General features: G+C 65.4%; 46 protein-coding genes and 4 pseudogenes (1 of these 50 only partly in view). 28 read left to right on the top strand and 22 right to left on the bottom strand.

Features of this window, described 5'->3' with window-relative positions:
• Positions 1–16: 16 nt before the first annotated feature.
• Both F7R02_RS01695 and F7R02_RS01685 read left to right on the top strand, forming a co-directional pair.
• Complete coding sequence (locus tag F7R02_RS01695) at positions 17–232, top strand: hypothetical protein (protein WP_003488147.1); 216 nt, start codon at positions 17–19, stop codon at positions 230–232.
• Between the two features lie 167 nt (positions 233–399).
• Positions 400–1650, top strand: coding sequence for a DUF819 family protein (locus tag F7R02_RS01685; protein ID WP_078591128.1), 1251 nt, complete (start codon positions 400–402; stop codon positions 1648–1650).
• A gap of 336 nt (positions 1651–1986) precedes the next feature.
• Here F7R02_RS01685 and F7R02_RS01680 read toward each other — a convergent pair whose 3' ends face one another.
• Together F7R02_RS01680 and F7R02_RS01675 are read right to left on the bottom strand one after the other, a co-directional pair.
• Entirely contained in the window at positions 1987–3174 is a 1188-nt protein-coding gene (locus F7R02_RS01680; protein ID WP_078591129.1) for a Tle-like phospholipase domain-containing protein, read from the bottom strand.
• A 36-nt stretch (positions 3175–3210) separates the two neighbouring features.
• On the bottom strand, positions 3211–4020 hold the full coding sequence (locus F7R02_RS01675) for an ankyrin repeat domain-containing protein (RefSeq protein WP_172397285.1): 810 nt from the start codon (positions 4018–4020) through the stop codon (positions 3211–3213).
• A gap of 203 nt (positions 4021–4223) precedes the next feature.
• On the opposite strand from F7R02_RS01675, the gene F7R02_RS01670 reads away from it, so the two are divergent.
• The gene (locus tag F7R02_RS01670) at positions 4224–4928 is read left to right on the top strand and encodes an HAD family hydrolase (RefSeq protein ID WP_167520945.1); all 705 of its coding nucleotides are present in this window, start codon (positions 4224–4226) and stop codon (positions 4926–4928) included.
• An 835-nt stretch (positions 4929–5763) separates the two neighbouring features.
• Here F7R02_RS01670 and F7R02_RS01660 read toward each other — a convergent pair.
• Together F7R02_RS01660 and F7R02_RS01655 are read right to left on the bottom strand one after the other, a co-directional pair.
• Positions 5764–5988: a YbdD/YjiX family protein gene (locus F7R02_RS01660; RefSeq protein ID WP_016849455.1), complete on the bottom strand. Its 225-nt coding sequence runs from the start codon at positions 5986–5988 to the stop codon at positions 5764–5766.
• Entirely contained in the window at positions 5988–8060 is a 2073-nt protein-coding gene (locus tag F7R02_RS01655; protein WP_033484605.1) for a carbon starvation CstA family protein, read from the bottom strand. Before F7R02_RS01655 ends, F7R02_RS01660 begins: the two co-directional genes overlap by 1 nt.
• A 230-nt stretch (positions 8061–8290) precedes the next feature.
• Between F7R02_RS01655 and F7R02_RS01650 the strand changes: the two genes are divergently transcribed.
• Complete coding sequence (locus F7R02_RS01650) at positions 8291–9148, top strand: pirin family protein (protein WP_003488129.1); 858 nt, start codon at positions 8291–8293, stop codon at positions 9146–9148.
• Between the two features lie 31 nt (positions 9149–9179).
• Positions 9180–9614: an OsmC family protein gene (locus F7R02_RS01645; protein WP_078591132.1), complete on the top strand. Its 435-nt coding sequence runs from the start codon at positions 9180–9182 to the stop codon at positions 9612–9614.
• A 407-nt stretch (positions 9615–10021) separates the two neighbouring features.
• On the opposite strand, the gene F7R02_RS01640 is transcribed toward F7R02_RS01645, so the two are convergent.
• Both F7R02_RS01640 and F7R02_RS01635 read right to left on the bottom strand, forming a co-directional pair.
• Positions 10022–10483 (bottom strand): hypothetical protein, encoded by a 462-nt coding sequence (locus tag F7R02_RS01640; protein WP_003488124.1) that lies wholly within the window; start codon positions 10481–10483, stop codon positions 10022–10024.
• Between the two features lie 247 nt (positions 10484–10730).
• Complete coding sequence (locus tag F7R02_RS01635; protein ID WP_029829751.1) at positions 10731–11621, bottom strand: pirin family protein; 891 nt, start codon at positions 11619–11621, stop codon at positions 10731–10733.
• Between the two features lie 710 nt (positions 11622–12331).
• Here F7R02_RS01635 and F7R02_RS01630 point away from each other — a divergent pair.
• Positions 12332–12711: pseudogene (locus F7R02_RS01630) on the top strand (hypothetical protein).
• A 70-nt stretch (positions 12712–12781) separates the two neighbouring features.
• Here F7R02_RS01630 and nfi read toward each other — a convergent pair.
• Positions 12782–13495 (bottom strand): deoxyribonuclease V, encoded by a 714-nt coding sequence (nfi, locus tag F7R02_RS01625; protein ID WP_078591133.1) that lies wholly within the window; start codon positions 13493–13495, stop codon positions 12782–12784.
• A gap of 103 nt (positions 13496–13598) precedes the next feature.
• Here nfi and gpmA point away from each other — a divergent pair, with 103 nt between their 5' ends.
• From gpmA to F7R02_RS01605, 4 genes and pseudogenes are all read left to right on the top strand, one after another.
• On the top strand, positions 13599–14348 hold the full coding sequence (gene gpmA, locus F7R02_RS01620) for a 2,3-diphosphoglycerate-dependent phosphoglycerate mutase (RefSeq protein ID WP_078591134.1): 750 nt from the start codon (positions 13599–13601) through the stop codon (positions 14346–14348).
• Between the two features lie 144 nt (positions 14349–14492).
• A pseudogene (locus F7R02_RS01615) lies at positions 14493–14797 on the top strand (hypothetical protein).
• 276 nt (positions 14798–15073) lie between these two features.
• Positions 15074–17176 (top strand): M13 family metallopeptidase, encoded by a 2103-nt coding sequence (locus tag F7R02_RS01610; protein ID WP_078591136.1) that lies wholly within the window; start codon positions 15074–15076, stop codon positions 17174–17176.
• A gap of 225 nt (positions 17177–17401) precedes the next feature.
• A pseudogene (locus F7R02_RS01605) lies at positions 17402–18962 on the top strand (phospholipase D family protein).
• 252 nt (positions 18963–19214) lie between these two features.
• Here F7R02_RS01605 and F7R02_RS01600 read toward each other — a convergent pair.
• From F7R02_RS01600 to F7R02_RS01555, 10 genes are all read right to left on the bottom strand, one after another.
• Complete coding sequence (locus tag F7R02_RS01600) at positions 19215–20342, bottom strand: protein-glutamate methylesterase/protein-glutamine glutaminase (protein WP_059029809.1); 1128 nt, start codon at positions 20340–20342, stop codon at positions 19215–19217.
• A complete protein-coding gene (locus F7R02_RS01595) occupies positions 20339–21145 on the bottom strand; it encodes a CheR family methyltransferase (RefSeq protein WP_005929888.1) in 807 nt (268 codons plus the stop codon). Before F7R02_RS01595 ends, F7R02_RS01600 begins: the two co-directional genes overlap by 4 nt.
• Positions 21146–21149: 4 nt before the next feature.
• On the bottom strand, positions 21150–22433 hold the full coding sequence (locus tag F7R02_RS01590) for an EAL domain-containing response regulator (RefSeq protein WP_005913229.1): 1284 nt from the start codon (positions 22431–22433) through the stop codon (positions 21150–21152).
• A 26-nt stretch (positions 22434–22459) separates the two neighbouring features.
• On the bottom strand, positions 22460–22975 hold the full coding sequence (locus F7R02_RS01585; RefSeq protein WP_078591137.1) for a chemotaxis protein CheW: 516 nt from the start codon (positions 22973–22975) through the stop codon (positions 22460–22462).
• A 10-nt stretch (positions 22976–22985) separates the two neighbouring features.
• On the bottom strand, positions 22986–25142 hold the full coding sequence (locus F7R02_RS01580) for a methyl-accepting chemotaxis protein (protein WP_005913226.1): 2157 nt from the start codon (positions 25140–25142) through the stop codon (positions 22986–22988).
• 66 nt (positions 25143–25208) lie between these two features.
• Positions 25209–27218 carry a chemotaxis protein CheA gene (locus F7R02_RS01575; protein WP_078591138.1) on the bottom strand — a complete coding sequence of 670 codons (2010 nt, stop codon included), beginning with the start codon at positions 27216–27218 and terminating at the stop codon, positions 25209–25211.
• A gap of 18 nt (positions 27219–27236) precedes the next feature.
• The gene (locus F7R02_RS01570; protein WP_003488096.1) at positions 27237–27566 is read right to left on the bottom strand and encodes an STAS domain-containing protein; all 330 of its coding nucleotides are present in this window, start codon (positions 27564–27566) and stop codon (positions 27237–27239) included.
• 470 nt (positions 27567–28036) lie between these two features.
• On the bottom strand, positions 28037–31501 hold the full coding sequence (gene mfd / locus F7R02_RS01565; protein WP_003488094.1) for a transcription-repair coupling factor: 3465 nt from the start codon (positions 31499–31501) through the stop codon (positions 28037–28039).
• 446 nt (positions 31502–31947) lie between these two features.
• Positions 31948–32490: a GNAT family N-acetyltransferase gene (locus F7R02_RS01560; protein WP_078591139.1), complete on the bottom strand. Its 543-nt coding sequence runs from the start codon at positions 32488–32490 to the stop codon at positions 31948–31950.
• Positions 32491–32881: 391 nt separating this feature from the next.
• Positions 32882–33790: a 23S rRNA (adenine(2030)-N(6))-methyltransferase RlmJ gene (locus tag F7R02_RS01555; protein WP_078591194.1), complete on the bottom strand. Its 909-nt coding sequence runs from the start codon at positions 33788–33790 to the stop codon at positions 32882–32884.
• Positions 33791–33969: 179 nt separating this feature from the next.
• Here F7R02_RS01555 and creB point away from each other — a divergent pair, with 179 nt between their 5' ends.
• On the top strand, positions 33970–34674 hold the full coding sequence (gene creB / locus F7R02_RS01550) for a two-component system response regulator CreB (RefSeq protein ID WP_170828813.1): 705 nt from the start codon (positions 33970–33972) through the stop codon (positions 34672–34674).
• 48 nt (positions 34675–34722) lie between these two features.
• Positions 34723–36171, top strand: coding sequence for a two-component system sensor histidine kinase CreC (gene creC, locus F7R02_RS01545; RefSeq protein WP_078591140.1), 1449 nt, complete (start codon positions 34723–34725; stop codon positions 36169–36171).
• 193 nt (positions 36172–36364) lie between these two features.
• Here creC and F7R02_RS01535 read toward each other — a convergent pair.
• Positions 36365–37177: pseudogene (locus tag F7R02_RS01535) on the bottom strand (C1 family peptidase).
• Between F7R02_RS01535 and F7R02_RS01530 the strand changes: the two are divergent.
• The 8 genes from F7R02_RS01530 to F7R02_RS01495 all read left to right on the top strand — a co-directional run bounded on the left by F7R02_RS01530 (position 37176) and on the right by F7R02_RS01495 (position 44102).
• Entirely contained in the window at positions 37176–37502 is a 327-nt protein-coding gene (locus F7R02_RS01530) for a hypothetical protein (RefSeq protein ID WP_003488542.1), read from the top strand. The pseudogene F7R02_RS01535 and the gene F7R02_RS01530 sit on opposite strands and share 2 nt — an antisense overlap.
• 94 nt (positions 37503–37596) lie before the next feature.
• Complete coding sequence (gene creD, locus F7R02_RS01525) at positions 37597–38916, top strand: cell envelope integrity protein CreD (RefSeq protein WP_078591141.1); 1320 nt, start codon at positions 37597–37599, stop codon at positions 38914–38916.
• Positions 38917–38923: 7 nt separating this feature from the next.
• On the top strand, positions 38924–39343 hold the full coding sequence (locus tag F7R02_RS01520; RefSeq protein WP_078591142.1) for a hypothetical protein: 420 nt from the start codon (positions 38924–38926) through the stop codon (positions 39341–39343).
• Complete coding sequence (locus tag F7R02_RS01515) at positions 39340–39990, top strand: GNAT family N-acetyltransferase (protein ID WP_033481573.1); 651 nt, start codon at positions 39340–39342, stop codon at positions 39988–39990. The genes F7R02_RS01520 and F7R02_RS01515 overlap by 4 nt, the downstream gene beginning before the upstream one ends.
• Positions 39991–40114: 124 nt before the next feature.
• Positions 40115–40999, top strand: a complete 885-nt coding sequence (locus F7R02_RS01510; protein WP_003488549.1) for a carbon-nitrogen hydrolase family protein — start codon at positions 40115–40117, stop codon at positions 40997–40999.
• Between the two features lie 19 nt (positions 41000–41018).
• Positions 41019–42110 carry a DUF3616 domain-containing protein gene (locus F7R02_RS01505; RefSeq protein ID WP_078591143.1) on the top strand — a complete coding sequence of 364 codons (1092 nt, stop codon included), beginning with the start codon at positions 41019–41021 and terminating at the stop codon, positions 42108–42110.
• 68 nt (positions 42111–42178) lie between these two features.
• Positions 42179–43582, top strand: coding sequence for a glutamate--tRNA ligase (gene gltX / locus F7R02_RS01500; protein WP_039582392.1), 1404 nt, complete (start codon positions 42179–42181; stop codon positions 43580–43582).
• Positions 43583–43595: 13 nt separating this feature from the next.
• Positions 43596–44102 (top strand): transcriptional repressor, encoded by a 507-nt coding sequence (locus F7R02_RS01495; RefSeq protein WP_005912830.1) that lies wholly within the window; start codon positions 43596–43598, stop codon positions 44100–44102.
• Between the two features lie 312 nt (positions 44103–44414).
• Here F7R02_RS01495 and F7R02_RS01490 read toward each other — a convergent pair whose 3' ends face one another.
• A complete protein-coding gene (locus F7R02_RS01490; RefSeq protein WP_167520944.1) occupies positions 44415–45056 on the bottom strand; it encodes a TetR/AcrR family transcriptional regulator in 642 nt (213 codons plus the stop codon).
• 107 nt (positions 45057–45163) lie between these two features.
• On the opposite strand from F7R02_RS01490, the gene F7R02_RS01485 reads away from it, so the two are divergent.
• The 5 genes from F7R02_RS01485 to F7R02_RS01465 all read left to right on the top strand — a co-directional run bounded on the left by F7R02_RS01485 (position 45164) and on the right by F7R02_RS01465 (position 52284).
• Positions 45164–46378: an efflux RND transporter periplasmic adaptor subunit gene (locus F7R02_RS01485; protein WP_003488557.1), complete on the top strand. Its 1215-nt coding sequence runs from the start codon at positions 45164–45166 to the stop codon at positions 46376–46378.
• 15 nt (positions 46379–46393) lie between these two features.
• A complete protein-coding gene (locus F7R02_RS01480; protein ID WP_078567883.1) occupies positions 46394–49537 on the top strand; it encodes an efflux RND transporter permease subunit in 3144 nt (1047 codons plus the stop codon).
• Between the two features lies 1 nt (position 49538).
• Positions 49539–51050, top strand: a complete 1512-nt coding sequence (locus F7R02_RS01475; protein WP_078591144.1) for an efflux transporter outer membrane subunit — start codon at positions 49539–49541, stop codon at positions 51048–51050.
• The gene (locus F7R02_RS01470) at positions 51043–51717 is read left to right on the top strand and encodes a TetR/AcrR family transcriptional regulator (RefSeq protein WP_005929845.1); all 675 of its coding nucleotides are present in this window, start codon (positions 51043–51045) and stop codon (positions 51715–51717) included. Before F7R02_RS01475 ends, F7R02_RS01470 begins: the two co-directional genes overlap by 8 nt.
• Positions 51718–51813: 96 nt before the next feature.
• On the top strand, positions 51814–52284 hold the full coding sequence (locus tag F7R02_RS01465; RefSeq protein ID WP_033480255.1) for a (R)-mandelonitrile lyase: 471 nt from the start codon (positions 51814–51816) through the stop codon (positions 52282–52284).
• 108 nt (positions 52285–52392) lie between these two features.
• On the opposite strand, the gene F7R02_RS01460 is transcribed toward F7R02_RS01465, so the two are convergent.
• Positions 52393–53301, bottom strand: a complete 909-nt coding sequence (locus F7R02_RS01460; RefSeq protein ID WP_078591145.1) for an AraC family transcriptional regulator — start codon at positions 53299–53301, stop codon at positions 52393–52395.
• 224 nt (positions 53302–53525) lie between these two features.
• Between F7R02_RS01460 and F7R02_RS01455 the strand changes: the two genes are divergently transcribed.
• Positions 53526–53729, top strand: a complete 204-nt coding sequence (locus F7R02_RS01455; protein WP_003488570.1) for a hypothetical protein — start codon at positions 53526–53528, stop codon at positions 53727–53729.
• Between the two features lie 321 nt (positions 53730–54050).
• Here the strand turns inward: F7R02_RS01455 and F7R02_RS01450 are convergent, their stop codons facing one another.
• A complete protein-coding gene (locus tag F7R02_RS01450; protein ID WP_003488572.1) occupies positions 54051–54965 on the bottom strand; it encodes a LysR family transcriptional regulator in 915 nt (304 codons plus the stop codon).
• A 101-nt stretch (positions 54966–55066) separates the two neighbouring features.
• Between F7R02_RS01450 and F7R02_RS01445 the strand changes: the two genes are divergently transcribed.
• Entirely contained in the window at positions 55067–56284 is a 1218-nt protein-coding gene (locus F7R02_RS01445) for an MFS transporter (protein WP_078591146.1), read from the top strand.
• A 156-nt stretch (positions 56285–56440) separates the two neighbouring features.
• Positions 56441–57472: an aldo/keto reductase gene (locus F7R02_RS01440; RefSeq protein WP_078586872.1), complete on the top strand. Its 1032-nt coding sequence runs from the start codon at positions 56441–56443 to the stop codon at positions 57470–57472.
• A gap of 79 nt (positions 57473–57551) precedes the next feature.
• Here the strand turns inward: F7R02_RS01440 and F7R02_RS01435 are convergent, their stop codons facing one another.
• A protein-coding gene (locus F7R02_RS01435) for a hypothetical protein (protein WP_078591147.1) crosses the window boundary here: on the bottom strand, positions 57552–57671 show its final stretch. Its footprint extends 477 nt past the window's final position; 120 of the gene's 597 nt are visible here — the last part of the coding sequence; its start codon lies off the right edge, out of view; it ends in the stop codon at positions 57552–57554.

Raw genomic sequence — 57671 nt, 5'->3', positions numbered from 1 at the left:
ACTGGCCGGAGGCCTGATGGACGAGTCTCGTTATGTCGTACGCATCCATCCCGCACAGGGCGGCTGGTGGGTGACCCGCCCGCACTGGTCGCCGTTGCGGTATCTGCGCGAGCAGGGCGCCCTGGACTTTGCCGAATTGATGGCAAAGCTGCACTGCCTGACCACCGGCCAGCCCAGCGGCGTGGTGGTCAACACCGGCGGCGGCGATCGGGTGGTGCGGCGCTACGGCTGAGGCCGTAAGGAACGCGGCTGTTTGCTGCAGTACGTCATTGCCGACAGTGGCGGCTGTGCGCCGCTGTGCCGGGTTTGCGCAGACGTCCGGGTCGGCTAGATTCGAGGCATCGGCCACCTTGGTCCGGTCCGCGCTCTGGCGGCTACTTTCCTGGATATCCGCCTGTCGTGAATGCTGCCGGTGCTGCGCTGATTCAAAACGATATTGTCGTGTTCGGCCTGATCGCCGCCACCCTGGGCGCGGTGTTCTGGACAGCCGCGCGCGAACAAGGGTTCTGGCGGCGTTTCTACGCGTTGGTGCCGGCCTTGTTGCTGTGTTATTTGCTGCCAGGCATCTACAACACGGCCGGTTTGATCGACGGTGCCGGCACACGGTTGTACGACCCGATCGCCCGTGACGTGCTGCTGCCTGCCGCGTTGATCCTGCTGACCCTGAGCATCGACCTGCGCGCGATCCTGCGGCTCGGCCCCAAGCTGGTCGCGATGTATCTGGCCGCATCGCTGAGCATCATGCTGGGTGCGGTGGTGGCGTTCTGGGTGATGCGCTGGCTGCATCCGGCCACCGTGGCCGGCGATACCTGGGCCGGCATGGCAGCGCTGGCGGGCAGCTGGATCGGCGGCGGCGCCAACATGCTGGCGATGCGCGAAGTGTTCGATGTGGACGCAACCACGTTCGGGCAGTTCGCGGTGGTCGATGTCGGCGTGGGCTATGTGTGGATGGCGGCGCTGATCTTCCTGGCCGGCCGCGCGCGCAAGATCGATGCACGCAGCGGTGCCGACACCCGGGCGCTGGATGCCTTGCGCGAGCGCATGGCGCGCTTCCAGGCTGAGCATGCGCGTATTCCCAGCTTGGCCGACCTGATGGTGATCGTGGCGGTGGCGTTCGGCGGTGTCGGCCTTGCGCATGCCCTGGCCAATCCTCTCGCCGCGTGGTGCAAGGCGCAGTTGCATTGGGCCAGCCAGTTCAGCCTGGACACGCCGTTCGTGTGGGTGGTGGTGCTGGCGACCAGCCTGGGCCTGCTGCTGAGCTTCACCCGCGCACGCACGCTGGAGGGCGCAGGCGCGTCCAAAATCGGCACCTTGCTGCTGTATTTCCTGATCGCCTGCATCGGCATGCAGATGGACCTGCTGGCGCTGCTGGACCGGCCATGGTTGTTGCTGCTTGGCCTGATCTGGATTGCCGTGCACATTGCCGTGTTATGGGGTTTTGGCCGGTTGTTGCGGGTGCCGTTCTTCTACTTTGCGATCGGCTCGCAATCCAATATCGGCGGCCCAGCCTCCGCGCCGGTGGTTGCCTCGGCGTTTCACCCGGCACTGGCGCCGGTGGGTGTGTTGCTGGGCACGATGGGCTACGCCACCGGCACCTATCTGGCATATCTGGTCGGCATCACTTTGCGGGCGATGGCGGGCGCTGGATAACGCGCGCCGCGATCCGCAGCGCCACGATTAAGCGACTGGGTGCGGTATCGCGCTGCCGTGCAATCGCCAGCGCGGCTGGGCGATGTTGGGCGATGCTCGGCGTTGCGCTATGTACCGCGCCAGGCACGCCGCTTCTGCGCACCGTTCGCGATCGGCTGACGACTCCTATGACACGGTGTCAGTGACGTCGCGCCATGGTTCAAATGCGCGCGCCATTCCCGAAACACCGTCCGCTACGCGGCGCCGGCAGCGATCATGCGCAAGCCTTGACGCGCTGTCGCCGGCCGCGTGCGTTGACAAAGAGTGGCCCGCGGCAGTGCGCGGGCCACCGGAGCCTTACTGTTGAATCACCCGACGCTGCTCTTGCTGCTGTTGCGGCGGCTGCTGGGTGTGTTGCTGATTGTGCTGTTGCAACTGGCTGACGTTGGTCTGGGCCGGCTCGTTGGCTGCGGACGCCGTCTGCACATGGCTGCGCAGATGGGCCGGGTCGTCCATGCGGCCCTGCACCGCGATTAGGCTGTCGCCATCACGGTTGGGCACCAGGTGATCGATGCGCTGCAGGCCATCGTTGCCTGCACGCGCGGCCACGCTGGCGGCGGTATTGAGAAACGCGGTGTCGTCGCGCAGCCCCAGGCGGTCGCGTTGTCCATCCAGTTTTACTACCGCGTCGTTGAACAGCTGGCTGCCGGGCTGCAATGCGTTGCCGCGCGCCTGGCCCTGCAACTGCATGTCCTGCGCCTTCATCACCGAATCGATGCCGTGCAGATCCAGCCGATGCTTGAGCATCATGCCCGGCACCAGGCGCTGGCCGAAGGACAACGGGTCCGGCTCCGGCAGTTCGATCTGATGACCGGACGCATTGGGCATGGCCCATTTGAGCGGGATGCTGTCTTCCTGCAGATGGGTCAGGATTTCGTTCTTGACGTGGTAGCCGCGGATCAATTCGCTATTGGCGTAATCCTTGGCCGCCGATGCATCCAGACCTTGGCGCTCCAGCGTGCGGTCGTTGACGCCGGCAGCGTTATAGGTCACCGCCGGAATGTCGTTGACCATTGCCGACGCCGCGGCCAGGCCGCCACCCAGCGAATGCCCGCTGATCACCACCTGGTCGCCGAACGCCTGTTTGGCCTGGCTGCCGAGCTGGATCGCCGAAGCGTATTGCGCATCGTCCAAGCCCAGGCCCTGGCCGATGTTGTGCTTCCAGTCCTTGCCTTCGTCGGTGCCGCAGAAGCCCAGCACCACCTGCCCCTGATCATTGCGATAGAACGCGGCATCGAAGCCGCTCTTGGCGTCGTGCAGCAGGGCAGGGTCGATGCCTGCCTGCTGCAGCGCGCGGTCGTCCATGCGCGACCAGCCGTTGGGCAAGGCGGCAAAGGTTTCGGCGCCACCTTCGCGTCGTTGGGCGGCGGTGGCGTAGAGGTCTTGCAGCATCGCGGGGAACTGGCGGTCCTCCGGGTGCGGTTGTTGCCCGCGCATCGATTCTGCGAACGGGGTGGAAGAAGAAGAGGATTCTGACGGGCTCATGCGCGGCTCCTTGCGTTCGTCATGCGAAAAGCGCGCTTAGCGGCTGCTTTCCACGGGAATGTTGTGGGCGTTCAACCACGCGCGTACGTCCGACCTGACCTGCTGGCCGCTGGCGTTGAGCAGGCGGTCCGGCGTGGTGAAGAAATACGCCTGGAAGGTCTTCTGCTGGGCATTACGCACGGTGGGATCGACACCGGCCTTGAGCAGGGCGAGCACTGCAGGGCTGGCTGCGCCACTTTGCGCTGCAAGGTGCAGCAGGCTGTTGCCGGTGTGGTCGACGCGCTGTACATCTGCACCGGCCTTGATCAGCAAATCGATCTGAGCATCGCGCTTGCTCTGCACCGCGCGAAACAGCGGCGTCCAGCCCGCCCGCGCGCTGACGACATCGATCGGCGCCTTGTGCTGCAACAGGATCTGCAGATACTGCGGGTCTTGCGCCATGGCGGCCATGTGCACGACCGTCTCCTGATCCATGCCGGGGAGCGATGGGTCTGCGCCTGCATCGAGCAATGCGGCCAGCGCGCGCGGTTGTTCGTTCCAGATTGCCCATTCGAGCAAGGTGACGTTTTGATCGCCATGCGCGGCGAGATCGACAGTGGGGGCGAGTGCCTTGATCCGGGCCACATCACCGTGCGCAATGGCCTGGGCGATGTCGGTCAGGGCGGGGTCGCGGAAGGCGACGGTGTGGTCCTGCAGCGTAGCTGACATGGTGGTTTGCTCCTTGGCACCGGGCGAGGCGGTGCATGAGACCGCGAAAAACGAGGTCGCAAGAACGAGCAGGGCGGGGAATCGCGGTTGCATCGAAATCTCCTTCTCCTGATCGCATTCCTGATGACGCTGCAGCAAGTCCCGCTGCAGCGTGGCAGATCCTAGCAGCTGGAAAAATCGCTTGCGGTAAGATTTCGTGACATGGCTTTTTGTGACATGACGGTACGGCGGGCCGCATGCTCGGGGCCGCCTGTCTTGATGGTGCGCATGCTGCAAGCGGCGAAGTGTCCATCGCCACAGCCTGCTGCCCCACAGCCGACGGTCACACCCGGGCCGGCATAATGGCGCTTTGTGAGCAGATGGGTGCAATGGCGTACGAGCTACTGATCAGTGACTGTGATGGCGTTCTTGTCGACAGCGAGATACTGGCCGACCGGGTAATGCGTGAGGCGCTGGCGTCTTTCGTGCCAAGCGAGCCGCTGGAACAGCTGCTGGAAACCACCTTCGGGCAGACCACGCGCGAGGTGCTGCGGCGGGTGGAGGAGCGCTTTGCATTGCATTTGCCAGAGACCCTGCTCGCGCAGATCCAGGCGCGTAGCGAGGCCTTGATCCAATCGCAGGTGCGGCCGATCGCAGGCGCACGCGAGGCGTTGGAGCAGATTCCACTGCCGTTGGCGGTGGCCTCCAATAGCCGGCGCCACAATGTGATTGCCTCGGTGGAACGGGCAGGGCTCACCGCACGCGCGGCGGGACGTATTTTCAGCGCCGACATGGTGGAGCGGCCCAAGCCGGCACCGGACGTGTATCTGCTGGCGGCACGCACCGCCGGAGTCGCGCCGCAGCGTTGTGTGGTCATCGAAGACAGCCCCACCGGTGCGACCGCGGCCGTGACGGCCGGCATGCAGGTGCTGGGGTTTACCGGTGCAAGCCACATTCCACCGGGGCATGGCGATACCTTGCGCCGCATCGGTGTGCTTGAGGTGTTCGACAATATGCGTGATTTGCCTGCGTTGTTTGCGCTGCTGGCGCAAAAGCGCGCTGGGTAAGGCGATAGCTTGGTGAGTGGAGTGTGCGGGGTACTCAGCGCTTGCGCGACACATAGTGGATCCGTCCATGGACGTTCTTGCGTGTCATTCATGCAACCAAGGGCGCTGCAGAAGCGCGCAGAGCCATAACTCAGCTGTGGATCTGCTGCACTGTCCGATCATGTCAAGTAACAGTGATTCGAATCATGGTCCGGTTCAGATGCAGTCGAAAGCTCGGCTAGTCGAGTGCGCGGTGCCCTCACCGCTCGCAGGACACGCCGTGAACCCGTCCCTGGGGCTCGATGGCGGCATCCATGCCGCCAACGGTCCCGCAATCGGTGAGGACACCGCACCAGCGAATTGGCTGACAGCTAACGAAAAGCAGTTCACTGCGACGAACAAATGCTGCATGGCCCGATTGGGCTGCTGAGGATCTATTGGCCACGACATCCGATAAGCGCGGCGACAGACATCGCCCGACTTAACACGCAATCTCGTTGATTGATCGTGCGATGCGCTGCTTGCGCCAAGGATACCGACCAACTCGACTGGTCCTTGCCCGCCCACAGGCGCGGGACCTTACGCGGCATGGATGCCGCGTAAGCGCCTCCATGGATGGATTCACGGCGTGTCCCGCGCTGGTGGGCGGGCAAGGGCCCTGCAGCAAGACCTCAGATCAGCCGCTGTGTAACCGATCTATCGCAGTGCTTCAGCACGCCAAGAAACGCTTTTATCAATAGCGCCTAGCCCGCCCAGTTGCCTTCGGCCACATCAACGCAACAGGGCGCGATTCGCATCGCGCCCTGTTGCGTTTCTACCTCTTGATCAATCGATCACCCATCAATCAATCAGCCATTCAACAACACCGAAACCCACTCTTGCCGCCATAGCGCGCATCCTGGCGCTCGCGGAAGAAGGCGGGGTAGTCCATCACCGGTTTGTCGGGATGTTTTTCCAGCATGTGGCGCACGTAGTTGTCGTAGTCGGGAATGCCGCAGCACAGCCGCGCGGTCTGGATCAGGCGCCGCCAGATGCGGCGATGCGCCTGATAGTGACCGGCCAGGACGAGTTGCGTGCCCATTACAGGTCTGCCATTTGATGCGGCTGCAACGCCACATACGGGGTTTCGCGGTCAGTGCGCTGCGGGTTGCGGCGTGCCGCCACGATCGTCTTGATCGAATAGATCAGGATCGAGCCGACCACGAACAGGAACAGTACGGTCAGCCCGGTGTTGACGTAGGCATTGGTGACGATCTGCTGCATCTGCGGCACCGTCTTGGCCGGCGCAGTGATGGTGTTGCTGGCGATGGCCGCCTGGAACTTGTGGGCCTGTGCCAGGAAGCCCTGCGCCGGGTTGCTGTCGAAGATCTTGATCAGCCCCGCATAGGTGGTGCACAGCAACAGCCACAGCGCCGGCACGATGGTGACCCACGCGTAGCGGTCGCGCTTCATCTTGAACAGCACCACCGTGCCCAGCATCAACGCGATCCCGGCCAGCATCTGGTTGGAGATGCCGAACAACGGCCACAAGGTCTGGATGCCGCCGAACGGATCGATCACGCCGGTGTAGAGCAGATAGCCCCACAGCGCCACGCAGCCGGCGGTGGCGATGATATTGGCGGTCCACGACTCGGTCTTCTTCAACGCCGGGATGAAGTTGCCCAGCAGGTCCTGCAGCATGAAGCGGCCGGCGCGCGTGCCGGCGTCCACCGCGGTCAGGATGAACAGTGCTTCGAACAGGATGGCGAAGTGATACCAGAACGCCATGGTGTCTTCGCCCGGCAGCAACTGGTGCAGGATCTGCGCGATGCCCACCGCCAGCGTAGGTGCCCCGCCGGCGCGCGCCAGGATGCTGTGCTCGCCGATATCGCGTGCCGTGGCCTCGAGCACCTGCGGTGTGATCGAAAAGCCCCACTCGCTGATCTTGGCAGCGACTGCGACAGTGTCGGTGCCGACCAGCGAGGCAGGGCTGTTCATGGCGAAGTAGATGCCCGGCTCGATGATCGACGCGGCCACCAGCGCCATGATCGCCACGAACGATTCCATCAGCATGCCGCCATAGCCGATGTAGCGCATGTGGCCTTCATTGGCGAGCAGCTTGGGCGTCGTGCCGGAAGCGATCAACGCATGGAAGCCGGAGACCGCGCCGCAGGCAATGGTGATGAACAGGAACGGGAAGATGCCGCCCTTCCAGACCGGGCCATCGCCGGTGGAGGCGAATTGCGTGAGCGCCGGCATTTTCAGGTCCGGCATGACAACCAGGATGCCGATCGCCAGCGCCAGGATGGTACCGATCTTGAGGAAGGTGGACAGGTAGTCGCGCGGTGCCAACAGCAGCCACACCGGCAGCACCGATGCGACGAAGCCGTAGCCGATCAGCATCCAGGTGATCTGCTTGGCAGTGAAGGTGAAGGCCGGGCCCCAGGTCGGGTCCGCCGCCACCTTGCCGCCCAGCCAGATCGCGCCCAGCAGCAGGATCAACCCCACCACCGAGATCTCGCCGATCTTGCCGACGCGGATGTAGCGCATGTACACGCCCATCATGAGCGCGATGGGCATTGTGGCGATGACGGTGAACATGCCCCACGGGCTTTCCGCCAGCGCCTTGACCACCACCATCGCCAGCACGGCAAGGATGATGATCATGATCAGGAATGCGCCGAACAGGGCGATGGTGCCGGGCACCTGGCCCATCTCCTCGCGCACCAGGTCGCCTAGCGAGCGGCCGTTGCGACGGCTGGACAGGAACAGCACCACGAAGTCCTGCACCGCACCGGCGAACACCACGCCGACCACCAGCCACAGCAGGCCGGGCAGGTAGCCCATCTGCGCGGCAAGTACCGGGCCGACCAGGGGGCCGGCGCCGGCGATGGCAGCAAAGTGGTGGCCGAACAGCACGTGCTTGTTGGTGGGCACGTAATCCAGGCCGTCGTTGTTGGCGACTGCCGGGGTGGCGCGGGTGATGTCCAGCTGCATCACCTTGTCGGCGATGAACAGGCTGTAGAACCGGTAGGCGATCAGGTAGATCGATACCGCCGCCACCACGATCCACAACGCGTTGATGTGCTCGCCACGCCGCAGCGCAACGGTACCCAGGCAGAACGCGGCCAGCAGCGCCAACGCGCCCCAGGCCAGCTTCGAGAACCCTTTCATGCATGCCCCTCAGGAACGATTCGTTCAAGGGTCCACCCACGCCCGGCCGCGGTCAATGCCAGCCGGATGCAAGGGGGTAAAACTTTGGTCGTAGGGTGCTACGGTCACAGATCGGTTAGGGCGCTGCCGCGCTGGTGGCGTTTGGAACGATCGGTTGCAATGGTTGCGGTTGGGCGGCGGCCCGCGCGCACCCATCATTGGCGCTTCGCCACACAGCACAGGGACAAGCGATGAGCACCACGACCACCACAGCAGCGCACGTGCTGCGCACCATTCGCGGCATGCCGACCTCCGACGGGGCCGGGGTCAAGCTGACCCGCGTCATCGGCACGCAGCAGCTGCCGGAGCTGGACCCGTTTCTGATGCTGGACGAATTCGGCACCGACAAGGCCGAAGACTATCTGGCCGGTTTTCCCAGCCACCCGCATCGCGGTTTCGAGACCGTGACCTACATGCTCGACGGGCGCATGCGCCACAAGGACAACCACGGCAACGAAGGCCTGCTGACTCCTGGCAGCGTGCAGTGGATGACCGCCGGGCGCGGGCTGATCCATTCGGAAATGCCGGAGCAGGAATCCGGGCGCATGCGCGGCTTTCAGTTGTGGGTGAACCTGCCGGCGCGCGACAAGATGACCGACCCCAAATATCAGGAGTACGCACCCGACCACATTCCGGTGGCGCATCCGGCACCCGGCGTGACGGTCAAGGTGATTGCCGGTGCGGTGGGCGAGGTGGTCGGGCCGATCGTGCAACCTGCAACGAGCCCGGTGTACCTGGATATCGCGTTGGAACCGAACGTGGAATGGGAATATCAGCTGCCCAGCGGGCATAACGCGTTCGCGTATGCCTTCGAGGGCGCACTGACCGTGGGCGAGAGCGACACCGCGCGCGTGTTGCCGGCGCAGCAGCTAGCCGTGCTGGGCGGTGGGCAGCGCCTGCGCCTGCACGCCGGTGCCGATGGTGCGCAACTGATCCTGGTCGCGGGCCGCCCGCTCAACGAGCCGGTGATGCGGCATGGCCCGTTCGTGATGAACACCAAGCAGGAGCTGATGCAGGCGTTCGTCGATTTCCAGGAAGGGCGGTTTTGAACTGGCTCGCGCCCGACAGCAGGAGCCGGCAATGAGTGACCGGCCCGTCAGCGTGCGCACCGGCGCAGTGCCGTACACGGTCACCATCCACGACGGGCTGCACACCTGGGGCGGCGATACGCAGCTGGCCAATGGTGGCAGCGACGCCGGGCCGGATCCAGAGTCGCAGGTGTTGGGCGCGCTGGGAGCGTGCACTGCCATCACGGTGTCGATGGTGGCCGCGCGCAAGCATTGGCCGCTGACGGCGGTGCACGTGCATCTGCATTACACGCAGCGCGGCGCTGCCGGCACGGCGATCACCCGCGACGTGGTGCTTGACGGGGCACTGGACGACGAGCAACGCGCACGGTTGATGGAAGTGGCCGACAAATGCCCGATCCATCGCCTGCTCACCGGCGAGGTGCGCATCGAGACTCGGTTGCAGGCGGCTGGCGGCGGTGGAGACATGGCGATTCGGCACGACTGACAGACGCTTGCCGGCGGTCTTTGAGTGCGGTGAATGCGAAATCGGAATCGGAACGGGCGATCGGTCCGCGCCGATTCCGGGCATGCGCCGAGGGGAGCCGCTGCTCCAACGTTCGCAACCGTGAGCGTTCTCCCGCGCGTCGCCGCCGCACATGGTGTCCGCCAGAATCAAAACCGTTGAGCTGATGGACGCATCCGGCGCGCCAGGTGCATGTGCACGCCGCTGGTCGTCGCGTCACGCGCGTCGGCGTGACACGCGTGGGGCACAAGCATCGAGCGCGCAATGGTGATCTGCGGCGACACGCTAGCGGCAGGTCTCGTCAGACGAATGTCTGCAGCGCGCCGGGTAGACCCGCGCGCTGCAATGCTGTTGTAGCAGCAGTGCGCAGCGCTGTGACGCGCGCTGCGTCAGCGCTGCAGCGCCAGGCTGGCCGGCTGCAGATCCATGTTCTGCACCATCGCCTGCATCGAGGCGAGTTCTTCGGTGCTGGCGCCATCGATCCACAGCTGCGCGTAGCGCTTCTTGCCCAGTTCGACCACGGTGACGCGGCGCGATTCCGTACCCGGCATGTCGCGGCCGCCCAGATCGAGCTTGTACCAGTAGAAATCTTCCTGCTGGATCTGGCCCTTTTCGGCGCGGCGATCGCGTGCCAACGTCATCGCCGGGTCGCGGGTCGTGAGCATCACTCCCACCACCTGGCGGCCATCGGCAGTCACGGCCTTGCAGACCAGGTAATCGGCACCGGCGAGCTCGTTCCATTGCAGGCCGGAAGCCGGTGGCAATGGCGGGCAGACTGGCGAGGTCTGGGCGTGGGCGGTGGCAGCGGCCAGCAGCAAGCTCAGGCCAACAAGGCAGGATGCAGACTTCATACACGATTCCCCGGCATTGGATGACGATGCGGGCGCGCCGATTTCGTGCCGTTGCAGTGCCTCGAACTCCCCGCTCAAGGACTGCCGTCCACGCAACGCGCTCCGTCTACAAGGCCATCACTACCACAGTTTTGCGAATCAGCTCAAGTGATGTCGCGCATGTGCCTGGCATCGCATGTGCAGCTTGGCACTTCCGTTACGAGACCTGGTGATCGCGCGTGTCAGTCCACCCGCGCAGCGCACGGTTTCAAGGGTAATTAACCGGTTTCGGAGCCGGTGCCTCGGGCAGCGGAATGAACTCCTCGTCGTCGCCGGGAATGCTGCCGAAGCGGCCGGCCTGCCAGTCGTCCTTGGCCTGCTCGATGCGTTCCTTGGAACTGGAAACGAAGTTCCACCATAGATGACGCGGCCCATCCAGCGGCTCGCCGCCAAGCAGCATCGCCTTGAGCGGGGTCTTGGCGCGCAAGCGGCCACGGGCGCCGGGCGAGGGTACGATCAGGTGGCGAGCTGGCACGTCGGCACCATCCAGCTGCGCTTCGCCTTCCAGGATGTACAGGGCGCGCTCGGTGTGCCCGGTGTCCAGATCGAGTTCGGCGTCGGGCGCCAGATCCAGCGCCACATTCAGCGTGCCGCTGAACACCTGCACCGGCGATTCCTCACCGTACGCGCGGCCGGCAATCACGCGCAGCCACACGCCGTCGCGGCGCTGCTGCGGCAAGCTTGCCGCCGCGTGGTGATGGAAGGCTGGCGCGGTTTCTTCGGCCGAGCGCGGCAAGGCGATCCAGGTCTGCATGCCGTGCAAGGCGTGTTCGCGTGCGCGCTCCGGGCCTGGCGTGCGTTCGGAATGGGCGATGCCGCGGCCGGCCGTCATCCAGTTGACGTCGCCTGGGCGGATCACCTGATCCGAGCCCAGCGTGTCGCGGTGGCCGATTTCGCCGGCCCACAGGAACGTGACCGTGGCCAGGCCGATGTGCGGATGTGGGCGTACATCGATGCCGTGATCCGGCTCCAGTACGGCTGGGCCCATGTGGTCGACGAACACGAATGGACCGACGCTGCGCGCCTGCAGGGTGGGCACGGCGCGGCGCACTTCCAGTCCGCCGATGTCATGGACGCGTGGAGCGATCAGGGTGGTCATGCGCGGTCTCGCGGAGTGATGACGTGGGCACGAGCTTGGCATGCGCGATGGCCGAGGCGGGCGCGTGGCGTAAAACGCAGTGTCCGAGTCATGGCGCTTCATGCGCGTCGGGGAATGCGCCATCGGCGCGAGCTGGCACCGCACCGCGAACACCATCCGGGCATGGCATGGCGTAGCAGCGGTTCGTGGCGAGAACGCCCTGGTCCCTTGCAGGCAGATGCGTTGCCAACGTGGACATTGTTGCCAGCGAAGACGACTCATCCAGCGCTGCGGTCCGGGATCAGGCAGGCCGCAACATTGAGGCGTAGGCGCGGGCGCCATTCCCTTCCGCATGTCCAATCGGCAAGGCCGGAGGCGCTTGTGGCCAGCATGGCTGGCCTGATCTTCCACCGCAAGCGGCCGTGTCCAGACCTCGCCGCCGTTGCTGCCGCGAAGCATCGGTTGGCAGGTTCTGGCAGCGGCGAAGTTTCAACACGAGCGAAGTTGCATTGCGGGAAGCGTACCGGCACAACCTAAATGCGTGGTGCCAAGTCACGTGTGTCATCGCGCCATGAATAATGGCGGCCCTTGCACGATCCACGGCTGCCGGATCGGCAACGGTCGCTCGCGGCGCAGAGTCCGCGGTGCGCACCTGGCGGCAAGCCGCTCGCGCTCTAACGTTTTACTCGATGCGTTTGAGATTCTCATTCCCAATCTGAGGAATTACCTTCATGGTCTCATCGATCTCAGGAAAGAAAACCAAATCGCTGCTCTTCTGATAATGGCGGCGTCGGTGCCAGCCCTTGGTACTGCCCAGAGCGTCCAGCATGCCGTCTCCAGCCGCATCATCAGTGTGGCCGCTGGTGTCCGCTCGCTGGCCTTCTCGGCGAATGGAAAGACGGTTGCCTGCTATGCGGTCTATGCCAACAGGAGCGTTGCAGGGCCGACCCTCAACAGTGCGGTCAACTATCAGGTGGTTTCTTCGTCTTCCTCATGCAGGGATCAGCCCTACGCAGTCGGGTATTCCGTGAACTTCCAGCCCCCATCCAACAAGAACATGGTTTTCTTCCGGGTCGACGGTGCCGGTCGCATCGCCATCACTGAAAACTGATTGATCGCCTCAGCGCCGCGTCAGTGCGTCCGCCCGTGCATGCGGCGCCTGACGCGGCTTGAACGTCTGCTCACAGCAGGTGGCCGGAATAGCCTGCCGGCACCGTCACCTCGCCGCGGCGCGAGGCCAGCCGGTCGGCCAGGCGCGTGGGCTCGGGCAGGCGATAGGCGCGCAACGTGCGCAGGGTCCAGTCGAGTGCGCCTTGCATCGACATGCGATGGCCGGGCGAGACGATCAAGGGATTGCAGCGCGGTTTGCTGCGCAGCGCCCAGCCGATCTGCGAGCCGCCCAGCAGGATCGGCGTGTGGTCGCCGCGCTCGGGCCCAGGCTCGGCGAAGCTGCCGGCCAGGCGCTGCTTGGCGATGCCGATGCACGGCAGGCCGGTCACCACGCCGAAGTGCGCCGCGATGCCAAGCTTGCGTGGATGCGCGATGCCCTGGCCATCGATGAACACTAGGTCCGGCGTGCGCGACAGCAGCGCCAGGGCCTGCAGCAATGCCGGCAATTCGCGAAAACTGAGCAGGCCAGGGACATACGGCATCGAGGTCGGCACGCGCGCGATGTGCGTTTCCAGCGGCAGCAACGTCTGCGCATCCAGCAACACGGCGGCCGCGCGGGTGGTCTGGCCATCGTCTTCGAAACCGACATCGAACCCTGCAAGCAACTGCGGCGTGGCGCTCACCGCGTCATCGAGTACCACGCGGCGTGCCAGTTGCCGTTGCAACTGTCGCGCCTGGATCACGCTGCCGTCCCAACCGGCGAAGACGGGGTCGTTGGTCTGCATTGCCAAAGCATCGCGCGCTGCATGTGGCGATCTCGTGCACGCCTGCGATGCACGCGCTGCCGCTACAATCGCACGCTGATCGGCCCCCAATCGGAGAACCGTAGTGACCCGCAAACTCGTACTGCTGCGCCATGGCCAGAGCCAATGGAACCTGGACAACCGTTTCACCGGCTGGGTGGATGTGGAACTCACCGACCAGGGCCGCCAGGAAGCTGTGGTGGCCGGCAGGCTGATGAAGGACGAAAGGCTGCAGTTCGATGTCGCCCACACCTCGGTGCTCAAGCGCGCCATCCACACGCTGCAGGGCGCGTTGACGGAACTCGACCAGGACTGGTTGCCGGTGTCCAAGAGCTGGCGCCTCAACGAGCGCCACTACGGTGGCCTGCAAGGCCTGGACAAGGCCGAAACCGCGGCAAAGCACGGCGAGGAGCAGGTCAAGATCTGGCGCCGTTCCTACGACATCCCGCCGCCGGCGATGGACGTCAACGACCCGGGCCACCCGTGCCACGACCGTCGCTACGCCACGCTGGACCGCAATGCATTGCCAGGCACCGAGTCGCTGGCGACCACGCTGGTGCGCGTGTTGACGTATTGGCACGACGCGATTGCGCCGCAGTTGAAGGCCGGGCAGACCGTGCTGGTGACCGCGCACGGCAATTCGCTGCGCGCGCTCTACAAGTACCTCAACGATGTCTCCAATGAGCAGATCCTGGAGCTCAACATCCCCACCGGCATCCCGTTGCTGTTCGAGCTGGACGACAGCCTGCAGGTGCGCAGCTTCCGTTACCTGGGCGACCCGGAGGCGGCCAAGCGCGCGGCCGAAGCGGTGGCCAATCAGGGCAAGGCGAAGTAATCGCCGCTGGCGCTTGCAGCGCTGCGTGCGGTGCGCGCAGCGCGAGTTCTTGCGCGGCACGCAGCTGCAAGCGGCTGCATGCGGTGGTGAATGGAAGCGGTGCGAGGGTGCGATGCGCGCTCCGCCGAGTGCCGGCGAGACACGATGTCAGGCAAACGCAAACGTGGAACCCGGCGGATGACGCCGTTTACTGTCGCGCGTATCTGGTGACGCTTGGCATGCTGGTCGCCGGCGGCGCCGCCTTGGCTGCCTGCGACATCTCAGGCGCGGGGCTGGCGCTGCTGATCTGCGTCGTGGGGATACTACTGCTGGGGTTTGGCGTCGCTGGGCCGTCGCGACAGATGGAAGCGTGGGCCGATGCGGCGTCGGGGCACGAGGTCGCCCTGGTGCTGATGGTGTTGGCGTATCCGGTGTACCTGTTGATGGCGCCGTTCTACGCGCGGCGTTGAGCGCATGCGATGGCGCGAGCTGCGCCGGTGTGGGTGGAAACAGCGCGCCGCGATGTCGATGACGGACGCGCACGTTGTGTACAGATGCAATGGACTTTCATACGGCACGGCATCGCAGGTGATGTTGCGGTGCCGCTGCACGGATGTGGTCTGGCCGGTTGCAAAGCGACTGACGAAGAGGCAAGCGCCTGCGCTGCGCGGTTCTTCGCCAGCGCTTGCCGACCGGATGTCGACTTTTTTCGATCGCGCCTGCGCGGTCATGCCCTGGAGAATTCAATGAAGTTGCGCAAGTTAGCTCCGCTATCGCTCGCGGTCGCCATCGTGGTCGCGCTGTCTGCGTGCGGCGCCTCCGATGACACCGCCAAGGTGGCGCCTGCCGCGCCGCAGGCGGTACCGACCAAGGTGGATGTGTCCAAGCTCGATGCGCCGATCGTGGCATTCAGCAGCAGCGATCTGGACCCGAGCATCGCTGCGTGTCAGGACCTCAACGGGTTCGTCAACGCCAAGTGGCTCAAGGCCAACCCGGTGCCGTACGATCGCACCAGCTGGGGCAGCTTTGAAGTGCTGGCCGAGCGCTCGCTGACCATCCAGCACGCGCTGGTGGAGCAACTGGCGCGCGGCAGCCTGTCGGCCGGTTCGGTGGATGCCAAGCTCGCCGACCTGTGGCGGACCGGCTCGGATGAAGCGGCGATCGACAAAGCCGGCATTACGCCGTTGCAGCCGCAGTTGAAGGACATCGATGCATTGACCGATGCGCCAGCCATCGCCGCCTGGTTGCGCAACAGTTATGCGCAAGGCCAGGGCTTGGTGTTTTCGTTCGGTGCCAATGCCGACTACAAGAATTCCGAGCAGATGATCGCCTACGCAGGGCAGGGCGGTCTGGGCTTGCCCGAAAAGGGCTATTACACCGATCCGGCGCAGGCAAAGATCCGCGAGCAGTACGTGGCCTACATCGCGCGGATGCTGGAGCTGTCGGGCATCCCGGCGCCGCAGGCAGCCGCCCAGGCCAAGGCAGTAATGGCGTTCGAGACGCGCCTGGCCAATGCGTCGTTGTCGCGGATCGAACTGCGCGACCCGGCCAAGCGCTACAACCCGGTCGATGTGGCCGGCGCCAACGCCATCACGCCGCACTTCGACTGGAAGGCGTTCTTCGCGGCGCTCGAGGTGCCGGCCGGCACCTTCTCGCTGAGCCAGCCGGGCTATTTCGCCGAGCTCGATGCGATGCTGGCCGATACGCCGGTCGATACCTGGAAGGCGTATCTGCGTTTCCATACGGTGGACGAAGCGGCGCCGTATCTGGCCAAGCCGTTCGAGCAGGCCAATTTCGATTTCTACGCCAAGACCCTGCGCGGCCAGCAGGACATGCTGCCGCGCTGGAAGCGCACCTTGAATGCGGTTAACGAGGCGATGGGCGAGGCCTTGGGCCAGCTATACGTGCAATCTGCATTTCCGGCCGAATCGAAGGAGCAGATGCAGCAACTGGTGCAAAACCTATCGGCGGCGCTCAAGGCGCGGCTGGAAAAGCTCGACTGGATGAGCGCGGAAACCAAACAGCGCGCATTGGAAAAATGGGCCAGCTTCACTCCCAAGATCGGTTACCCGGACCAGTGGCGCGATTGGTCGGGCCTTCAGACGCGTGGCGACGGCTTTCTTGCCAACATGCAGGCCGCACAGGCATTCAACTACCGCTACATGCTGGACAAGATCGGCAAGCCGGTCGACAAGCGCGAGTGGCACATGACCCCGCAGACGGTGAATGCGTACTACAACGCCACGCGTAACGAGATCGTGTTTCCGGCCGCGATCCTGCAGCCGCCGTTCTTCGACCCCAAGGCCGATCCGGCCTTGAACTACGGTGGCATCGGTGCGGTGATCGGGCACGAAATGATGCACGGCTACGACGATTCCGGTAGTCAGTTCGATGCCAAGGGCAACTTCGACAGCTGGTGGACCGATGCAGACCGCAAGCTGTTCACCGAGCGCACCGACCAGCTGGTGGCCCAGTTCGATGGCTATGAAGCGATCAAGGGTGTGCACGTCAAAGGCAAGCTGACGCTGGGCGAGAATATCGGCGATCTGGGCGGTCTGACCGTGGCGTACGATGCCCTGCAAATGGCATTGCAGGAGCAGCCGGCCGCCAACAGGCAGATCGATGGCGATTCGCAGGACCAGCGGTTCTTCATGAACTGGGCCACGGTCTGGCGCCGCAACTTCACCGACGGCGAATTGCGCGTGCGCCTGAACACCGACCCGCACGCACCGGCGAATTTCCGCGCCAACGGTGCGCCGTCGAACATGCCGGCGTTTGCGCAGGCTTTCCAGTGCAAGCCCGGCGATGCGATGGTACGTGGCGACAAGGAGCGGGTGACCATCTGGTAAGCGCCGTGGGCGCGCGCTGGTGCTTCGCCAGTTCGCGCGCCACACCGCCGATGACGGCGTAAACCACCACCTTCGCCGTGTGCGGCACGCGGTGCTGCAAGTCCTTGTATCCACGACACCCGTCTGGTGCTTGTGGGAATTGTCGAGGTTGCTTGTGGCGGCGTCTGCACACCGGTCTGCCCGCGTGGGCTCTACACTGCCGCGCTGCGCATCGCGGAATCGGCAGTGACAAAGCGGAAATTTTTCAAATGGTTCGGCGTTGCGCTGCTGGTGCTGGTGCTGGCCAGCGCGTTATCGCTGTACGGCTACGGGCGCTTTGCCGACCGCCAACGCGGGCCGGTCAGTCACGTGCTGCCTGCCACGGCGGTCGCGACGCCCATCGACAAGGTGGTGGCGCCATTGCAACAGGCGCATGCCGATCAGACCGGGATGGTGATCCTGCCGGACAACTTCGATGCGTTTGCGGTACGTGCGCTCACCGCGCGTGCGGCCGGGCGCAGCCTGGATCTGCAGTACTACATCTGGCACGCCGATTTCACCGGCAACCTGCTGCACAACGAGTTGCTGCGCGCGGCCGATCGCGGCGTACGCGTGCGGTTGCTGCTGGACGACATGAATATCCATGGCAGCGATTCGGTGCTGGCCGCCCTGGATAGCCATCCGCTGATCGAGATTCGCCTGTTCAACCCGACCCGCGCGCGAAGGCACCTTGATGCGCGGCGTGGAGATGGTGCTGCGCATGTTCAGCATCAACCGCCGCATGCACAACAAGGCCTGGATTGCCGATGGCCGCATCGCGGTGGTGGGTGGGCGCAACGTGGGCGACGAATATTTCGATGCGGCGCGCGACACCAATTTCATGGATATGGATGCGGCGCTGATGGGGCCGGCGGTGGGCCAGGCCGAGCAGGTATTCGATGCGTACTGGAATAGCCCCAATGCCTTGCCGCTGTCTGCACTGGTCACCGCAAAACCGCAGGCACTGGAGGCCTTGCGTGGCAGCCTGGACGCCGGCATGGCATCGGTGAGAGCGCATCCGTATGTGGAGCGGCTCAAGCGTTCCCCAAGCGTGCGCGAACTGATGCAGGGCGACCGCCCGGTGCACTGGGTGTCGCAGGCGCGCATCGTTTCCGACCCGCCGGAAAAAGCCGAAGGTGCGCCGCCGCAAGCCGATTGGATGACGCCAGTGCTGATCGGCGAAATGGCGCACGCACAGCGCGAACTGAAAGTGATTTCGCCGTATTTCGTGCCGGGCGACGAGGGCATGCGCTGGATCGGCCATCTGCGCCAGCGCAACGTGCGCGTGAGCATTCTGACCAATTCGCTGGCAGCCAACGACGTGGTGGCAGTGCACAGTGGCTACGCCGGCTATCGCGTGCCGCTTCTGCAGCTGGGCGTGCGCCTGCATGAGCTCAAGCCGATGGGCAAGCCGGACGGCAGCCTGTTCGGTTCCAGCGGTGCCAGCTTGCATACCAAGGCGTTTGTCGTGGACGACAGCAGCGGTTTCATCGGCTCGTTCAACCTGGACCCGCGTTCGATGAACCTCAATACCGAAATGGGCCTGTTGTTCAACGACCGTGTGGTCACCGCGGAGCTGGAGCGGCTGTACAACCACAAGGTCAGTGCGCCAGTGAGTTACCGCGTCACCCTGGACCGGGGCGAACTGCGTTGGCACGACGATGCCGCGCAGCCGCCCGAGGTGTGGTCGCGTGAGCCGGCCGCGAGCGTGTGGCGACGTGGTGCAGCAGCGGTGATGGGCTGGTTGCCGCTGGAGTCGCAGCTGTAGGTCTGCTCAGGGTGTTGCCCTCATCCGCCCTTCGGGCACCTTCTCCCGCGGGCGGGAGAAGGGAATGTGGCGGTCTTTCATGGACGGGAGAAATGCGCGTCGATCCTGCGCAGGCGCAGTGGTTGCGTTGGAACAGGCGCAGGGTTGTGTCCAGCAGATGCACAGGCTCTGTCGAGCAGTGCAGTGGGTCTGTCGCGAAGAAGACGCGGGTTCTGTCAGTACGTTCAGCGTGCGACGTGGACGTCTGTCGCGTTATTGCAGCTGCGTCACGATCTCGCGCGCCATCGCGCCCAGCGGCAGGATACGGTCCGCGCCGCCGCGCTTGATCGCTTCCTTGGGCATGCCGAACACGATACTGGTGTGTTCGTCCTGCGCCACCGTGCGTGCGCCGGCCTGGCGCATTTCCAGCAGGCCGGCGGCACCATCGTCGCCCATGCCGGTCATGATGATGCCCAGCGCATTGCTGCCGGCCGCGCGCGCGGCCGAGCGGAACAGTACGTCGACCGACGGGCGATGCCGGTTGACCGGTGGGCCTTCCAGCACTTCGACGAAATACTGCGCGCCGCTGCGACGCAGCAGCAGATGTTTGCCGCCGGGTGCGATCAATGCGCGGCCCGACATCACGCGGTCGTTGTTGGCGGCTTCCTTGACGGCGATCTGGCACAGGCCGTTCAGACGTGCGGCGAAGGCAGCGGTGAATTTCTCCGGCATGTGCTGCACGATCACGATGCCCGGGCAGACGCGCGGCAGCGCGGTGAGCACTTCTTCCAGGGCCTGGGTACCGCCGGTGGAGGTGCCGATGGCGACGATGCGTTCGGTGGTCTGCGCCAGCGCACGCCCGCTTTGCGCCGGCAGGATGACATCGGCGGTGTGCTTGACCTCCGCTTCCAGCGGCGCGGCAGTCACGCGCGCGGCCAGCCGCTTGACGTTGGCGCGCGCGGCGCTGCGCACGGTCGCCACCAGTTCGTCGGCAGAGTCGGTGAGAAATTGCTTCAGACCCAGGCGGGGTTTGGTCACCACCGCCACCGCGCCGGCGGCCAGTGCATCCATGGTGACGCGCGCGCCTTTTTCGGTGAGCGTGGAGCAGATCACCACCGGCGTGGGCCGCTCGCTCATGATCTTGCGCAGAAAGGTGATGCCGTCCATGCGCGGCATTTCCACGTCGAGCACGATCACATCCGGCCAGTGCTGGCGCATTTTTTCGATCGCCAGCAGCGGGTCGGCGGCAGTGGCGATGACGTCGATGCCCGGCGCGTCGTTGAGCACGCCCACCAGCACCTGGCGCACCACTGCCGAATCGTCGACCACCATGGCCTTGATGGGAGCGGGGTTGGCGGCGGGGCGATGGAGCGCTGTCGACACGTTGAATCCTTGGGTCATGCCTTGCGGAAGATCGAGGGTGCCACCTGGACCAGATCGATGTCGAGTTCGCTCAGGCTTTCCGAATGGCCGATGCAGAAATGCCCGCCGGACTTGAGGTTGGACAGCACGCGCAGGATCACTTCGCGCTTGGTCTGGCCGTTGAAATAGATCATCACATTGCGCAGGAAAATCGCATCGAAGCTGCCCAGTGCCGGCAACGCGGCATTGAGATTGGCGTGCACGAAGTGCACGCGCTCGCGCAGCCGCCGTTCCACCAGCAAGGTGCCGTCGTACTCGCCCTGGCCACGCAGGCAATAGCGTTTGAGATAGGCCTGCGGGATGCCGTCGATACGTTGCAGCGCGTAGTGGCCGGTGCGTGCCTTGGCCAGCACGCGGGTGCTGATGTCGCTGCCGACCACTTCGAACGGGCGGCCCTGCAAGGTGTCGTCCAGCACCATCGCCATGCTGTAGGCTTCTTCGCCGCTGGAACTGGCCGCGCTCCAGCAACGGAACGGCAGCCCGCCACGGTGTTCGCCGGCCAGCTTGCGCAGCAGCTCGAAATGCTTGGGCTCGCGGAAGAAATAGGTTTCGTTGGTGGTGAGCAGGTCGATTGCGGTCTGGATTTCCCTGCGGTCCTGGCGGCTTTCCAACAGCTGCAGGTACTGCGTATAGGTACTGAACTGATGTTCGCGCAGACGCTTGCCCAGGCGGCCGCACAGCATCGCCTTCTTGCCGGAGGAAATGGTGATGCCGGCCGCTTCGAAGATGAAGCGCTGGAAGCGGCCGAACTCCTGTTCGGTGATGGCGGTGGCGGTGCTCATCGGCTCAGGCCACGTCCGCATCGCTGTGGAACGTGCTGTCGCTCAGGCGTGCGATACGCACGGCGTGTTCGCGCCACCACTCCGACAGCATCGGCCCGGGCATCGGCGATGCCATCAGATAGCCTTGTGCCAGATCGCAGCCAAGTTCGCGCAGCAGCCGCCAGTCGTCGGGCGTTTCCACGCCTTCCGCCACGGCAGTGAGCTCGAGCCGATGCGCCAGTTCCAGCGTGGATTCGAGCACGGTGCGCTGGCTACGGCTGCGATGCGCCGCATGCACGAAGCTGCGGTCCAGCTTGAGTTCGGTGAAGGGAATGCTGGCCAGGCGCTGCAGCGAGGAGAAGCCGGTGCCGTAGTCGTCGATGGACAGGCCGAACCCGTGCAGGCGCAAACGCGCCAGCATGCTCAGCGCATTGGCCGGCTCCACGATGGCGCTTTCGGTGAGCTCCAGTACCAGATCGGCCGGGCTTAGGCCGTTCTCGCCCAGCTTGGTGCATAGCTCTTCGAGGAAATGGTCCTCGCCCAGCAGCCGGGGCGAAAGGTTCAGGGCCAGGCTCAGGTCGAAGCCTTCGGCCCGCCAGTCCACCAATTGCGCGATGGCCTTGTCGATGACCTGCTGCGTCAACGCGTGGATCAAGCCTTCGCGTTCGGCCAGCGGAATGAAACGGTCCGGGCCGATCATGTCGCCTTGCGGGCGGCGCCAACGTGCGAGCGCTTCCACGCCACGCAGGCGGCCGTCCTTCAGATCGAGCTTGGGTTGGTAGGCCACGCGGATCTCGCCGCGGCGCATGGCGCGATCCAGCCGCGAGGCGGCGGCGCCACCGCTGGACATCAGCGGCGAAATCGCCACCGGCGCGAACGCCGGTGCGTCGGCGGCCGGCTCCGGTTCGCACTCCAGTACGGTGGCCAGATCCTGCAGGTTCATCGGCTTTTCGATGCCGCCGAGCACGCGCACGCCGGCACTGCGGCTGAGTTGCATCACCGCATCGATCAAGGCACCGCCGCGTTGCGATACCACCACTACCGGCACGCTGTATTTGCCGCGCGCCAGGGCGTCGAGCAACTGCACGCCGTCCATGCCCGGCATTTCCAGATCCACCAGCAGCAACGATGGCGCCTGGGCGCGCGTCAGCCACTCCAGGGCCGCGTTTCCGTCGACGGCACCGTCGACCACGCTTGCGCCGAGCTGGCGACATAGCGCCATGGCGTGTTCGCGCTGGACCACGCTGTCGTCCACGACCAGGACCGGGCCGGCCAGCGTGCAGTTGCAGGAGAGAAGGGCGGGGCGCATGGGAGTCCTTGAGTGCATGCGTGAGGTCAGGCTGCCAGCTCGGCGGCTGGCAGCTGGGCGAGCGTGTCGTTGCCCAGCACGGCATCGGCATCGAGCAGGATCACGAAGCGCTCGCCGATCTTGCCCATGGCGTGGATGAAGTCGCGCGCGATGCCGGCGCCGAAGCTGGGCGTGTCGACGATGTCGGAGGGCGCGATTTCCAGCACTTCGCTGACCGCATCCACCAAGAGCCCAAGCACCTGATGCAGCTCGCCATGCGCGATCTCCACGATCACGATGCAGCTGCGCTTGGTGATCGCGCTGGCGGTGCGGCCAAAGCGTTGCTGCAGATCCACCACCGGCACCACCGCGCCACGCAGATTGATCACCCCGCGCAGCGCCGGCGGCATCATCGGCACATCGGTCGGCACGCGGTATTCGATGATTTCCTTGATGCCCAGGATGCCCAGGCCGAACATCTCCCGGCCCAGCAGAAAGGTCAGGTATTGCTGCGGTGCCGTCGATGACGGCATCTGGTGGTTGGTTGCGGGGCGCGCTTGCATCGTCGGCTCCTCAGAAGCTGGCGAATTGCGATTCGTCGATCGCATCGGCGGTGGCGGCCACCGCACTGATCTGGCGCACATTGGTGCGTCGCGGCGGCGCGCTGCTCACGATGGCAGGCGCATGCGCTGCGATCCTGCGCGGTCCCTGCCTGCTGCTGCCCGACACGGCGCCGCGGCCGCCGTTGCCCAGCCGGAAGAAGCCCATCAGCTGCTGCAGCTGTTCGGCCTGTGCGCTCATCTCTTCCGAGGTGGCGGCCAGTTCTTCGGCATTGGCGGCGGCCGATTGGGTGGTCTGGTTCAACTGGCCCACGGCGGTATTGATCTGGCTGACGCCGGCGGTCTGTTCTTCGGAAGCGGCGGCGATTTCCTGCACCAGGTCGGAGGTGCGGCGGATCGAAGGCACCATCTCGCCAAGTACGCGGCCGGCGCTTTCGGCCAGTTCCACGCTGGATTCGGCCACTTCGCCGATTTCCTGCGCAGCGATCTGGCTGCGTTCGGCCAGCTTGCGCACTTCGGCGGCCACCACCGCAAAGCCCTTGCCGTGTTCGCCGGCGCGCGCGGCTTCGATGGCGGCATTGAGCGCCAGCAGGTTGGTCTGATAGGCGATGTCGTCGATGATGCCGATCTTCTTGGCGATCTCCTTCATTGCCACCACGGTGGCGCGCACGGTGTCGCCGCCGTCGGCCGCTTCGCTGGCCGCCTTGGCCGCCATGCTGTCGGTGACGCGCGCGTTTTCGGTGTTCTGTGCGATGGAGGCGGTCATCTGCTCCAGCGAGGCGCTGGTTTCTTCCACACCGGCCGCCTGTTCGCTGGCGGCCTGGGCCAGCGCCTGCGCGGTGGCGCTGACCTCTTCCGACGCACTGGCCAGGTTTTCGGCGTTGCGGTTGACCTCATCGACGATCTCGGTCAGGCGGCTCATGGTGGTGTTGACATAGCGCTGCATGTCGGCGAATGCGCCTTCGTAACGGCCTTCCACGGTGTGGGTGAGGTCGCCTTCGGCCATCGCGCCCATGACCTGGATCACTTCGGAAATGCTGCGCAGATTGCCGCGCGCGCGCTCCACGGTGTCGTTGATGAAGGCCTTCTTGCCCGGCAGCTGCGCCAGCGGTGCATCGAAGTTGCCGCGGCCGAATTCGGCCACCACGCCCATCGCCAGTTTCTTGACCGCGATATGCGCGCCCACCATCTGGTTGATGCCCAGCGCCATGCTGCGGAAATCGCCATCGAAGCGGCTGCTGTCGATGACCACGTCGATATCGCCGGCTTCATGTTCGGCCGACATGTGGTTGATCTCGGCGATCAGGCCGGTGAGGTTGCCGCGGACCTGTTCGATGGTGTCGTTGATGAAGCGCTTCTTGCCCGGCAGCAACGGCAGCTGTGCGGTGAAGTTGCCGCGGCCGAATTCGCTGACGCAGGCGATGGCTTGCTTCTTGACCGCGATATGGCTGGCCACCATCGCGTTGATGCCTTCGGCCATGCGACGGAAATCGCCGGTGAAGCGCTGGGTGTCGATGACCACGTCGATATCGCCGGCATCGTGCTCGGCCGACATGCGGTTGACCTCGGCGACCATGCCGGTGAGGTTGCCGCGGATCTGGTCGACGATCTCGTTGATGAAGGCCTTCTTGCCGGGCAACCGTTCCAATTCGGCGGAAAAATTGCCGCGACCGAACTCGGCCACGCACGCCATCGCCTGTTTTTTCACCGCGATATGGCTGGCCACCATGCGGTTGATGCCATCGCCCATGGTGCGGAAATCGCCATCGAAGCGCGCCACATCGATGCGCGCGTCGATCTCGCCGGCATCGTGTTCGCGCGAAACGCGGTTGATTTCCTCGTTGACGTGGCGGATGCCGCTCTGCACCTTGCGCAGCCCGCGCAGGACATCGCTGGCCTGGTCGTCGCGCCCTTGCGGCAGCGCCACGTCGAAGTTGCCGCGCGAGAACGCGTCCAGCGTGGTGGTGGCCATCTCCAGCGACGCGCTGGCGATACGGATTGCCCAGACCAGCAAGGCGCCGCTGATCGATGCTGCAACGATACTGGTGCCCAGTAAGGCTGCGTGCGAGAGCGTCAGCGCAACGCCGGCGACGACCACGACGACGGGCAGGGCGACGGCAAGCGCGGCGGTGAACCACAACTGCGTAGCGATCGGGAGACGGTGTGACATGACGGTGGCTTCCTGGGGTCAGGTAACGACAAACGATAGTTCGGACCGGAGCGATGGCGCGGGCGTTCAGGCCGCCAGCGCGTCCTGGTTGGGATGCAACTGCTGAATCAGGCTGGGCACATCCAGAATCAGTGCGACATCGCCGCTTCCGAGAATGCTCGAGCCGCTGATGCCTTTGACCTGCGCGAACACCTTGGACAGCGGCTTGATCACCGTCTGCCATTCGCCGAGCAGGGTGTCCACCACCAGGCCGAAGCGCTGCGCGCCCTGTCGGATCACCACGATGCTTTCGCGCGCCGGCGTCTTGCCGCCCAGCGCGAACAGTTCGCGCAGTCGCACGTACGGCAACACGCTGCCGCGCAGGTCGATGTAATCGCTGGCGTAGTCGGGGGTGAACTCAACGCACTCTTCGACCACATCCAGCGGCACCACGAAGACCGATTTGCCCACTCCCACCTGGAAGCCGTTGATGATCGCCAGCGTCAGCGGCAGGCGCACCGAAATGGTGGTGCCCACGCCGGCGGCGCTGTCGATCTCGACCGTGCCGCGCAGTGCGGTGATGTTGCGCTTGACCACGTCCATGCCCACGCCGCGTCCGGACAGATTGGTGACCTTTTCCGCTGTGGAAAAACCCGGTTCGAAGATCATCGCGAATACGTCGCGGTCGCTGAGTTGGCGGCCGGGCTCGATCAGGCCGCGTTCGAGCGCCTTGGCCAGGATGCGGTCGCGGTTCAAGCCGCCGCCGTCGTCGGTGATCTGGATGACGATGCTGCCGGAGTCGTGATATGCGTTGAGCCCGACGGTGCCGCGCGCAGGCTTGCCGCGCGCCACGCGCACGTCCGCCGGCTCGATGCCGTGGTCCATCGCATTGCGCACCAGATGGGTGAGCGGGTCGCCGATCTTTTCCACCACCGACTTGTCCAGTTCGGTGTCTTCGCCGGCGACGACCAGTGCGATGTCCTTGCCGAGTTCGCGGGCCACATCGTGCACCACGCGCTGGAAGCGGCTGAAAGTGCCGCCGATCTTGACCATGCGCAGCTGCAACGCGCTTTCGCGCACGTCTTCGACCAGGCCAGCCAGGATCGAGGCCGATTCCAGCAACTGCGCATCGCCGGTGCGTTGCGCATTGGCGTTGGTGCTGGAGACGGCAATGATGAGTTCGCCGACCAGATCGATCATGCGATCGAGCTTGTCGGCATCTACGCGGATGGAACGCGCATCGGCGTTGCGCGCTGCAGCGTCCGGCGCGGCGCGGCCTGGCGCCGAGGCGGCGCTGGGTACTGCAGCAAGCGGCTTGTTCGGCGCGGAGCTGGCTGCCGTCTCGGCGGTGAGCAGGTCAGCGGCATCGGATGGCGCCGGAACCGACACGATCTCCAGATCGCAATCTTCGCGGACGAATTCGAACACCTCTTCGATGGCGGCGCGGTCGGCATCGCTGCGCAGCAGGATCTGGAAGCCCAGGTAATTGGCTTCCGGATCCAGGTCGTCGAATGCCGGCAGTTGGCTGATATCGGTGTTGATCGATTCGACCGAGCCCAGGCTGCGCAGGTTGCGAATCAGCTTGAGCGGCGAATTGCCGAAGCGCAGTGCGTCGGCAAACAGTTTCAGGGTAATGCGCCAGTAACCGCTCTGCTTTTCCGGTGCGCCTTGGGCAACGGCGGCTGCAGTGACGCCGCAGGCGCTGCGTTGCAGATACGTCTGCAGTTGCGCCAGCAGCGGCTCGGCTTCGGCGGCCAGCGCGACCGGGTCGGCGTGGCTCGGGTCTGCGGCGGTTTCCACCAGGGCATGGATATGGTCGCAGCACACCAGCAGCAGCCCGATCAGTTCCGAGCTCAAGCTCAGCGCTTCGTCGCGTACCAGATCCAGCACGCTTTCCACCACATGGGTGAAGCCGACCAGCTGCGGCAGATCGAACAGGCCACCGGAGCCCTTGATGGTGTGCGCGGCGCGGAAGATGGCATTGACCGCATCTGGCGAGGATTCGCCGCGCTCGGCCTCGAGCAGATGACGTTCCATGTCTTCGAGCAGGTCCCGGCTCTCGGCCAGGAAGGTCTGCATCAGCTGGTTCATGTCCATGCGCGCGTCGCCAGTCCGTTAGTGAATTCGTTCGCCCAGGCCTGCAACCGCATGCGGGTACAGGGCCTCGAGCAGGCCGAGCAGCTCGATGACATCGACCACCGCACGGCTGGAATCGGTCAGCGAAAACGGGCGGCCATCGGCCTGGATCGCCTGCTTGGTGGCCAGCAACAACTGCAGACCGGTGGTATCGATCTCGCTGACGGCGGCCAGGTCCAGATGCAATCCACCCGGATGCAGCAAGGCCGGCTGCAGCAACGGCTTGAGCTCGGCCGCGCGACGAATGGTCATCTCGCCCTCCAGGGCAAGGGTCAGCGGCGCGGGTAGATCGGACAGTGGCGTGTTCATTGGTGCCTCAAGCGGTGCGATGGCGCACGGGTGCGTGCCATGGCCTGGGAAGGTCGCGACCGCCTGGACGGGTGTGAGCAGCGCCGCACACGGGCCATGCCGGTCTATGCAGGTATCGGCGCCTTACGGAAATATTTAGGCAAAATTCAGCGCGATGACGGATTTGCGAAACCCGTCACCGACTGTGGATTAATTGCTCAGCTTTGTCGGAAGCAGGCTCAAGGGGAATGTTCAAGCCTGTCCCATTGGACAGCTCGCCCCGGCCCTGCACGGCGTGGCGGGTACGGTCCCGGCTTGCTCGCGCTCGTAAACCACCGGTGAGCTTTCTGTCTGCGCCGCACGCGCGGGGCTGGCCGCGGTAGTGATGACGGGCAAGCGCGATCGAGCAGGGGATTGCTCGCCTGCGTGGTCGCTCTTCGCATGCGATGGTCGCGCTCGGTGTGGTCGCCGCTTACCGGCGCGGTAGTGCTTCAGCCCGGTGACAATGCCGCCAACAGGCCGCGTGCGGCATTGAAACGGTCGGCGCCTTCGGGCATCGGCAGCTTGATGCGCAGTTTGTCCGGGCCGTCCATCGTGTAGATCTTCGGCTGTTTCTGGATCATCTGGATGATGGTCATCGGGTCGATCGCCGGCTTGGCCTCGAACACCAGCCGCCCGCCGTTTTCGCCCAGATCCAGCTTGCGCACGCCCAACGCGTTGGCCTGCAGCTTGAGCTCGGCAATGGCGAACAGATGCTTGACCGGGTCCGGCAGCAGGCCGAAGCGGTCGATCATCTCCACCTGCAGTTCGCGTAGCGCATCGGTGTCGCGTGCGCTGGAAATGCGCTTGTACAAGGTCAGGCGCGTATGCACGTCGGGCAGATAATCCTCGGGAATCAGCGAGGCCACATGCAACTCGACGTCGGCGCCGCGCACTTCTTCGCCGGCGTCCAGGTCGGGCAGCTTGCCCTGGCGGATGCTGCGCACTGCGCGCTCGAGCAGTTCGGTATACAGGCTGAAACCGACCTCGGCCATCTGGCCGCTCTGGTCTTCGCCCAGCAATTCGCCGGCGCCGCGGATTTCCAGATCGTGCGTGGCCAGGGTGAAGCCGGCGCCGAGCTCGTCCATCGAGGCGATCGCTTCCAGGCGCTTTTCTGCATCGGAGGTCATCGAGCGCCGGTCAGGCACCACCAGGTACGCGTAGGCGCGGTGATGCGAGCGACCCACGCGGCCGCGCAACTGATGCAGCTGCGCCAGGCCAAAGCGGTCGGCGCGGTTGATGATGATGGTGTTGGCATTGGGAATATCGATGCCCGATTCGATGATCGTGGTCGACAGCAAGACATTGAAGCGCTGCTTCTGGAAATCCAGCATCACCCGTTCCAGCTCGCGCTCGGGCATCTGCCCATGCGCGATGCCGATGCGCGCTTCCGGCACCAGCTCGGACAGATCACGCTGCATGCGCACGATGCTTTCCACATCGTTATGCAGGAAATACAGCTGACCACCGCGACTGAGTTCGCGCTGGAAGGCTTCGCGTAGCAGTGTGTTGTCCCACGCGGTAATGAAGGTCTGCACCGCCAGGCGGTTCGGCGGTGGGGTCGCGATGATCGACAGATCGCGCAGGCCTGCCATGGCCATGTTGAGCGTGCGCGGGATCGGTGTGGCGGTGAGCGTGAGCAGATGCACATTGGCACGCATCGCCTTGAGCGCTTCTTTTTGCCGCACGCCGAAGCGTTGTTCTTCGTCTACGACCACCAGCCCGAGATCCTTGAACTTCACGTCCGGCTGCAACAACCGGTGCGTGCCGATGATCACGTCGATGTCGCCGCTGGCGACCTTTTCCAGTTCTGCCTTGATTTCCTTGGTGCTCTTGAAGCGGGAAAGCACTTCGACCTTCATCGGGTAATCGGCGAACCGGTCGCGGAAATTGCGGTAATGCTGTTCGGCCAGCAACGTGGTCGGCACCAGCACGGCGACCTGCTTGCCGGCGCTGGCGGCGGCGAAGGCGGCGCGCACCGCGACCTCGGTCTTGCCGAAACCGACGTCGCCGCACACCACACGGTCCATCGGTTGGCTGCTGCCCAGATCGCGCAGCGTCGCATCGATGGCGGCAAGCTGGTCGCCGGTTTCTTCGAACGGAAATCCGGCCGCGAACGGCTCGTACATCGCCCGGTCCACCTGCAACGCCAGACCCGCGCGCGCGCGTCGGCGCGCCTGGATTTCCAGCAATTCGGCGGCGACGTCGCGGACCTTTTCGGCCGCCTTGCGCTTGGCCTTGGTCCATTGCTCGCCGCCCAGTGAGTGCAGCGGCGCGGTCTCGGCCGAGGCGCCGGAATACCGGCTGATCAGGTGCAGCTGCGCCACCGGCACATACAGCCGGTCGCCCTTGGCGTATTCGATTTCCAGGAATTCGCCGGGCATGCCGCCGGCATCGAGCACGATCAGGCCGCGGTAGCGGCCGACGCCGTGGTCCTCGTGCACGATCGGTGCGCCTTCGGACAGCTCGCCCAGATCGCGGATGATCGCTTCCGGCTCGCGTCCGACCCGGCGCGCGCGGCGCGGCTGGTTGGCCCGTTCCGGGAACAGCTGGCGTTCGGTCAGCAGCGCAATCTGCGGCTGATCCAGTGCAAAGCCGTCTTCCAGCGGCGCTACGGTAATGCCGAACCGCAGCGTCCCGGCCAGGAACGCCGGCACATCGGCGACCAGCTCCGGCTTCAACTGCGCGGCGGCCAGCACTTCCATCAAGGCTTCGCGGCGGCCGGCCGAATCGGCAGCGACCAGCACGCGGCCCGGGTAATGGCTCAGGAACGATGCGAGCGCCTGACCGGCGGGAGCGTCTTTGGCAGCCACCGGCAGCGGCGGCAACGGTTGGTCGCCGAGCGGAGCGGCCTCGTCGATGCGCGCATGATCGCTGGCCCACACTTCGATACGCGCCAGCTTGTTGAGCCGCTCGCGCAGCGCATCCGGCGATTGGTACAGCTCGTCCGGCGGCAGCAGCGGGCGTTCCACATCGTGGCGGCGCTGTTCGTAGCGGTTCTGCGCCTGGGTCCAGAATGCGTCGGCGGCATTGGACACGCCAGTGGCGATCACCGGCAGTACCCGCTTGTCCAGATAATCGAACAGCGTTGCGGTCTTGGCGAAGAACATCGGCAGGTAATACTCGATGCCCGACGGCGCCAGCCCGGATTTCAGGTCCTGGTACAGCGCGCTGCGCCGGGTATCCACGTCGAAGCGTTCGCGCAGGCAGGCCAGCACGCGCTCGATGCTGGCATCGTCCATCGGTACTTCGCGGCCAGGCAGCATCTTGACCGCGTCCACCTTGTCCAGCGAACGCTGCGATTCCGGGTCGAACACGCGGATCGAATCAATATCCTCATCCAGCAGCTCGACGCGCAATGGCGTGTCCGCGCCCATCGGGAACACGTCGAGCAGGCCGCCGCGGACGGCAAAGTCGCCCGGGTCCATCACCTGCGGGACATTGCGGTAGCCGGCGCTTTCCAGGCGGCGCTTTTCCGCATCCAGATCCAGCCGCTGGCCAACGGTGAGATCGAAACTGCCGCCGACGATGTAGCTCAGCGGAGCCAGCTGCTGCAGCAAGGTCTGCACCGGCACGATCACCACGCCGCGGGTCAGGCCGGGCAGGCGGTGCAGGGCGGCCAGACGCTGGCTGATGATTTCGGGGTGCGGGCTGAACTGGTCGTAGGGCAGGGTTTCCCAATCGGGAAACGGCACCACCGGCAGCGCCGAGTGTTCGCCGAGCAAGGCATGCAGGTCGGCTTCGATCTGGTGCGCGCTCTGGTTATCGCGGGCGATCACCAGCAGCGGGCCGGCATGCGCCTCGGCTGCCCGCGCAATCGACCATGCCAGCGCAGTCGGTGAGGATGGCGCGCGCCAGTAGGCGCGGAGCTGGCCGGACTTGGGCAGCGGCGGAGAGGGGAAGGTAGGCGACGGCATCAGCCGGCGATTTTATCAGAGACCCTGCCGTGGCCGGTCCATCTGGCGTGAAAGGCGGTGGGCGCGCGCAGGAAGGTGTTCCGTGGTTGACCGTAACGTAAGCCGTGCGGCGTCTAGAAAATCAAAAGCCGCGTTGATCGAGTGCGCGATGCCCTCACCGCTTGCGGGACACGCCGTGAATCCATCCATGGAGGCGCGATGGCGGCATCCAGGCCGCCAACGGTCCCGCAATCGGTGAGGACGCCGCACTACTTAAGGGCGCTGGCGGCCAAGGAGAGCGGCATTGCACCTACGAAGACTTACTTGCACCGACTCCTGCGATGGCGAGTGGGCAAGGACCGCAGCAAACCACCAGCCAAACCGCTTTTACGAATCCCAAATCCCAAATCCCAAATCCCAAATCCCGAATCCCGAATCCCGAATCCCGAATCCCGAATCCCGGCAACTCAAGCATCCAGCTCCAACACCATCCGCACCAGCTCCGGCGACTCCGGATGCGCCTGCGGCTTGAAGCCCAGCGATTCTGCCAACTGCAGCATCGGCACATTGCTTTGCAGCACATCGCCGAACAGGCAATCCAGGTACTTGCGCCGCGCCCACTTGACCAGCTTGCGCATCAGCTGCCGTCCCAGCCCCTGGCCGGCGACGAAGCTGCTGACCAGGATGGTGTATTCGGCCTGGCGGGTGCCCGGTACCAGCGCGGCGCGCGCGACCGCGCCGACCAGCGCTTCGCCGGGCGGCAGTTGCTCGGCGGCGACCAGCACGATCTCGCTCTTGGGATTGGGATGGGTCAGGCGCTGCACCATCTCCGGGGTAATTTCGGTAGAGGAGCGCACAAAGCGCGCGCGAATTTCCTCCGGTCCCAACAGGCTGAAAGCTCCCTGCAGAGGCGGACCATCCTCGGGACGGATCGGGCGAAGCAGAAGGGTGCGGCCATTGGGCAGGCTGAAGTTTTCATGCCAGGGAGGCAGGCGATTGCGAATGGCCATGACCGGTGTTCCTTAAAGATCGGAAGATTCTGGCACCAGCCCGGCGCGCAACCGTGAATGAATCCGGTGTGCCGCCGGGAGCCGACAGGGAGGTGGCAGTGCTTCCCACACCACTGTAACGAGCGGAGCCGTGAGCCGGTCGTGAGCGTGATGTGGCGCGCACTGTGGCAGCCGAGTGCAAGCAGCTGGGCCGCCGGAAGGCCTTCGTCACCCGGCCCGGCTTCCTGAGACATGCGTATCCGGTGCAGCGCCCGCTTGTCTGCGCTGCGCCGAAGGTGCTCGCGACAACTGCTATGTCGCCGACGCGGCCCGCGCGGCCCTGGCCATTGCAGCGGTGCAACGACGACGCGGGCCTACCCACCACGATGGGGAGGTGCACACCTCTGCCGGCTCAGCCGTCCTGGCGCAGCCACTCCAGCCGGGTCGAGGCGCCGGGCTCGCCGAGATGCTGCTTGAGCACCGGCAACGCCGGCGCCAGCACCTGGTCGAACTGCCAGGGCGCGTTGACGATCAGCAGCCCGCTGCCGGTCAGGCGCAGCGGCGAGTCGTCCGGGCGCACCTGCAGCTCGGCGACCAGCACCGACTTGGCCGGCAGCGCGGCGGCCTTGCGCATGAACGGCTGCAGGCTGCGGCGCAGCTTGATGGGGTACCACACCATGCAGATCGCCTGCGGCCAGCGCGCCAGCGCCTCGCGCACGCTATGGATGATCTGCGGATATTCGGCGTCCTGCGATTCGTAGGGCGGGTCGATCAGCACCAGCCCGCGGCCGATCTTGGTTTCGCCAGCCCGCGGCGGCAGGAAGGCGCGGATTGCCGCGTAGCCGTCGCCGGCGTGCACGCGCACCCGGCTGTCCCTGGCGAACAGGGCCTTGAGCGCCTCGGCTTCGTCGGGCTGCAGTTCGCAAAATGCCATGCGGTCCTGCTCGCGCAGCGCTTGCGCAGCCAGCAGCGGCGAGCCGGGGTAGTAGTTGAGCTGGATGCCGGCGGTGGGGCGGGTGGGCTTCTGGCCGGGAATGGCGTGGCGGGCCGTGGACTGGTTGTCGGCCTGCACCGCGCGCAGATAGCGCTCGACCACCTCGGGCAAGCTGGCCTCTGCCATCAGCCGCATCACGCCGGCATCGGCTTCGTTGGTCTTGCGGCTCTCTTCGCCACCGAGTTGGTAGCGGCCGCGCCCGGCGTGCGTGTCGAGCACGAAGAACGGTGTCTCCTTGCGCTTGAGGGTGTCGATCAGGGCAAGCAGGGCGATGTGTTTGAGCACGTCGGCATGGTTGCCGGCATGGAAGGCGTGGCGATAGTTCATCGCGGCAGTGTAGAGGCTGCGGCGCGATTTGTTGTTGCCCATTCCGGGCGACGCGGCGCAAGCGCACGGTGGCCGCATCCAGATGCTGCGCGATGCCGCGAGCAGCGCTGGGTGTGCGTCACGTCGTGCCACGCCGTGCGTGGACCACCTCGTCCTGCAGGCGGTACCCGCATGCCGGTATGCTGCGCGGCATGTCAGAGTCTGCCGCCCGCGTGCTCGTCGTCGAAGACGAAGCCGCCATTGCCGATACCGTGCTCTACGCACTACGCAGCGAAGGCTACGCGCCTGAGCATTGCCTGCTGGGCCGCGATGCGCTGACGCGTCTGCGCGCCGATCCGGCCGATGTGGTGGTCCTCGACGTGGGCCTGCCGGACATCAACGGGTTCGAGGTGTGCCGCACGTTGCGCGGTTTCAGCGAGGTGCCGGTGATCTTCCTGACCGCGCGCAACGACGAGATCGACCGCGTGCTTGGCCTGGAGCTGGGCGCCGACGATTACATGGCCAAGCCGTTCTCGCCGCGCGAGCTGGTGGCGCGCGTGCGTGCGCGCCTGCGCCGACGCCATGCGGGCGCGGCGGCCGAATCGGGCTGGCAGCCGCACGGCGCGTTTGCGATCGACCGCGAGGGCAGCCGCATCCGCTACGGCGAGACCCTGCTGCCGCTGACACGCTACGAATATGCACTGCTGGCAGCGTTGCTGCAGCGCCCTGGTGCGATCCTGAGCCGTGCGCAGCTGATGGACCGCGGCTGGGACGCCAGCGCCGACAGTGCCGACCGCACCGTCGACACCCACATCAAGACGTTGCGCGGCAAGCTGCGCCTGGCCGGCGTGCCGGTCGACCCGATCCGCACCCACCGTGGCCTTGGCTACGCGCTGGAAGTGTAGGCATGCGCCGGCACTTCCTTGGTGAACTGAGCGAGGCCGCGGGCTGACATGCGGCTTGGTCTCAAGCTGTTTCTGGGCTTCTTCCTGATCGTGGGCCTGGCCGCGTTCTTCGTGATGCGCGTGTTCGTCAACGAGGTCAAGCCGGGGGTGCGCCAGGCGATGGAATCCACGCTGGTGGATGCGGCCAATGTGCTGGCAGAAGTCGCCAGTAGCGAGTTGGCTGCCGGCACGCTTGCCGATGGCCGCTTCGCGCGCAACGTGACCAGGGCCCAGCAGCGCGACCCCAAGGCATGGGTATGGCGCTTTCGCAAGAACACGGTGGATTACCGCGTGACCGTCACCGATGCGCGCGGCGTGGTGGTGTTCGATTCGCTGGGCCGCGACGTGGGCCGCGACAACTCGCGCTGGAACGATGTCTACCGCACGTTGCGCGGCGAATATGGCGCGCGTTCCAGCCCGGAGATCGATGGCGACCCCGCCGCCACGGTGATGCACGTGGCCGCGCCGATCTACGCACCGGATGACCCCGGCCAACTGATCGGCGTGCTGACCCTGGCACAGCCCAATCGCAGCATCGACCCGTTTATCGAAGCCAGCCAGCGCAACATCCTGCAGCGCGGCGCCTGGTTGATCGGCATTTCAGCGTTGATCGGCATCTTGATGACCTGGTGGTTGATGCGTGGCATCGGCCGGCTCAATCGCTATGCGCAGGCGGTGAGCGCCGGCATCCCGGTACCGCCGCCCGAACCGCGTGGCGACGAGATCGGCGATCTGGGCCAGGCGCTGGAGAGCATGCGCCGCAAGCTGGAAGGCAAGGCGTATGTAGAGCAGTACGTGCAGTCGCTGACGCACGAGATGAAAAGCCCGCTGGCGGCGATTCGCGGTGCCTCGGAGTTGTTGGCCGAGCCACTGCCGGAGGCCGACCGCCAGCACTTCGTTGCCACCATCCGTGCGCAGGAACGCCGGCTCACCGAAACCATCGACAAGCTGCTGGCACTGGCCGAAGTGGAGCAGCACGGCTGGCTGCAGAAGCGCGAGCGCATCGGTATCGATGGGCTGCTGCAGGCTGCGGCGGACGCGGTGGCGCTGCGCGCGGCGGCGACTGGCGTCACCGTGGAAGTGGATGCAGGGGCCGGGGCGTCAGGCGGTCACCACGTACTGGGCGATGGTTTTCTGCTGCGACAGGCACTGATCAATCTGCTCGAAAATGCCATCGCGTTTTCGAAGCAAGACAGCCATGTGCGCCTGCATGCGCGGCTGCACGATGGACATTGGGAATTGGTGGTCGAAGACCGTGGCAGCGGCGTGCCCGATTACGCGCTCGAGCGCGTCTTCGAGCGGTTCTATTCGCTGGCACGCCCGCAGACCGGCCAGCGCAGCTCCGGTCTTGGGTTGCCGTTCGTGCACGAGGTTGCGCGCCTGCATGGCGGGGACGTGACGCTGGGCAATCGCGACGGTGGCGGTGCGCGTGCGGTGTTGCGCCTACCGATCGGTTGAGTCGCTGCAGATAGTTGTCGCGGTTGGCCGGCGCCGGTGGCCTCTGTGCGTTCAAGGCGACGGCATGCACCTGAGCACACGCCGCGCCTGCGTCAATCAGCGTACGGCGCGTGGCCGTGCTGAACCAGTTCGCCCGCCACCCCTCGCAGCCCTATGAAGCTGCGCTGGAAGGGGTGGTGATGTTCGTGCTGTGCTAGTACACCACGTCGGCGCCGATCACATCCTTGGCGACCACCGACCAGGACAGTTTGCCGAAACCCTTGTTGCCCCATTCGGTGCCCCAGCTGTTTTCCACGATCAGTCCTTCGCTGTCGTAGCCCAGCGCGATCACGGCATGCCCACCCAGAATTGGCGTCTTGACGTCGTAATCGACCTGATTCTTGGTTGTCAGGTCTTCAAAGCCCTGGCGCACATAGAAGCCGATCGCCACCGGCGTGGAAGAGGCAAGGGCGAGCTTGATCTGTTCGATCAAGGCGCGTCCCCCATTGCCGTTGCCCGAATACAGCACGGTGTAGTGGCGATACGGCGTCGGGTTCTTGGCAGCGTTGGCCTTGTCGGCGGTAGTGGGTTGGTGTTTCCAGTCGTAGTTGCCCCACGAATAGTGCTGCTCGGTGTCGATGCCCTGCGCAAGCGCGATCTCCAGCGGCGCTTCCAGGGTGGAGCCTTCATCCACGCCGCCGTTGACCTGGCTGTACAGGTACATCGGGGCAAAGCGCGTCTAGGCCTGTTTGTTGGCGTTGGCATACCAACCGGTCAGGGTGTGAGCGGCCGCCCATGACGCGCATGCTCCGATCTGGCCCTGGTCGCCCGGCGTGATCGCCCATGCAGTCAGGTCGACACTGGCAGGCAGCGGTGTGCTAACGCTTGCGGTACCGAACAACGGGGTGACCGGCTGCATCAACGACGAAGGCTTTAGGCCCATGCCGTGCACTGCCGCCTGCGCGGTGGCAGCGGTCAGGCTCAGGGCGGCGAGCAGGCAAAGGGCGAGCGAACGGTGCGTGTTCATGGAAGACAGCTCCAGGCAAGAGAGGAATGCAGTCGTGCGCAGTGACCAAACCACTGCCGAATCGGCATGCAGCCATGACAGCGCCGAAGCAGCGCATGCGGCTGAAGACCTCATCGAAGAACAGCGAACTGGAAGCGGCGATCAGATAAAAGGAGGGATTCGGGGCTGCGCACCTGCCCATGCATCGTTACGCGTGAAGGCGACGCGTGCGGCGGCAAGGCGAAGTGCTGCCGATCAAACGGAAGCCTGTTTTGGGCACGGGTTGCACTTTGGAGAGTTGAAAACCGTATTTCGTCAATGCGTCACAGTGGCGGTCGTCGAATAACCGGGTCGCGCACTTCACCTTCGCTTCAAATTCGCCTCAAACCTGCGACACCGGCGCAGCGCACCCTGGCCACCTCCCAAGATGAGGATGGCCGATGAAATCCCTGAAACTGTTATTGCGGTTCGCCAGCATCGGTGGGCTGATCCTGCTGTTGCTGATTCCGCTGCTCCTGATCCGTGGCGCGGTGCAGGACCGCGCGCGCTACCGTGACGAGGCGGTAGAGCGGGTGGCGCAGAGCAAGGCTGGCGAGCAGCAGTTCATCGCGCCGGTGCGGGTACTGCCGTATACCGAAGACGTGCAGGTCACCGAGCCGGACGAGCAGGGCAACCAGCGCAAGGTCTGGCGCAAGCGCGAAGGGACGCTGCTGCAAACGCCGCGTCGCCTGAAACTCAGCGGCGAAATGGTGCCCTCGGTGCGCGAGGTGGGCTTGTACCGGGTGCAGGTGTATTCCTGGAAAGCCACCTTGCATGCCGAATACGACTCCTTCGACTACGCGGCTGCGCCGACCCGTGCGTATGGCCAGCCGTACCTGGCAATCGGTATGTCCGACGTGCGCGGATTGGTGGGCACGCCGCGCTTGCAGGTCGATGGCCGCACGTTGGCGCTGGAGAGCGGTGCAGGCGCACTGGCCGACCGTTCGGCGGGCATCCATGCCCAACTGGGCCCGCTGGCCGACCCGGTCGCCGGCCGGCTGCAGGACGGCAACGTGGTGGACATGCAGTTCGTGCTGGACGGCACGCGCCGGCTGACCATCGCGCCGATCGCCGACAACAACGAGATCGCCCTGCGCTCCGCCTGGCAACACCCGTCCTTCGGCGGCCGCTTCCTGCCGAATGCGCCGAGCATCGGACCGACGGGCTTCGATGCGAGTTGGTCGCTGTCGTCGCTGGCCACCGGTGCGCAGACGCAGTTGCAGTCCAGCCATGCGGCGCTGGACACGCTGGAAGTGCGCCTGGTCGACCCGGTGGACGTGTATACCCAGGCCGACCGCGCCAGCAAGTACGGCATCCTGTTCGTGGTGCTGACCTTCGTGGCCTTCGTGCTGTTCGAGTTGATCAAGCGCCTGCCGATCCACCCCTTGCAGTACCTGTTGGTGGGCCTGGCGCTGGCGATCTTCTTCCTGCTGCTGCTCAGCCTTTCCGAACACATCGCGTTCTGGCAGGCCTATCTGGTGTCGGCGGCGGCGTGTATCGGCCTGCAGTTCTTCTATCTGTCCGGCGTGTTGCGCAGTTGGATCCGTGCGGCTGGCTTTTCGGTGATGCTCACCGCTTTGTACGCGGTGCTCTACAGCCTGTTGATCTCCGAGGACAACGCGCTGCTGATGGGATCGTTGCTGCTGTTCGGCATCCTGACCAGCATCATGTGGGTCACCCGCAAGCTCGATTGGTACGAGCTTGGCAACAGCCTGCGCTGAGGCCGGCATGCTGGCGCAGGCACACTTGCACCGGCGCGCGCAGCGTTTGCTGCCCGCCGGCATCGACACGGTGGCGCTGCTTCCCGCAGCGCTGCCGCACGCTTGGGAAAGCTCGGCGCTGTCGGCCTTGCCGCTGAACCGCGACAGGCGCGGCGGGGTGGTGGGCCTGCAGCTGCACGCACGCACCGCGCAGCACCTGCGCATCGGCGGGCATGCGTTCTTGCAGGTGGCAGCGCAGCACATCCGCGCCGGCAACCCATGGGCACGCAGCTATGGACCGTGGCAACGGCTGAGCAACGGCAGCTATTGGGCACGCAGCACCGATGCGCTGCTCGGGGTACTGCTGGCAACCGACGAAGCGGCGGTGTGGTTGCTGTGGCAACAGCCGCAGACCCGCGTTTCGAACCACAATCATTGGCTGCGTTGAAGCATGGCGTTGCAGCCACCTCTTGCTGGCTTACCATGGCCGGCATGACTGGCTCCTCGCCGATGGTGGAAACGGTGCGCGGCACGCAGGTGCTGCCGTATCTGGATGCGGTGGCGCAGCTGCGCATCAGCGTGTTCGCCGCCTGGCCGTATCTGTACCAAGGCGATGCCGCATACGAGCGCGACTATCTGGCGGCCTATGCGGCATCGCCGGAGAGCGTCTTCGTGCTGGCGCGTGATGGCGATGCGGTGATCGGTGCATCGACCGGGTTGCCGCTGCTCGATGACAGCGACGCGTTCCACGCACCGTTCCGCGCGGCCGGCATCGATCCGGTCAGCGTGTTCTATTTCGGCGAATCGGTGCTGCTGCCGGCGTATCGCGGGCAAGGTATCGGTCATGCATTCTTCGACCGGCGCGAAGCGCATGCACGCGCGCGGGGCCGCTTTGCATTGACCGCGTTCTGTTCGGTGGAACGGGCGCCCGACGACCCGCGCAAGCCAGCCGATTACCGCCCCAACGATGCGTTCTGGCGCAAACGTGGCTACGCCCCGCAGCCGGGCATGCGGGTGCACCTGCACTGGGCGGAGTTGCAACATGGCGAGATCGACCACAGCTTGTCTGTGTGGACACGTGTGTTGCCGCAGTGAGCGCGGCGAGCGCGCTACGGCGACTGACAGGCGTCGCGAGCAGGCTGCAAGGTCGCTGCACCATGCGTTCGCTGGCCGGCCTGATTGCTTCGCCACCTCGATTCAATCATCCAAAGGCCACCAGATGAAAATTGCCGTTGCCAAGTACCCCATCGGCAAGCCTGTCGATTTCGCCGCGTTTGCGGCACGCCAATCGGCCCTGATCGCCGAAGCCGCCGCAGCCGGTGCGCGGGTGGCGGTGCTGCCCGAATATCTGTCGCTGGAGCTGGGCGCAACATTCGACACGCATATTTCTGCCGGCCTGCCCGAATCGCTGGCAGCCATCCAGGCGCTGCGCGCGCCGTGGCTGGAGCTGTTTGCCGGCTTGGCGCAGGAACATCGGCTGCACCTGATTGCCGGTAGTTTTCTGCTGGATATTGGCCATGGCCGTTACCGCAACCGCAGCGACTGGTTCACCCCGGAGGGCCTGCATGGCTGGCAGGACAAGTTGCAGCTCACCGGCTTCGAAAGAGCCACCGGGCTGATCGAGCCGGGCGATGCGGTGAAGGTGTTCGAACTGGACGGCATTCGCGCCGCGATTGCGATCTGTTACGACAGCGAGTTCCCGCTGCCGGTGCGTGCGCAATACGAGGCCGGTGCGCGGTTGTTGATCGTGCCAAGTTGCACCGACACCGCCGCCGGTGCCATGCGCGTGCGTGTCGGCTGCCTGGCGCGCGCGCTGGAAAATCGCGTGTTCGTCGCGCAGTCGGTGACTGCTGGCGAAGCGCCGTGGAGCCCGGCGTTGGACATCAATACCGGCGAGGCGGCGGTGTTTGCGCCGATGGATGTCGGCTTCCCCTCCGACGGCGTGCTGGCGCAGACGCAGGGCCAGACAGTGTGGGCACTGGCCGAGTTGGACTTCGCGGCGTTCGAGGCCAGCCGTGCGCAGGCGCAGGTGGCCAACGACCGCGATTGGCCGGGGCAGTTGGCGCCCGATGTAACGCATGCCAAGCTGGTCGCGTTCGGTTGATCCCTCGTCCCAGGTACCCATGGCCAAGAAAACCCTGATTCCGCATAGCGTCCGGCTTGAATTCGCGCCCGGTGCGCTGGTGCACAGCAATCTGTCCGGCGCCGCTTTCACCGACGATTGGCTGTGGGTGGCCGGCGACGAAGCCTGCGCGGTAGACCGGCTGCGCAAGCTCGACCCCGTACAGCGAGAGGCGCTGCGCTTCGGCCAGGGGCAGAGCTTTGCGTTGGCGAACCTGCTCGATCTGCCGGGAGAAGACGGCGAGGAGGCGGACCTGGAAGGTATGGGCCTGTCGGACGGATTTTTGTGGGTCATCGGTTCGCACGGCAGCAAACGCAAGAACGCCAAGCGCGGCCGCGACGACGCCGAAAACGCCAAACGCCTGACCAAGTTGAAGCTCGATGCCAATCGCCGCCTGTTGGCCTGCCTGCCCATCGACTATGCGCAAGACGGCACCCCGCAGCTGGTACGCGAAGCGGCCGACGGCCGCCGTGCGCTGCGGCTCAAGGGCGACGCCAAGCACAACCAGCTCACCGACCTGCTGGCCGACGACCCGCATTTCGGTCCGTTCCTGAAGATCCCCGGCAAGGACAACGGCTTCGATATCGAAGGCATCGTGGTCGATGGCCAGCGCTTGCTATTGGGGCTGCGCGGGCCGGTGCTGCGTGGCTGGACGGCACTGCTGGAGATCCAGGTGCAAGCCCACAGCGACCACCTGCGCCTGGTCCCGCTGGACGAGGACGGCACCCTGCTGCGCAAGCACTTCCTGCAACTGGGCGGGCTGGGCGTACGCGACCTGCATTATTCCGGCGACGATCTGTACCTGCTGGCCGGGCCGACGATGGTCCTGAACGGCGAAATCCGCCTGTTCAAATGGCCGGATGCGCGGACCGTGCTGGCCGCCAACCGCGCACCGGTGCGCTTCCAGCACGACCTGCTGGAATCGGCAGTGCTGCCGCATGGCAAGGACTGCGACCGCGCCGAGGCCATCTGCAACCTGCCCAGGCACCTGGCCGGCAAGATTCCCACCTGGCTGGTGCTGTACGACGCTCCGGGCACGGCACGCAGCGGCGGCGATTGCGTGGTGTACGGCGACCTGCTGCGCAACCGCTGAGCCACGGGCCGGGCAGGGCCACGCTGCGCAAGGTAAAATCGGGCGACTCCCGTTTTGCCGAGCGCTCCATGACCTGCCGCACCCGTTTCGCTCCCAGCCCCACCGGTTACCTGCATATCGGCGGCGCCCGCACCGCCTTGTATTGCTGGCTGGAGGCACGCCACCGCGGCGGCCAGTTCGTGCTGCGCATCGAGGACACCGACCGCGAGCGCAGCACGCAGGAAGCGATCGACGCCATCCTGGAAGCGATGGACTGGCTGGGCCTGGGTTACGACGAAGGCCCGATCTACCAGACCCAGCGCGTTGCCCGCTATCAAGAAGTCGCCGAGCAATTGCTCGCGCAGGGCAAGGCGTATTACGCCTACGAAACCCGCGAGGAACTCGACGCAATGCGCGAGGCCGCCATGGCCAAACAGGAAAAGCCGCGTTACAACGGCGCTGCCCGCGAGCAGAACCTGCCGTATCGCGACGACCCCAATCGCGTGATCCGCTTCAAGAATCCCGTCGGCGGTACGGTGGTGTTCGACGACCTGATCAAGGGACGCATCGAGATCGCCAACAGCGAGCTCGACGACATGGTGATCTTCCGCCCGGACGGGTTTCCCACCTACAACTTTGCGGTGGTGGTGGACGACTGGGACATGGGCATCACCGAGGTCATCCGCGGCGACGACCACATCAACAACACGCCGCGCCAGATCAATATCTATGAAGCGCTGGGTGCACCGGTGCCCAAGTTCGCGCACATGCCGATGATCCTCGACGAGCAGGGCGCCAAGCTGTCTAAGCGCACCGGCGCGGCCGACGTCATGCAGTACAAGGATGCCGGCTATCTGCCGCATGCGCTGATCAATTATCTGGCCCGCCTGGGCTGGTCGCATGGCGACCAGGAGCTGTTCACCCAGCAGGAGTTGCTGGACCTGTTCGACGTCAAGGACGTCAATTCCAAGGCCGCGCGCCTGGACATGGCCAAGCTCGGCTGGGTCAATCAGCATTATCTGAAGACCGACGACCCGGCCAGCATCGCCCCGCAGTTGGAATACCAGCTTGCCAAGCTCGGTGTGGACATCGCCGCCGGCCCGGCCGCCGCCGATGTGGTGGTGGCGTTGCGCGAGCGCGTGCAGACCTTGAAGGAAATGGCCGAAAAAGCCGTGGTCTGGTACCAGCCGCTGGAAACCTATGACGAAGCGGCGGTGATGAAACACCTCAAGCTGGGCGCCGAGGTGCCGCTGGGCAAGGCGCGCGAACTGCTGGCTGCCGTGGATGCGTGGAGCGTGGAGAGCGTCTCGGCTGCGCTGCACGACGCCGCTGCCGCGCTGGAACTGGGCATGGGCAAGGTCGCCCAGCCGCTGCGCGTGGCCATCACCGGCACCCAGGTCAGCCCGGACATTTCGCAAACGGTGTACCTGGCCGGACGCGAGGGTGCCTTGAAACGCATCGATGCGGCACTCATCAAGATTGGAGCGGCCTGACGCCGGAGCCTGTATGACCAAGCACACCCACGCACCAGACCTCGCCTGCACTGCACCGCATCACCACGTCGACGACGCCAACGGCTTCGTGCGCGCGGTGGAGCGTGCCTGCAGCGAACGCGGCCTGCGGCTGACGCCGATCCGCGCGAACGTGCTGCGGCTGATCGCCGACGCCGGCAAGCCGGTCAAGGCCTACGAATTGCTGGACTGGGTGCGCGAAGGCAAGGGCGTCGGCGCCGACGCACCGCCTACGGTGTATCGCGCGCTGGATTTCCTGATGGCCAACGGCTTCGTGCACAAGCTCGAATCGGTCAATGCGTTCGTCGCCTGCCACCACCCCAACAGCGCCCAGCACTCTGTGCCGTTCCTGATCTGCGACCGCTGCCACAGCGCGGTGGAACTGGAAGATCGCGACGTCGTGTCGCAACTGGAAGCCCGCGCCAAGGCGCTCGGTTTCCAGCCGCAGGCACAGACGCTGGAAGTGCACGGCCTGTGCGCGAAATGCGCAGTGGCGGAGTAACCAGCCGCTAGGTCGTGCCTCGACGCGGCCTGTTTCAAGGCGCTGGTGGCGCGATGCCCGGGCGGCAACATGCGTGCGATGGCAACGTGTTCAAGCGCAAGCGCGCCACCGTTAAATCGCTGCAGCAGCATTCCTGCGCCGGCCGCACAGCGCAGCCTCGCTGCCCGGTTGCGTCATGCGGTGATGATGCTGCTGCGCTCAAGCCAGCGGCGCGGCGGGGGAGGGTAGACGCCCGAGTGGACCGCAGGCTTGGCGTCTGTACACGCGCACTGCGCGTCGTCGCGCAGCAATGCAGTGAAGTCGCAACCGACGTCACGCCGCTTTGCCTGCCTTGCCGCCGTACGCGGCCAGAAACGTCTGCACCGCACGTCGCGTCGCTTCGCGCAGGAACTCGGGCGTGGGGTCGTTGAGTGCGCCAAACAGGCAGGGCATCAAGGTTTCCGATTCCAGCAAGCCAGCGTACTGGTGGGCGGCAAGCAGGGTGTCTTCGCAGTGGAGCAGGCCGCAGTCCACCTGTGCCTGCAGGTATTCGGCGAAGCGTTGTATGCCTTCCTCCTGGCCGGCACTGAAATACAGCGCGCCGACCGCAGATCTGCCGGATACCCCGATGATGGTCTGCCAGCTGGTGATATTGGGCGGGGCGCACAGGAACGTCAGCACATCCTCGCCGAAGCGCTGCAGCGCCTCATCGACCGGGCCGCTGCTTTGCGAAAGCGCATGCAGCAACGGGTCGAAATAGCGGTCCGACATGTCCTTGGCGACGGCCACGAACAGCTCTTCCTTTGACGGAAAATAGCCGTACAGCGTGCGCTTGGAGCCGCCCACGCGGGCGGCGATCTGCGACATCGACGCGCCTTCGAAGCCCAGCTCGAGGAAGACCTCGCTGGCCGCCTGGACGATGGCCTCGCGCTTTTCTTCTGTTCTGACCCGCATCAGGTTCTCCCAACAATTCATAAGTATACCGACTGGGTAGAAATGCTTGACGGCTCTGGATGCGCTTATTAGGATACCAAACCGTACCGTTTATATTTAATCATCACACCTCCCGTTGGAGACTGCCCGTGCGTCCTCATGCCTCGTTTCGCCTGTCGTTGCTTGCTGTTGCCGTTGCCGCCACCGCCTTGCTCAGCGCCTGCGGCAGCCCGCCGGGAGGCCCGCCGCCACAGGAAGGCACCCCGGAAATGGGCGTGCTGACCGTGAAGCAGCAACCGGTGACGCTCACTACCGAGTTGCCGGGGCGCACCGTCCCGTACCTGATCTCCGAAATTCGCCCGCAAGTGGGAGGCATCGTCCAGTCGCGCCAGTTCACCGAAGGCGGCGACGTCAAGGCTGGTCAGACCCTGTACCAGATCGATCCGGCCCAGTACCGCGCCAGCTATGCCAGCGCGCAGGCATCCCTTGCCAAGGCCGAGGCGACCCTGCGCACCGCGCAGCTCAAGGCCGAGCGCTACAAGGAGCTGGCGCAGATCAAAGCGATCAGCCAGCAGGAAGGCGACGACACCGATGCCGCGCTAGGCCAGGCCAAGGCCGACGTGGCAGCCGGCAAGGCGAGCGTGGAGACCGCGCGCATCAACCTGGCGTTTGCGCGGCTTGACGCACCGATCTCCGGACGCATCGGCCGCTCCAGCGTGACCCCGGGTGCGCTGGTGACCGCCAACCAGGCCACCGCGCTGACCACCATCCAGCAGCTGGACCCGATCTACATCGACGTCACCCAGCCCAGCAGTGCGGTGTTGCGCCTACGGCAGGCGATGGCACGCGGCGATCTGGAACAAGCCGGCGACGGTGCGGCCAAGGTGTCGCTGCTGCTGGAAGATGGGAGCACCTACCCGCTGCAGGGGCACCTGGCGTTCTCCGACGTGACAGTCGACCAGAACACCGGCTCGATCACCCTGCGCGCGGTCTTCCCCAATCCGAACGCCGAGCTGTTGCCGGGCATGTACGTGCGCGCGGTGCTGCAGGAAGGCGTCAAGGAGCAGGGCGTGCTGGTGCCGCAGCAGGCGGTGTCGCGCAACGGCGCCGGCAAACCCACCGCCTTTGTCGTCGGCGCCGACCACAAGCTGCAGTTGCGTGCGCTGGAAACCGACCGTGAGGTGGGCGACCAGTGGCTGGTGCGCAGCGGCCTGAAGCCCGGCGAGCAAGTGGTCGTCGAAGGCGCGTCGCGCGCACGCGATGGCATCGTGGTCAAGACCGTGCCGTGGCAGCCCAAGGCCACGCCCGCCGCCGGGAATGCTGCCGGTCCTTCTGCCCCGACCGCACCGCGTGCGGCCAACTAGAGGCGGGATCACGTCATGGCACGTTTCTTTATCGATCGTCCGATCTTCGCCTGGGTGTTGGCCATCATCGTGATGCTGGCCGGCATCCTCTCCATCGCCACCTTGCCGATTGCGCAATACCCCGCCATCGCACCGCCGGCTGTCGCCATCACCGCCAACTACCCGGGCGCCTCGGCGCAGACCCTGGAAGACACCGTCACCCAGGTCATCGAGCAGAAGATGAAGGGGCTGGATCACCTCAGCTACATGGCGTCCACCAGCGAATCCAGCGGGGCGGTGACCATCACCCTGACTTTCGAAAACGGCACCGACCCCGACACCGCGCAGGTGCAGGTGCAGAACAAGTTGTCGCTGGCCACGCCGTTGTTGCCGCAGGAAGTGCAGCAGCAGGGCGTCACGGTGACCAAGTCGGCCACCAACTTCCTCAACGTGCTGGCCTTTACGTCCGAAGACGGCAGCATGAGCGATTCGGACCTGTCCGATTACGTGGCTGCCAACGTGCAGGAAACCATCAGCCGCCTCGAAGGCGTGGGCGACACCACCTTGTTCGGTTCGCAGTACGCGATGCGGGTGTGGATGGACCCCAACAAGCTGAGCAATTTCAGCCTCACGCCCGTGGATGTGCGCAACGCGATCCAGGCACAGAACGCGCAGATCTCCGCCGGCCAGTTGGGCGCGTTGCCGGCGGTGGCCAACCAGCAGCTCAACGCCACCATCACTGCCCAGACCCGGCTGAAGACCGCCGAGCAATTCGAGAATATCCTGCTGCGCACGCAGTCCGATGGCTCGCAGGTGCGCTTGCGCGATGTGGCGCGCATCGAGCTGGGCAGCGAAAGCTACAACACGGTGGGCCGTTACAACGGCAAGCCGGCCGCCGGTCTGGCGATCAAGCTGGCGACCGGGGCCAATGCGCTGGATACGGTGCGCGCGATCGATAAAAGCCTGGAAGAGCAGGAAAAGTTCTTCCCGCCCGGCATGAAAGTGCAAAAGCCGTACGACACCACCCCGTTCGTGCGCATCTCCATCGAGCAGGTGGTACACACGCTGGTGGAGGCGGTGGTGCTGGTGTTCCTGGTGATGTACCTGTTCCTGCAGAACTTCCGCGCCACCCTGATCCCGACCATTGCGGTGCCGGTGGTGCTGCTGGGCACCTTCGGTGTGCTTGCGGCGTTCGGCTTCACCATCAATACCTTGACCATGTTCGCGATGGTGCTGGCGATCGGTTTGCTGGTGGACGATGCGATCGTGGTGGTGGAAAACGTCGAACGCGTGATGGGCGAGGAGCAGTTATCGCCCAAGGACGCCACGCGTAAATCGATGGACCAGATTTCCGGCGCATTGATCGGCGTGGCGCTGGTGCTGGCGGCGGTGTTCGTCCCGATGGCGTTTTTCAGCGGCTCCACCGGCGTGATCTACCGGCAGTTCTCGATCACGATTGTCTCGGCCATGACCTTGTCGGTGCTGGTGGCGATGATCCTGACCCCGGCCTTGTGCGCCACCTTGCTCAAGCCGGTCCACAAGGGCCATGGCCTGGCGACCACCGGGTTCTTCGGTTGGTTCAACCGCCTGTTCGATCGCGGCAACACCGGCTACCAGGGCGTGGTGCGGCACATGCTTGGCAAGGGCTGGCGCTACATGCTCGCCTACGCCGCGTTGCTGGCCTTGGTGGTGTTCGGGTTCATGAAATTGCCAGTGGGATTCCTGCCGGACGAAGACCAGGGCACCTTGTTCGTGCTGGTGCAGTTGCCGCCCGGTGCCACCAATGCGCGCACCAGCGATGTGCTCAAGCAGGTGGAGCATCATTTCCTGGTCGATCAGAAGGAGTCTGTTGCCGGTGTCTTCGCCGTGACCGGTTTCAGTTTTGCCGGTAGCGGCCAGAACGTGGGCTTTGCCTTCGTCAAGTTGCGACCTTGGGACGAGCGCACCGGTAAAGGCCAGAGCGTCACCGACGTGGCGGCCAAGGCCGGGGCATTTTTTTCCGGTATCCGCGATGCCAAGGTGTTTGCGTTCGCACCGCCTGCGGTGTCGGAGTTGGGCAATGCTACCGGCTTCGATCTGATGCTGCAGGACCGCGCCAATCTGGGTCACGCCGCGTTGATGCAGGCGCGTAATCAATTGTTGGCCGAACTGTCCCAGGACAAGCGTCTGGTGGCGGTACGCCCGAATGGGCAGGAAGACACGCCGGAATTCAAGCTGGAAATCGACCCGCATAAGGCACAGGCGATGGGCGTGTCGATCTCCGACATCAACGACACCTTCTCCAGCGCGTGGGGCAGCACCTACGTCAACGACTTCATCGACAAGGGCCGGGTCAAGAAGGTGATGCTGCAGGCCGATGCGCCATACCGCATGAACCCACAGGACATCGACCATTGGTTCGTGCGCAACAGCGCCGGCACCATGGTGCCGTTCAACGCCTTCGCCACGGCAAATTGGCAATCCGGTTCGCCGCGCCTGGAGCGTTACAACAGCGTGCCGTCGATGGAGATCCTGGGCATGGCGTTGCCGGGTGCGGCCTCCAGCGGCGAGGCGATGCAGATCGTCGAAGCCGCAGCCGCCAAGCTGCCCCCGGGCATCGGCTTCGAGTGGACCGGATTGTCGCGGCAGGAAAAAGCCTCGTCCGGCCAGACCGGGCTGTTGTACAGCGTCTCGATCCTGATCGTGTTCCTGTGCCTGGCCGCGTTGTACGAAAGCTGGGCGATTCCGTTCTCGGTGATTCTGGTGGTGCCGCTGGGCGTGTTCGGCACGTTGCTGGCAGCCATGCTGACCTGGAAAATGAACGACGTGTACTTCCAGGTGGGCTTGCTCACCACCATTGGCCTGGCATCGAAGAACGCGATCTTGATCGTGGAGTTCGCAAGGGAGTTGCACGAAGGCGGCAAGAGCCTGGTGGCTGCAGCACTGGAAGCGGCGCGCATGCGTTTACGACCGATCCTGATGACCTCGTTGGCCTTCATCCTCGGCGTGGTGCCGCTGGTGTTGACCAGTGGCGCCGGCGCCGGCGCGCAGCACGCGCTGGGCACGGCCGTGATCGGCGGCATGGTCTCCGGCACGGTGCTGGCGATCTTCTTCGTGCCGCTGTTCTTCGTGCTGGTGTGTGGCCTGTTCCAGCGCCGTCCACAGCCTGCTTCGCCCGCACCGCAACCGACAGGACACTGACATGACCACGATTCGCACGACACTCTGCGCGCTTGGCGTGGCCAGCGTGCTTTCCGGTTGCACGCTGATGCCGCGCTACACGCGGCCCGACGCACCGGTGCCAGCGCAATTTGCCGGCACCGACGTGTCGGTAGCCCCTCCGGCTGCCGCTGCCACTGCCGATACCGGCAACAACGCCGACACGGCCTATATTGCCGATATCGGCTGGCGCCAGGTCTTCACCGACCCGACGCTGCAGCAGGTGATTGCGCTGGCACTGGACAATAACCGCGACCTGCGCGTGGCCGCGCTCAATATCGAGGTGGCACGCGCGCAATATCGGGTGGACCGCGCCGCGTTGCTGCCCGCGATCGATGGCACCGGTACCGCCAACAATGCGCGCACGCCGTCGGAGCTGGCCATTCCCGGCCAGCCGCAGGTGTTCCGCACCTACAGCGCCAATATCGGCATCAGTGCCTATGAGCTGGACCTGTTCGGGCGCGTGCGCAGCCTGAAGGAACAGGCATTGCAGCAATTCCTGTCCACCGCCGAGGCGCGCCGCAGTACGCATATCAGTCTGGTGGCAGAAGTGGCCACCGCCTATCTGACCTTGGCGGCCGACCAGCAGTTGCTGCAGCTGGCGCAATCCACCCTGACTAGTCAGAGCGACAGTTATCGCCTGCAGCAGCGCAGCTTCGAACTGGGCGTGGCCTCGCAACTGACCTTGCGTCAGGCGCAGACCACGGTGGAAACCGCACGCGTGGACGTGGAGCGCTACACCGCCCAAGTGGCGCAGGATCGCAACGCCCTGGTGCTGCTGGTCGGCACGTCGGTGCCGGTGGAATTGCTGCCGCATGCACTGCCCGACAACGCGAGCGTGGAGAGTAATGTGTTGGCCAGCGTGCCGGCCGGCTTGCCATCGCAGTTGCTGCAACGTCGCCCCGACATTCTGGAAGCCGAGCGCAACTTGCGTGCAGCCAACGCCAATATCGGGGCGGCGCGGGCGGCGTTCTTCCCCAGCATCAGCCTGACCGCATCGACCGGTTCGTCCAGCAGTAGCCTGTCCAGGTTGTTCGATGCCGGCACGCGTGCCTGGAGCTTCGTGCCCACGCTGACCTTGCCGATCTTCAATGCCGGGCGCAATCGCGCCAATCTGGACATGGCCAAGGCCAACCGCGATATCGAAGTGGCGCGCTACGAAAAGTCGATCCAAATCGCGTTCCGCGAGGTCTCCGACGCGTTGGCGCAGCGCGACACGCTGGGCAGGCAACTACAGGCCCAGCAAGCGCTGGTGGATGCCACTGCCGATAGCTACCGGCTGTCGCAGGCGCGTTTCGAACGGGGCATCGACAGCTATCTGCAGGCGCTGGATGCGCAGCGTTCGCTGTACAGCGCGCAGCAGACCTTGATCAACACCCAGCTGTCGCGCTTCACCAACCTGGTGACGTTCTACAAGGCCATGGGCGGAGGCTGGCTGCAAACCGCCGCGCCCACTGCCGCCGCGAGCCCAGCAGCGGAGCCGCCGCGTGGATGATGACGCGCCGCCCATTGCACGTGCGCCACACGACAAGCGTGGCGCCATCCTGGCGGCGGCACGCGTGCTGTTTCAACAGCACGGCTTCGACAGGACCAGCATGGACACCATCGCCGAACACGCGATGGTGTCCAAGGCCACGGTGTATGCGCATTTCGCGTCCAAGGAGGTGCTGTTCCGCACCACCCTGGAAGCGCTGGCGCAGGCCTCGCCCAATCGCTGGACGGCCTTGCTGGCGCTGCAGGGGCCGTTGGAGCAACGCCTGGCTGCGGTGGCCGATGCAGTGCTGCGCGTGTCTGCCAGCAGCATGCGGGAGGATGCCGCGTATGGCCTGGTACGCCCGCCACTGCTGCCTAGCCAGATGCGCGAGGAAATGTGGACGCTGTGCTTCGAGCGCTACGACACCATGATGCGCACGTTGTTGGCGCGCGAGGTGCAACGCGGGGCATTGGTGATCGACAACGTGCCCGATGCATCGGTGCATTTCTTCGGGTTGATGACCGGGCGGCCGGCCACCGCCGCTGCGCGCGACGATGCGCCAGGTGCGCGGTCGGTGCAGCTGGATGCGTATGTCAGCGGCGCGGTGGCGTTGTTCCTGCGGGCGTATCGACCGGACGCGGTGGTGCCAGGGGGCGATAGCAAGCGCGAATTGCCCAGCGAATTCTAGGCCGGCCGGCGTGCGATGCAGCAGTCGTGCGTGCCCAGGTCATGGCGGTGGGCCAGCGCGCTACAGTGCCAAGACTAAAAATGAAGGAGCGCTGCAATGAATCTGTTCGCGACCGCGATATCTGTCTCCATGATGGCCGCCGTGACACCGGATGAGGCTGCGCAGCCGATCAGGGTGAGCAGGGCGGGCGGTGCGCCATCGGTCGTGGGGTCGGCCGAGTATTTCACCGGCAAGGTGCGCATCGACGCACCGTTCCAGGCCGACGCGCCGGCACGCGTCGGCGGCGCCACCGTCACCTTCGAGCCGGGCGCGCGCACCGCATGGCATACCCATCCGCTGGGCCAGACGCTGATCGTCACAGCCGGCGCCGGGCGCGTGCAGGAGTGGGGCAAGCCGGCGCAGCAGATCCGCCCGGGCGATATCGTGTGGATTCCGCCCGGCGTCAAGCATTGGCACGGCGCCAATGCCAACGTGGCAATGACGCATATCGCCATCGCCGAATCGCACGACGGTGCGCCCGTCACCTGGTTGGAGCAGGTGAGCGAGGCGCAGTATGCAGCGGAGTAGACAGCTGCGATGCCGATGCTGGCGCGGCGATGGTGCCGCGTCAGCGCGAGAGAACGCGGCGGCGGATTGCAGGGGCCGCTGTGCGGCCCGTGCTGAGCATGGCAGACCTCACGCCGCTTCGGTGGCGTCCTGCGCGTTGGCACGCAGCCGTTGCGCATCGCGCGCAGGCGAGATGCCGAGAATGCGTGCGTAGTCGCGGCTGAACTGCGACGCGCTCTCGTAACCAACCCGGAAGCCGGCGTCGGCAGCGGTCAGCGCATCGGCCACCATCAGGCGGCGTGCTTCGTGCACGCGCAGCTGCGAACGGTAGTCCAGCGGCGTCATCGTGGTCACCGCCTTGAAATGCGCATGGAAGGTGGAGCGGCTCATCGCCGAGAGATCGGCGATCTGCTCGATGCTGAAGCGCTGCGCATAGTGTTCGCGCAACCACACGATGGCTCTGGAAATCTGGTTGAGCCGGCTGTCGGCGATGGCCATCTGGCGCACCGCCGCATTGGCCGGGTCGGCCATCAGGCGGTACAGCAGTTCGCGCACGATCAAGGGCGCGAGCGCGGCAATTTCATGCGGTTGATCGAGCAGGCGCGCCAGCCGTAGCGCCGCGTCCTGCAACTGCGGCGTGCTGCGATTGAGTAACAGCCCGGCCGATGCCGCATCGCGCTGCGTGTCCACCAGTTCCGGATGGTTGATTGCCAGCTCGCTGAGCACCGCGGTGTCCAGGTCCAGGCAGAAGCATAGATACGGTTGCGCGCCGCTGGCTTCGATTACCGAGCCGACGATGGGCAGATCCACCGACGCCACCAGGTACATCTGCGGGTGATAGAAGTACGCATGCGCGCCGAGCATTGCCTGCTTGCGGCCTTGCGCCACCAGGCACAGCATGGGTGTGTAGACAGTGGGCATGGCTACGGTCGGCGATGCGCTACGCATGATCTGCAACCCGGCGATCTGCGTGGGATGCATGCCGTCGCCAGGCGCATGACGCAGCAATATCGTGCTCAACTCGGTCAGCGAAGACATGCAACAACCCGTCGACGGTGCAATGCGGTCCAGCCGCGAAGGCACCGATCGTACAAGAGTGCAGGTGGTACGGGCGGCAAGGTCCGCTGCGCGGGTTGCGGGCTTGCGCCCGCTGGAAAGCGCGCAGCAGTCGTGGCCGCCTGCGCGTGAACTGCGCATCGGCCCGATAGGGCGATCACGGGCCGGCCGTATCATGGCGAGGTCTCTCGCATCCGCCTGCTGCCATGCCCGCAAAACGTTCAAGTTTTCCAACGCCGACCAGCCCCGCCGAGTGGAAGCGGCTCCAAGCCGCTGCCGCCACCGAATTGGCACGGCGTACCGCGCAGGCCCATCTGCAGATCCTGGGGCTGTTGCGGACGCATGGACATCTATTGAGCGCCGCGCAGCGGCGTAGCCTGCACAAGCGCCTGCTGCGCGGCGGACGTTGATCCGGGGCAGCGATTGCCTCGACGGTTCGCACGCAGCCGGCCTCAGCTTGTGGTCGTGCACGGTGATGCTGAGAGCCGATGTAACAGCTGGCCAGCCCGTCATGCGGTTGAAGGCTGCGCGTTCGGGCTGCCAGCCAGTCGCGCAGTGGGCGCGCATGAGACGCCGCGTACAACGCATCGATGCCGTCTTTCCAATGATGGCTGGCATGCCGCAGACCTCGACGTACCCCGGCGTGCAACGCAGGCACGCGCGTCTCGCTGCGGGGCCATCCGCACGGCAACCGCCGCTGCCGCCCGGTCCCATGCGCGCGGCGGCGGGCGCTATGTCGCCAGTTCCCAAGGCGGCTGCTCGCCTAGCCGCTCCTGCAGGAAATCCACGAACGCGCGCACGCGCGGCGGTTGCAACTGGCGCGCCGGCATCACTGCGCTGATCTGCGAGGCCGGTGGCGGGTAATCGGGCATGACGTGGACCAGGCGGCCGCTGCGCAATTCGTCGGCGATGTGCCAATACGAATGCACCGCGATGCCCTGGCCGGCGACCACGGCGTCGCGCACCAGTTCGCCGAAGTTGCTTTCGAAGCGGCTCTGCATGCGCACGCGCACCAGCCCGCCGTCGGGCGTTTGCAGTGTCCACACGTCCTGGCGGCCGTCACGGCCCATCAGCAACACGCCGGCGTGCTGTGCAAGCTCGTCCGGCGTGCGCGGCGTGCCGTGACGCTGCAGATAGGCGGGCGAGGCCGCCAGGGTACGGCGGTTGTCGGCGATACGCCGGGCCACCAGCCCGGAGTCCTCCAGTGGGCCGATCCGGATCGCCAGATCGAAGCCCTGTTTGACCAGGTCCACCAGGTCGTCGCTGAGGTGCGCGCTGATGCGCAGGCGCGGATGGCGGGCCTGGAATTCCGGCAGCAGCGGCGATACGTATTGCCGCCCGAATGAGGCGGACATGGTCATGCGCAGCACGCCACCCACATCGTGCGCGCTTTCGCGCAGATCCTCGGCCAGCGCGTCCAGATCTTCCACCAACACGCGGCCACGCTCGGCCAGCCGCTGCCCTTCGGCAGTGGGATGCAGGCGGCGCGTGGTTCGATGCAGCAGGCGCACGCCCAGCTCGCGTTCCAAGCGCTTGAGACGCTGGCTGGCCACCGCCACCGACAGATCCAGGCTGCGCGCGCCCGCGGTGATCGAGCCCAGGTCGAGCACGCGCAGGAACAGGGCAATGTCGCCAAGACGGTCCATCCGATTCTCAATGATTGATTGAAAGTGAATCAGCATAGCAGGGGTTTTTGCAAGTAAACGCGGGGCGCAGGCTGTGCGCAGTCCTCCCCTTGCCCCTGCCCATGTCCAACCTCACCTCTGCGCGTTCGTCGCGCTTTCCGCCGGCGTTGCTGGCACTGACCATCGGTGCCTTCGGCATTGGCACGACCGAGTTCGTGATCATGGGGCTGCTGCAGCAGGTAGCCGCGGATCTGGGCGTTTCGCTCAGCGCCGCGGGCCTGTTGATCAGCGGTTATGCGCTGGGTGTGTTCGTCGGTGCGCCAGTGCTGACCCTGGCCAGCGCACGCCTGCCGCGCAAGGCGGTGCTGGTCGGTCTGATGCTGATCTTCACGGTCGGCAACGTGGCCTGCGCGCTGGCGCCGGACTACACCAGCCTGATGGTTGCGCGGGTGCTGACGTCGCTGGCCCACGGCACGTTTTTCGGCGTCGGCGCCGTCGTGGCGACGTCGCTGGTGCCGGCCGAACGCCGTGCATCGGCCATCTCACTGATGTTCGCCGGGCTGACCGTGGCCACCTTGCTCGGGGTGCCGGCCGGTGCCTGGCTGGGGCTGCAACTGGGTTGGCGCGCGACCTTCTGGGCGGTGGCTGCGATCGGTGTGCTGGCCACTGCCGCGGTCGCGGTGTGGGTGCCGGCCGCGGCAGGTGCTGCCACGCCGGTGTCGTGGCGGCAGGAAGTGGCGGTATTGCAGCGGGGGCAGGTGCTGCTGGCGCTGGCGATCACCGTGGTGGGCTACGCCGGCGTGTTCGCAGTGTTCACCTACATCCAGCCGCTGCTGCTGCAGGTCACCGGCTTTGCGCAATCGGCGGTGTCGCCGGTGCTGCTGGTGTTCGGCGTGGGCATGATCGTCGGCAATCTGCTCGGTGGGCGGCGGGCGGACCGTCGCCCTACCGCGGCCCTGCTGGGCAGCCTGGCGGCCCTGGTGGTCGTGCTGGGCGCACTGGGATGCGTCCTGCACAGCAAGGCCGCCATGGTGACCTTTGTCGGGCTACTGGGCGTGGCTGCCTTCGCCACCGTGGCGCCACTGCAGTTGCGCGTGCTGGAACACGCGCGCGGCGCCGGCCAGAACCTGGCCTCCAGCCTCAATATCGCCGCCTTCAACCTGGGCAATGCGCTGGGCGCATGGCTGGGTGGTGTGGTGATCGCCACGCAGGCGGGCCTGGTCGCAACGCCCTGGGTGGCCGCGCTGTTGAGTGCCGTCGGGCTGGGTACCGCGCTGTGGAGCGTGCAGTTGCAACGACGCCGCGCGGCTGCGCCACTGGCCTGTACGCAGATGGGGTGAGCTGAGTACCCACTGGTCATTGGCCACGCTGGCGCAGTGCGCGTCAGGCGGCTCTCGATGTGCATCGACGCTGGTTTCGCCATCAACACGCCACAGGCGCTAGCGGCCAACGATAACGCAGCGCATCTTCCATTCAACGTTGCAAGGACTTCTTCGATGGAAACCCGTCTACTCGGCCGTTCCGGTTTCAAGGTGCCCGTGCTTGGCCTGGGTGCCGGCACGTTCGGCGGCAAGGGGCCGCTGTTTTCTGCATGGGGCGACACCGATGTGGCGCAGGCGCGGCGCATGATCGACCTGTGCCTGGATGCAGGGCTCAACCTGTTCGATACCGCAGATGTGTATTCCGATGGCGCGTCCGAAGACATCCTCGGCCAGGCGCTGCAAGGCCGCCGCGATCAGGTGATCCTTTCGACCAAGACCGGCCTGCGCCTGGGCGATGGCCCCAACGATGCCGGCGCCTCGCGCTTTCGCTTGCTGCGTGCGGTGGAGGCCTGCTTGCGACGCTTGCGCACCGACCACATCGATCTGCTGCAGCTGCACGCCTTCGATGCGATGACGCCGATGGAAGAAACCCTGTCCACGCTCGATGGCTTGGTGCGCGCGGGCAAGGTGCGCTACCTGGGCGCTTCCAATTATTCCGGTTGGCAGCTGATGAAGTCGCAGGCGGTCGCCGATGCGCATGGCTGGAACCGCTTCGTCGCCAACCAGACGTATTACTCGCTGGCCGGGCGCGACTACGAGTGGGAGCTGATGCCGCTGGGTATCGACCAAGGCATCGGTGCGGTGGTGTGGAGCCCGCTCGGTTGGGGGCGGCTGACCGGCAAGCTGCGGCGCGGCCAGCCGTTGCCGCAACACAGCCGTCTGCATGCCACTGCCGCGGCCGGCCCGGCGATCGACGATGCGCGCTTGTTCGACATCGTCGAGGCGCTCGATGCCATTGCCGCAGAGACCGGCCGCAGCGTGCCGCAGATCGCCATCAACTGGCTGCTGCAGCGGCCGACCGTGAGCACAGTGCTGATTGGCGCACGCGACGAAGTGCAGCTGCGCGAAAATCTCGGTGCGGTGGGTTGGTCGTTGACCGGTGACCAGCGTGCCCGCCTGGATCAGGCCAGCGCAGTGGAGCCGCCGTACCCCTACTATCCCTATTGGCGCGGGCAGTTTGCAGAACGCAGCCCACTGCCGCTGTAAGGCGGGCTGCGCCAACGCGCCACGCTGCGACCCAATGCAGCAGCGTGGCACGCGTGACTGCAGCGGTTCTAGCGTAGCGTCACAACGGCCGTGCCGCCGGGAAGATCACTTCCGGCTTGATCGCTCCCACGCCGTGGCTGCCTTGCAGCTGGCGGCAATTGTCCAATGCCGTCATCGCCGAGTCGTAGCCGATCATCGC

Origin of the sequence: Xanthomonas cissicola (assembly GCF_008801575.1) — a bacterium.
In the GTDB taxonomy this organism is placed as follows: domain Bacteria; phylum Pseudomonadota; class Gammaproteobacteria; order Xanthomonadales; family Xanthomonadaceae; genus Xanthomonas; species Xanthomonas cissicola.
Note: the sequence above shows the minus strand (reverse complement) of the source record. Positions and strands in the feature narration are given on the sequence as shown.

Bases quoted from the DNA above. Each gene is read 5' to 3' on its own strand.
- F7R02_RS01695 (WP_003488147.1), top strand. From the start codon at position 17: ATGGACGAGTCTCGTTATGTCGTACGCATCCATCCCGCACAGGGCGGC.
- F7R02_RS01680 (WP_078591129.1), bottom strand. From the start codon at position 3,174: ATGAGCCCGTCAGAATCCTCTTCTTCTTCCACCCCGTTCGCAGAATCG.
- F7R02_RS01670 (WP_167520945.1), top strand. From the start codon at position 4,224: ATGGCGCTTTGTGAGCAGATGGGTGCAATGGCGTACGAGCTACTGATC.
- F7R02_RS01660 (WP_016849455.1), bottom strand. From the start codon at position 5,988: ATGGGCACGCAACTCGTCCTGGCCGGTCACTATCAGGCGCATCGCCGC.
- F7R02_RS01655 (WP_033484605.1), bottom strand. From the start codon at position 8,060: ATGAAAGGGTTCTCGAAGCTGGCCTGGGGCGCGTTGGCGCTGCTGGCC.
- F7R02_RS01650 (WP_003488129.1), top strand. From the start codon at position 8,291: ATGAGCACCACGACCACCACAGCAGCGCACGTGCTGCGCACCATTCGC.
- F7R02_RS01645 (WP_078591132.1), top strand. From the start codon at position 9,180: ATGAGTGACCGGCCCGTCAGCGTGCGCACCGGCGCAGTGCCGTACACG.
- F7R02_RS01640 (WP_003488124.1), bottom strand. From the start codon at position 10,483: ATGAAGTCTGCATCCTGCCTTGTTGGCCTGAGCTTGCTGCTGGCCGCT.
- F7R02_RS01635 (WP_029829751.1), bottom strand. From the start codon at position 11,621: ATGACCACCCTGATCGCTCCACGCGTCCATGACATCGGCGGACTGGAA.
- nfi (WP_078591133.1), bottom strand. From the start codon at position 13,495: ATGCAGACCAACGACCCCGTCTTCGCCGGTTGGGACGGCAGCGTGATC.
- F7R02_RS01610 (WP_078591136.1), top strand. From the start codon at position 15,074: ATGAAGTTGCGCAAGTTAGCTCCGCTATCGCTCGCGGTCGCCATCGTG.
- F7R02_RS01600 (WP_059029809.1), bottom strand. From the start codon at position 20,342: ATGACCCAAGGATTCAACGTGTCGACAGCGCTCCATCGCCCCGCCGCC.
- F7R02_RS01595 (WP_005929888.1), bottom strand. From the start codon at position 21,145: ATGAGCACCGCCACCGCCATCACCGAACAGGAGTTCGGCCGCTTCCAG.
- F7R02_RS01590 (WP_005913229.1), bottom strand. From the start codon at position 22,433: ATGCGCCCCGCCCTTCTCTCCTGCAACTGCACGCTGGCCGGCCCGGTC.
- F7R02_RS01585 (WP_078591137.1), bottom strand. From the start codon at position 22,975: ATGCAAGCGCGCCCCGCAACCAACCACCAGATGCCGTCATCGACGGCA.
- F7R02_RS01580 (WP_005913226.1), bottom strand. From the start codon at position 25,142: ATGTCACACCGTCTCCCGATCGCTACGCAGTTGTGGTTCACCGCCGCG.
- F7R02_RS01575 (WP_078591138.1), bottom strand. From the start codon at position 27,218: ATGGACATGAACCAGCTGATGCAGACCTTCCTGGCCGAGAGCCGGGAC.
- F7R02_RS01570 (WP_003488096.1), bottom strand. From the start codon at position 27,566: ATGAACACGCCACTGTCCGATCTACCCGCGCCGCTGACCCTTGCCCTG.
- mfd (WP_003488094.1), bottom strand. From the start codon at position 31,501: ATGCCGTCGCCTACCTTCCCCTCTCCGCCGCTGCCCAAGTCCGGCCAG.
- F7R02_RS01560 (WP_078591139.1), bottom strand. From the start codon at position 32,490: ATGGCCATTCGCAATCGCCTGCCTCCCTGGCATGAAAACTTCAGCCTG.
- F7R02_RS01555 (WP_078591194.1), bottom strand. From the start codon at position 33,790: ATGAACTATCGCCACGCCTTCCATGCCGGCAACCATGCCGACGTGCTC.
- creB (WP_170828813.1), top strand. From the start codon at position 33,970: ATGCTGCGCGGCATGTCAGAGTCTGCCGCCCGCGTGCTCGTCGTCGAA.
- creC (WP_078591140.1), top strand. From the start codon at position 34,723: ATGCGGCTTGGTCTCAAGCTGTTTCTGGGCTTCTTCCTGATCGTGGGC.
- F7R02_RS01530 (WP_003488542.1), top strand. From the start codon at position 37,176: ATGGAAGACAGCTCCAGGCAAGAGAGGAATGCAGTCGTGCGCAGTGAC.
- creD (WP_078591141.1), top strand. From the start codon at position 37,597: ATGAAATCCCTGAAACTGTTATTGCGGTTCGCCAGCATCGGTGGGCTG.
- F7R02_RS01520 (WP_078591142.1), top strand. From the start codon at position 38,924: ATGCTGGCGCAGGCACACTTGCACCGGCGCGCGCAGCGTTTGCTGCCC.
- F7R02_RS01510 (WP_003488549.1), top strand. From the start codon at position 40,115: ATGAAAATTGCCGTTGCCAAGTACCCCATCGGCAAGCCTGTCGATTTC.
- F7R02_RS01505 (WP_078591143.1), top strand. From the start codon at position 41,019: ATGGCCAAGAAAACCCTGATTCCGCATAGCGTCCGGCTTGAATTCGCG.
- gltX (WP_039582392.1), top strand. From the start codon at position 42,179: ATGACCTGCCGCACCCGTTTCGCTCCCAGCCCCACCGGTTACCTGCAT.
- F7R02_RS01495 (WP_005912830.1), top strand. From the start codon at position 43,596: ATGACCAAGCACACCCACGCACCAGACCTCGCCTGCACTGCACCGCAT.
- F7R02_RS01490 (WP_167520944.1), bottom strand. From the start codon at position 45,056: ATGAATTGTTGGGAGAACCTGATGCGGGTCAGAACAGAAGAAAAGCGC.
- F7R02_RS01480 (WP_078567883.1), top strand. From the start codon at position 46,394: ATGGCACGTTTCTTTATCGATCGTCCGATCTTCGCCTGGGTGTTGGCC.
- F7R02_RS01475 (WP_078591144.1), top strand. From the start codon at position 49,539: ATGACCACGATTCGCACGACACTCTGCGCGCTTGGCGTGGCCAGCGTG.
- F7R02_RS01465 (WP_033480255.1), top strand. From the start codon at position 51,814: ATGAATCTGTTCGCGACCGCGATATCTGTCTCCATGATGGCCGCCGTG.
- F7R02_RS01460 (WP_078591145.1), bottom strand. From the start codon at position 53,301: ATGTCTTCGCTGACCGAGTTGAGCACGATATTGCTGCGTCATGCGCCT.
- F7R02_RS01455 (WP_003488570.1), top strand. From the start codon at position 53,526: ATGCCCGCAAAACGTTCAAGTTTTCCAACGCCGACCAGCCCCGCCGAG.
- F7R02_RS01450 (WP_003488572.1), bottom strand. From the start codon at position 54,965: ATGGACCGTCTTGGCGACATTGCCCTGTTCCTGCGCGTGCTCGACCTG.
- F7R02_RS01445 (WP_078591146.1), top strand. From the start codon at position 55,067: ATGTCCAACCTCACCTCTGCGCGTTCGTCGCGCTTTCCGCCGGCGTTG.
- F7R02_RS01440 (WP_078586872.1), top strand. From the start codon at position 56,441: ATGGAAACCCGTCTACTCGGCCGTTCCGGTTTCAAGGTGCCCGTGCTT.